A 57,671-nucleotide genomic window follows, 5' to 3' on the forward strand; every position below is an offset into this window, starting at 1 on the left:
GGCGATCTACTTGCCGCTGCTCAGCTTGGAGCAGACGGAGCGGGTTGCGGAAAGAATTCGGCAGCGGGTCGAGTCGGAGACCAATCCGAAAGTAACCGTATCGTGCGGCATTTCGGAATGGCGGCTCCAGGATGAGCGGGTCAGCGTCGAAATGCTGTTCTACAAGGCCGATATGGCGCTGTACGAAGCGAAGCATCATGGGCGCAATTGTATTGTTGTCGGTTAATGCACGAGTAACGTATAGGCATCAAAACGCAGGCGGCGTCGGGGAGGAAAACCCGGCGCCGCCTGCGCGCTTTTCGAGATGAAGGTCCCCTTGGTGTATAGACCCGGCAAATGGGGAAACGATACGAAGCGAGGGGGAGATGACAACGAAATGCATAAAAAGGTTAGGCATTGCCTACTAATTTGCGGAACGGGATGGCTTCTTCCGCTTTTGACCGGCTGCATGGGAGCGGCGGGAGGAGTGTCGGCGAACGAGGCATTCGCTTTATCGGCTTCGGCGCTGTCCGGCAGCGAGAGCTACGGTTTTGCGGGGAAACTCGCCGTGTATAGTCCTGGGGGGAAAGTAGAGAAAAGCGCTTCGTTCAAAGGAGAGGTCAGCCTTCACGGCAATCTGAAGCTTAATTGGACGGAGTCGGACAAGGCTTCAGGCGTGCTCGACGAGAATGAACGGATCGTCCCCGGGTACAAGCCGCTAAGCCTGCTCGAAGCGCTGAACGGCCGTAATGCTTCGATGGCTTACGCCACCGCTCCTGCGCCGGGCGAGCCAGTGCGTATTCGCATCCAATTGCGCGAGGAGACGGCCAAGCAGCGGATTGCGGATGCGCTTCGCAAGGAGCTCGCGGAAGTCGGCGCGGATGAACGGCTTTATGTCCGGCATCCGGAGCAGGCGCGCAAGACGCTGAAAGCTTCCGAACGCAGGCTTGAGGCCGCTCTCGCCACGTTAAAGGTCGATACGGTCGTGCTCTGGACGGCCAATTCCAAAAGCTGGTTTCCGGAACGGATGGTGGAGGAGACGGAGCTGCTTTACGAGTGGGAAGGAAAAACGTACAGCGAGAAGCGAACCTCGGAAACGAATTTCCTTGCAGCGGCTAAGGTGGTACAATAAAGTCGATTGATCTCTGAAAAAGGAAATCAGCGAGAAGGAGTGTCAGTATGAGAGATCCGCGAATCCGGCAATTGGCCACCAACTTGGCAGGGTACTCGGTGAAGGTGAAGCCGGGAGAAAATGTGCTTATCGAAATGATCGGCTCCGAGCGGGAACTGCTCAAAAGCTTGATCGAGGAAGTGGCCAAGCTTGGAGGAAATCCGTTCGTTGAAATAGAAGACCGTTCGGTGCTGCGCACCTTGCTTCTCAACGCGACCGACGAGCAATTGCAAACCTGGGCGGCGTATGACTTGGAGCGGATGCAGCGGATGGACGCTTATATCGGCATTCGGGCCGGCGACAATGCCAACGAACTGGCCGACGTGCCTGCAGACCGCATGAAGGCGTACGACCGCATCCATCGTCATCCGGTACATATGGAGCAGCGGGTGAAGAAGACGAGGTGGGTCGTGCTGCGTTATCCGAACAGCGCGATGGCCCAATCTGCGAATATGAGCACGGAGGCGTTCGAGGATTTTTACTTCAACGTCTGCAATCTCGATTACGCTAAAATGGACCGTGCGATGGACCCGCTGCAGAAGCTGATGGCTCGTACGGACAAAGTGCGCATTGTCGGCCCCGGCACCGATCTGTCGTTCTCGATCAAAGGCATCGGCGCCCAAAAATGCTCCGGCGAGCGCAACATACCCGACGGCGAGGTATACTCCTGCCCGGTACGCGACTCGGTCAACGGCACGATTTTTTACAATACGCCTAGCGTCTATAACGGATTTACGTTCGAGAACATCAAGTTCACGTTCGAAAACGGCAAAATCGTGGAAGCTTCGGCCAACGATACCGAGCGGATCAACGCGCTGCTGGACAGCGACGAGGGCGCAAGGCATATCGGCGAGTTCAGCCTGGGCTTTAATCCTTTTATTCTTCATCCGATGAAGGATACGCTGTTCGACGAGAAAATCGCGGGAAGCCTGCATTTCACTCCCGGGCAGGCGTACGAGGTGACCGACAACGGCAATCGTTCGTCCATCCACTGGGATCTCGTTCTCATTCAGCGTCCCGAATACGGCGGCGGGGAAGTGTACTTCGACGATGTGCTGATCCGCAAGGACGGCCTCTTCGTTATCCCCGAACTGGAAGGGCTGAACCCGGATTTCTTGAAATAATGATTTTTTCCCTTGCGTGAAAAGAGGGGAACAAGTTATGATGTTGGAGAGATTGCTACGCCTAAAATTTAGGAGGGAATTCCGTGTCGAACAATGCTGCAATTGTAGAGTTATCCCAAACCGCAAATAAGTTTCGTTCTTCCATCGTTCTTCAAGCGGAGAACAAGTACATTGACGTGAAGAGCATTCTGGGATTGTTCACGACGCTCGTAGGCAACCTTTCTTATGAGCTTCATGTTCACGGTCCGGATGCCGAGGAAGCAAAGAAGGAGCTCGGAGAAATTTTCTCCAAGCACGGCCTTAACGTCAAAGTTGTGGAATAATCCGCTTTAATGTTCTGGAGTTGAGGTTTAAGGAGCTGTTCTCGTTAGGGCATTGCGCCCCCGAGACGGCTCTTTCGTCTGTTTGGAGCGGAAAGTTTCGGAGAATACGGTTACCTGTCCTTGTGCTTCCGGGCATTATGGTCTAATATAAAAGTGATAGCTAGACAAATGGCTTAGAGCCTTCGTCGTTCCGACGGAGATTTGCTTACAATTGCACGCAAGGGCACAGGGGGAGTGGGAATGGCAGCGTCGGATACCCTAGTCGATCTTCACGAGAAAGCGCTAAGGCTGCTTCGGGAAGACGCCGATAAGATCGAGAAGTTGATCGCTATCCAGATGGAAAACCTAACGACTCGTAAATGCCCGTTGTACGAAGAAGTTCTGGACACCCAGATGTACGGCTTCTCACGGGCGGTTGATTTCGCGGTGCGTACAGGATTGGTCGACGAGAGCGCTGGCAAGCTGTTGATCAGTCAATTGGAACGCAATCTGGCGATGCTATACGAAGCGTTGGAAAAGAAAGAAGAGTAGCACCCTGACAGGGCAGGGTTGCTGCTCTTCTTTTTTTAGACGAAGAAAAACGCGACTCCGAGAATAGCATAGACGAACAGCAGCAGCATGCCCTCGAACCAGGTCGTCGATCCGTCCCGCGAGATGGAGATCGCGATGAATACGGCTACGGCGATGGCGGCCAGCTCGATCGTCGTGAAGATAAGATTCATCCCCCCGCCGAACAGCAAGCTGACAAAGACGAGCACGGGAGCGACGAACAGGGCGATCTGCAAGCTGCTGCCGACGGCGATCTCGACCGCGGCCCCCATCTTGTTCTTCAAGGCGAGCATGATAGCCGCGCTGTGTTCCGCCGCATTGCCGACGATGGCTACGACAAAGGCGCCGATGAACAATTCCGACAGGCCGAATCGCGCGGAGAACGCATCCAGCGTATGGACGAGCCATTCGCTGATGAAAGCGACCATAACGGTAGCGACGACCAGCAGAACGACGGACAGCGATTTGGACCAACCGGGGCTTTCGCCGTGATCGGCCTTCGTTTCCTCGTTGTCTGCGAGCAGATCTTTATGGGTGACCATCGAATAGATGAGCCAGCCGATATAGGCAATGATCAGAAAAGCGGCTACGATCTCGCTCATTCTGAGCGTATCATGCACGGAGATATGCTCGGTTTGCACGAAGATAGCGGGAATGAACAGGGCAATAATGGCGAGCAGCATCAGCGATGCATTTTGCCCGGCCAGATGGACGTTGAACTTTTGCTCCTTGAACTTGAGCCCGCCTGTCAAAGCGCTTGCGCCGAGCACGAGCAGCAAGTTGCCGATGATCGCGCCGGTTAAGCTGGCTTTGACGATTTCGAACAGTCCTTCCTTGATCAGGAAGATGGCGATAATCAGCTCGGCCGCATTGCCGAACGTCGCGTTCAGAAATCCGCCGAGCCGTTGTCCCGCATAGTGCGCAACCGATTCCGTCGCCTTGCCGAGCAGGCCCGCGGCGAATAAAATCGCGATTCCGGCAAAGGCGAACTGAAGCTCCATCCCCCAATGCAAATAGTGGGAAAGGGCGCTCAGAAGAAACGTCAAGATCAACAGGGGATAGAACGATTTTTTTAACAAGCGGATACACCTTCTTGGAGGCAGAATATAGAAAGTCTCGGATTGGTATTTCTTACTATACCCAATTTTTGTATTGCAGTAAACGGAGATTTTTGAACAAAACGCGGCAGGCGGTCGAGTGCGGTTGATTATGGTCTGGTCTTCCATTACAATGGAAACATATTAGGTCGGGGAGAGTGGGCCGCTATGACAGATGAACTGCAGCAAGGTATGATACGGATTTCCGATGACGTCGTTGCCACGATTGCCGGATTGGCGGCGCTGGAGACGCCGGGAGTCGCCGCGATGTCGGGCGGCATATCGGAAGGATTGGCCAAGAGACTAAGCGGACGCAACGCTCAGAAGGGCGTCTCCGTCGAGGTTGGCCAGGTCGAAGCGGCAATCGATTTGCGAATTGTTGTCCAGTACGGCATTCCGATTCAGGAAGTCGGGCGGAGATTGCAAGAGAACGTTCGGGAAGCCGTCGAGAACATGACAGGCTTGAACGTCGTCGAGGTCAACGTCAAGGTGGAAGGCGTAGCCTTCAAGGACGAAGAAGCCGTCGATGAGCCTAACCGGGTGAAATAATGTATCCTAGAACATGAGAAGAGGGCTGTCCAAGCGGACAGCCCTCTTTTAAGCATATTAACGATGGACTTTAGTGCGGGTATAGGTCGTTGTCGGGGCTGCAGAAGCGGGCTGAGTCGTTTTCTCCAAGCGATTGTACTCCCTGGACACGCTGAGCAGGATCCCCATGCCCGCCAGAAGCATAAGCATCGACGAGCCCCCGTAGCTAATGAACGGCAGCGTTACCCCGGTAATCGGAATCGCACCGCTGACGCCTCCCATATTGATCAGCGCTTGGATCGCGATCAAGGAGACGATGCCGATTCCGACAAGCGTGCCGTAGATGTCCGGGCAGCGCAGTGCGACGATCAGCGCCCTCCACAGGAACAGCACATAGAATAAAATAAAAACCGTCGTTCCGATGAAGCCGAGCTCCTCGCCGATAACCGCAAAAATAAAGTCATTGTAAGCATACGGCAGATAGAACAGCTTCTGAACGCTGTTACCGAGTCCCGCTCCCATCAGCCCGCCGTGTCCGAATGCCTGCAGCGAACGGTTCAGGTGATATCCGCTTCCCTGCGGATCTGCCAGTGGGTCCAGAAAGGCGGTGAAGCGGTCGCCGCGGAAGCCGAATCCCGCATCCGGGTTAAGCAGCAGATAGACGCTTGTCCCGAGCGCGGCCAAGCCGATCAGAACGGCGGAGGAAAGCATAATATGCTTGAGATTCGATCCGCCGGCGACGACGATGGCCGAGGCGCACATAACGAGAATGGCGCACGAGCCGAAGTCGGGTTGAAGCATGATGAGGAAGGCGAAAAAACCGACGACGATCATGACGGGAAGCAGCCCTTTTTTGAAATCCCGGAACTTCTCGTCCTTTTTCGCGATAATCGCGGCTAAGTACAGAATGATCGCCAGCTTTGCGAATTCGGTCGGCTGTATGCCGAAGGAACCGACGCCGAACCAGCTTTTCGCGCCATTCCTCGTCTCTCCGATAATCGGAACAAGCGCGAGCAGAACCAGCGTGCCGATGAAGAACAGCATAAACAGCTTCTTATATTTCTGAAAGTGGATATTCATCAGAACAAGCATGATAAACGTGCCAAGCCCGACCCACATCAATTGACGCTTCAAGAAGTAGAAAGCGTCATTGTTGTAGGCGGGCTTCGTGACCGCCATGCTGGAGCTGGCGCTGAAAACCATGACAAGTCCGAATCCTACGAGCAGAAGCGTCAGGATCAGCAGCAGGAAATCTGGCGCGCCGCGCTGACCGCTCTCCGGAGATTTCATCCCGAGTTCCCCCAAGCCGCTTAGGACAGCAGCTTCTTCAGATCCTGCGCGCGCTGTTTAGCGGCGTTCAAGATCGGCTCCGGAATCGCAGATTCGTAATCCAGTCCATGCGGGAACGTCGAGCGGCCGATATAGACGCCTTCCACTTCCAGGATGGCTTCCGGATTTTCCAGCTTGCCTTCGATCGCTCTGGTGGCGATGCGCAGATAGTAATCTTGTCCGCTCGTGCGGTCGTGAAGCTTCAAGTCGTAAGTAGCGCGGCGATACTCCCATTGCCAGCGAACAAAGCCGAGCTTGTCTCCGGATTCATCCAAATGGCCGAGATCACTGCGAATTCCGTTTAGTCCTGTATTTTCGAGTAACATGGTCATCCTCCTTATGTAGGTCCAATCCAACGTGCAGGCTGAGCGCGTAATATCGCCATCTTCTGGCAAGCGCCGTCCACTTCCATGATAGTCGGTTTGTAGGCCTTCTGCAACCCTGCAGCCGGTTGTAAGTTCGAACGTTCATTGACAATTCCGCGGGCAATCTGCAGGGCAGGTTACGGAGCCTTGCCGTTTCTGATACAATGATACAAATACGCGGTTTTCGGAAGGAGTCGTCGCCATGACGGTCAACGAGCAAACGCTGCAGTCTCTTTACGGGGATATGGTGAAATGGCGCCGGCATTTTCATCAGCATCCCGAGCTGAGCTTCGAGGAATACGCAACGTCCGACAAAATTGCGGCGCTGCTCGCGGAGTGGGGGCTCGAAGTTCGCCGGGCATCGGCGGGAACGGGAGTCGCAGCGCGCTGTGTCGGCGGTCTGCCGGGAAGGACGATTGCGCTGCGGGCCGATATCGACGCGCTGCCGATCCAAGACGCCAAACAATGCGACTACCGTTCGAGCGTTCCGGGAGTTATGCATGCGTGCGGCCACGACGGGCATACGGCACAATTGCTGGCCGTGGCCAAGTATTACAGCCTGCATCGAGAGGAGACGGCGGGAACTCGCGTTTTCCTGTTCCAGCCCGGAGAGGAACTGCTGCCGGGCGGAGCGATTCGGATGATCGAGGACGGCGGGCTGGACGAGGCGGACGCCGTTTACGGCGTCCACCTCTGGTCCCCGATGCCGCTCGGCACCGCGGCGACCCGCCCGGGTCCGTTTATGGCGACGCCGGACGAGTTCGAGATCGAGATTATCGGCAGCGGAGGGCACGGCGGATTGCCGCACGAGAGCAAGGACGCCCTGGTAGCGGGCGCCTCCCTCGTCGTTGCGCTGCAGACGATCGTCTCCCGCAGCGCCAATCCGCTGGACGCCGCTGTGCTGACCGTAGGCAGATTTGCCTCCGGCACGGCCAACAACGTAATCGCCGACAGCTGTAAGTTAGCCGGGACGGTGCGTTCCTTTAATAAGGAAATGAGAGACCTCGTACGGAGCAGACTGGAGGAGATCGTCAAGCATACGTGCGGAATGCATGGCTGCGACTATCGTTTTCGGTTTGTCGAGGGCTATCCTCCCGTCGTAAATGACGAACGAGAAGCCGAGCGTGTGCTGCGGATCATCGCCGAGCAATTGCCGGACGGAGCTTCCGGTCCGTGCGAACGAGTGATGGCCGGAGAAGACTTCGCTTATTATCTCCAGCGCAAGCCCGGCTGCTTCTTTTTCGTCGGGGCCGGCAAGCGGGAGGGGGAGTCGGCGCCGCATCACCATCCGCTGTTCGACATTGAGGAGGAAGCGATGCTGCATGCCGCCCGGCTGCTGATTGCGGTGGCGGACGATTCCGCGCTTGATTGCTGATCTATGCATGAACCGGCGAAGAGGAGGAGAACCTTGTTAACAACAAGGAGGAATGCCGGTTGGAAAATACACGATTGCTGTGGGTTCAGTCCGACGGGGCGCTGCTGCTTGACGAGCGGCATACGGAGTACGCGGAAGCGCGGGATTTTCTAAGGGAGATCGCCATTTTGCAGAAACGTCCGGGCTTCTGGCATACATATAAGCTTACGCAGGTGTCGCTATGGAACGCGGCGGCTGCGGGCTGGACCGCCGCTCGGGTGTCCGAGCGGCTTGTTGCGTTGTCTCGCTGCCCGCTTCCCTTCGCGGTAGAGCAGCTTATCCGCACGCAGATGGACCGATACGGACAAATCAGGCTCGAGAACGATAACGGGAGACTGGTTTTGTCGACGGCTACTTCGGATTTGATGGAGCGGATCTACCGGTTGGAATCGATCTCCGCCTGTTTTGACGGCGGCCCCGAGGGTCTGCGAGCGGCGGTCCGCCCCGAAGCCCGGGGCTGGATCAAGCGGGAGCTGGCAGGCATGGGTTATCCGGTTAAGGACGAGGCGGGCTTTCACGAGGGTCAGCCGCTTCCCGTATCGCTGCGCTCGCAAACGGAGGATGGAAGGCCTTTAGAGCTGAGAGACTATCAGCGGGAGGCCGTCGATGCACTGCTGAGAGATTCGGCCGGCAGCGGCGTAGTCGTGCTTCCGTGCGGAGCGGGCAAAACCTGGGTAGGAATGGCCGCGCTTGCAAGGCTTCAATGCGAGACGCTGATCTTGACGCCGAACGGGGTGTCGGTGACGCAGTGGATCGCGGAGCTGCTGCGGAATACGACTTTGACCGAAAGCGAGGTCGGCGAGTATACCGGACAAGCGAAAAACGTAAGACCCGTCACGGTAGCGACTTATCAAGTGCTGACTTATCGTTCCTCCAAGAGCGAGGAGTACCCTCATCTGGAATTGTTCGTCAATCGGGATTGGGGGCTGATTATTTATGACGAGGTTCATCTGCTGCCGGCTCCGGTGTTTCGGATGACGGCGGACATTCAGGCCACTCGGAGATTGGGCCTTACGGCGACGCTCGTGCGCGAAGATGGCCGGGAAGAGGATGCGTTTGCGTTGATCGGTCCGAGGAGGTATGAGCTGCCGTGGAAAACGCTCGAATCGCGCGGTTGGATCGCGGAGGCGGAATGCACGGAGGTGCGCGTGCCGATGGAGCCTGCGGCGGCGGTCAACTATGCGGCCGCGTCCAAAAGCGCGCGCAACCGGATCGCCGGGGAAAATCCGCGCAAGGCCGAGGTCGTCAAGGAGCTGCTGGCGCGGCACTCCGGCGTACCGACCATCGTCATCGGCCAATATCTCGATCAGCTGCACGAACTCGCCAGGGAATTGTCGCTGCCGCTCATTACTGGCGAGATGCCGCTGCGTGGACGTCAAGATCTGTTCGAACGGTTTAAGCGGGGGGAGTTCGGCGTGCTGCTCGTCTCGAAGGTGGCCAACTTCGCCGTCGATCTGCCGGATGCGACCGTTGCAATCCAGGTGTCCGGGAGCTTCGGCTCCCGCCAGGAAGAAGCGCAGCGGCTTGGACGCATTTTACGGCCGAAACGAAGCGGGGCCAAGGCGCATTTTTATTCTCTTGTCAGCGACGGAACGGACGAAGTGGCGTTTTCGCGCAATCGCGGCCGTTTTTTGCTTGAGCAGGGTTATCCTTACAAGATCGACTACTGGGAGGACGGCTGTCGGACAGGGGATGCGGATTGGGAGGCGTGTTTATGAACGTCGAGCAATCCGTAGCGAGGCTCCCGGACGCGATGAAGCGCCTCATCGCTTCCGACCCCGCGGTCCAAGCGCTGCTGGAGCGGGGCAAAGATCTGGCGGAGGCGCTGTCCGACCCGGAATGGGCGACGGCTTGGCTGGATGGCTGCCTCGATGTTGCCCCGCTGTCCGTATTGAGGAGCGTGCTGTACAAATACGGAGCTAATCCGTTCGAGATAGAGCGGATCGCGGCCGACGCGGAGGAGGAGTTCGGTTTGACCGGCGCCGAGGCGCGCGTCGCGGTCGCCAAGCTGCGCAGAAGCGGCGTAGTGTTCGCGGTTCGCAAAAGCTGGGGAGATAGGCTTTTCTATATACCTGTAGACGCCGTTGCGTTGTGGCAGCCGCTTCTTCTGCCCGCGAATAATCGGGCGCTTACCTCGGAGGAAGCTTGGGAGGTCGCGCAGAACGGAGGGGGTTACCGGCCGCCTCTGTCTTTAGCCTTGCTGTCCGCCTGGCACCGAGTTGCGAAGCAGCCGGTACTCCGTACGGCTAAAGGAGCGCCTCAGCAGGCGGCGACCGCTCGGGTTGCGGCAGCGTTGCAGCTGGAACAGGCAGCGATGGAGCAGCTGCTTGCAGCTTATCCTCATGTCGCTCAGCTCCCTTCGCAAGCGGCGTTCGCGTTTGATGTCGGGCTCGTCTGCGGGGTACTAACGGAGACTAACGGAGCGATCCGCATTTGCGAAGAAGGGCTTGACGAATGGCTTCTTCTGCCGCTGTGCGAGGCCGAGCGAAGGTTACAGACACTGGTCATGACCCGATACTGCGCCTCGCGACCGGCTCTGCATCTGACTTTCTCCGCGACGCTGGCGCTGGAAGCCGGCGGATGGAGTACTGTGGACCGCGTCGGCGAAGGGCAGGGCGAGGCCGAGGAGAGGCTGGCGTTGCTGGAAGCGCTTGGCTGCATTGAGCGCGGAACATGGCGGGGACAGACGGCAATCAGGCGACGCGCGGAGCCGGGAAGTTTGCCCGGGGCCGCGGAAGGGTATTTTATCTTACAGCCGGATGGGGAAGTTCTCGTGCCTCCGGACGTCGGGATGCGAGCCCGCTGGAAGTTATCCGACATTGCCGAATTGGAGAAAGCGGACGAGTTGTATGTATACCGGCTGACGCAGCGCTCCTGCGAGGATGCGTGCCGTTTGGGCTATTCGCTCGACAAAGCGCTGTTGGCTCTGGAGGAGGGCTCCGGCGCACCGGTTCCCCAGCCCGTTCGCGATGCGCTGCGCGATTGGTTCGCTTCGCTCGGCAGGACGGAGCTGGTCGAAGCGCTGGTGCTGCGCGCGGACAGCAAGGCGGTCGCCGACGCGATTGCCGCCGACGAGGGGCTGGCCGGGCTGATCGTGGAGAGGATCGGAGAACGGCATTTTCTGGTCGACGCAGGGGAAGGGAAGCAGATTCGCGCCAAGCTGCGCGCGGCAGGTTATCCGGCCGTGGATGTCGTCAGGACGGAGCGAGGAGCGCCAGGCGAGGCGCGGCATGGGGGCGAGCAAGCGGCAGGAGGGAACAAGGGCTGGCTGAGCGTCGGAACGGCATTGTCCGCCTTCGAGGCCGATAAAGGACTGCCTGGGGCCGACGAGCTGTTTCCCGGATTGGCGGATATTCCGGCCGCATGGATAACCAGGCCAAGGAAGTATCATCCTTCAACAAGCAAAGAGCTCATTCGGCGGGCGATCGATTGGCAGACGACGGTTCGTCTGGAGCGCGATGGAGGGGCGCGGATTTTTGCGCCCCGCACCATGCGGGAGAGCGGGGCGTTATGGGTGGCCGAGGGAAGATGGCGTCCGGCGGACGGAAGCGTACCGAGCGGCGGGAGAACGGAGCCGGCTGCCGTCCGGGCGGAGGAAATCGCCGAGCTGATGATCGTTCTTCCTGATCTGGAAGAGCTTGAAACCGATTGACCGATCAAGCTGATGTTGTGTTATGATAGTGAAGGTAGTACAAAGCCGAATGGTGAGGTGAGGCCGATGGCCGGCATGACGCATACCCTCCCCGCGGCCGATTACGGCGCGACGGGGCCCGCCGATCTGGCGCTGCTTATGACCCGCGCCTACGAGCTGGGAGAGTCGCTGATCCGCTCCGCCTCCGCCGCGGAATACGCTTATTGGAAAGCGGAGGTTTCGCAGGACGCCGAGGCGCAGAGCTTACGGAAACAGTTCCTTAAGGCGAAGGAGAAGTTCGTCGAGTGCGAGCGGTTCGGAAAGTTCCATCCGGATTATAACGCCGCGTTGGAGCAAGTGTACGAAGTACAGCAGCGGCTGGATGAGGTGGAATCCGTGCGTAAATACAAAGCCGCGGAGAGCTCCTTGGACGAACTGCTGACCGATATATCCAGAACGCTGGCTTTTGCGGTGTCGCAGAGCATCAAGGTTCCGGACAATAACCCGAATCCGAAAGCTTCGGGTTGCGGCAACGGGGGCAGCTGCTCCTGCGGAAGCGGCGGCTGCGGGTGACGGATTTGCAGTTCAGACCAGTTCAGACGGAGGTTGGACATGTTTGCCGAACGGACAGGATACATCGTATGGTTTAGCGATTCGAAGGCGGCCAGAGGCTTGGACAAGTACGGCACGCTCCACTACTTGTCCCGCAAAATGCACTACGCCGTCATGTATATGAACTCTGAAGTGGCGGAGGAGACGGTTCGCAACCTGCAGCGTCTGCCCTTCGTCCGCAAGGTGGAGCGATCCTACCGCAACGAGATCAAAACCGAGTACGAGAAAAACGTGCCGGACAAAACGCGCTTTTACGGTCTGTAAGTCGGGAACCGACTCAATCGAACGGCGTTGCGTATAAGAGGGACGGTCCTCGACAGCGAGGCAGTCCCTCTTTCATTTTGTCCCGATATTGGAATTTGTGCAAGATTGCAATTGACGCATTGCGAATGGGTCTATTAAACTAGTATCAATTCTTTTTATCGCTGTAATTAGGAACAGCATCAATGCTTTCCGGCAGCTGGGAAAAAATAAACAAAAAAAGGGGTAATGAAGTTGAAGAAGAAATTGTTAACGACTGTCATGCTCTCCACGGCTGCACTGTTAGCGCTTGCAGGCTGCGGCGACAAGGAATCCGGTTCAGGCTCCGCGAGCTACAAAATCGCCATCTCGCAAATCGTCGAGCATCCGTCGCTTGACGCGACCAAAGAAGGTTTCCTTAAGGCGCTTGAGGATGCCGGCATCAAGGAAGGCGACAATCTCAAGGTCGACCTGAATATCGCCCAAGGAGATTCGACGAACAATCTGTCAATCGCCCAGAAGATCGCCTCCGACAAGTACGATCTGGCGCTTGGCATCGCAACGCCGTCCGCGCTGTCGCTCGCTCAGAACGTTAAGGACTTCCCGGTTCTGTTCGCGGCGGTAACGGACCCTCTTGCCGATAAAGTCGTCAGCAGCTTGGAGAAGCCCGGTGCTAACGTTACCGGCGCGTCCGACACGAATCCGGAAGCGATCGTCCAACTCATGGATTTCATCGCCTCCGAATTCCCTAATGTCAAGAATGTCGGCATCGTCATCAACGAAGGCGAATCCAACGCCGTCATCATGGCGAACAAAGCCGAAGAAGCGCTCTCCGGGCACGGCATCAAGCTGGTGAGAGCGGCAGCGACGACTTCCTCCGAAGTTAAGCAAGCCGCCGAGTCTCTTGTCGGACGCGCGGATGCGATCTATATCACGCTTGACAATACGGTAGTTACCGCAGCGGACTCCATCATTCAGGTAGCTAACGACAATAAGCTTCCGTTCTTCTCCAGCGACCGCGATACGGTCGAGAAGGGCGCGTTCGCGACGGTCGGCTTCAAATACTTCGATCACGGTTACCAGGTCGGCCAGATGGCGGTCGAAATTTTGAAAAACGGCAAGAAGCCTGCCGACATGCCGGTATCCGTGCCGGACAAGCTGGACTTGATCTTGAACCTGAAGGCGGCCGAGGCGCAGGGCATTACCGTCACGGACGCAATGAAGGATAAAGTCAAGGACAAGGAAAACAATATTATCCAGTAAACAGCTTCAATGGGGTGGACGGCTCCCGTCGTTCGCCCCATTGGTCTGTGAGGAGGCTTAACGATGATTGAATCGATCTACGGAGCCGTAGCGCTGGGCCTGCTGTACGCTTTGATGGCGCTTGGGGTCTACATCACGTTCCGCATCTTGGATTTCCCCGACCTGACCGTCGACGGCAGCTTTGCGACGGGAGGAGGGATCGCCGCGATCATGATCTCGATGGGCTATCACCCTGCGCTTGCCACATTGGCCGCATTCGGAGGCGGGCTTCTTGCGGGAGTCTGCACCGGACTGCTTCACACGAAAGGCAAAGTAAACGGGCTGCTAGCCGGCATTCTGATGATGATTGCGCTCCACTCCATCAACATTCGGATTATGGGACGCCCGAATGTGTCCATCGTCAATACGGATACGCTGATTTCTTCGATCGTGAAGCCTGTCGGTCTGTTTATTCTTATCATGGGGATCGCGGTGCTGCTCATTAAGCTGCTGCTCGACGCTTTCCTGCATACGGATTTGGGGCTTGCGCTCAGAGCGACGGGAGACAACGAGCGGATGATTCGCAGCTTTGGGGCGAATACGGACGGCACGAAAATATTGGGCGTCAGCCTCTCGAACGGCCTTGTCGCATTGTCCGGCGCGCTTATCGCCCAGCAAGGCGGCTTTGCGGATGTTACGATGGGCGTGGGGATGATCGTGATCGGACTTGCTTCGGTTATCATCGGCGAAGCAATCTTCGGCGCGAGATCGGTGTTCATGGCGACATTGGCCGTCGTAATCGGCGCTATCATTTACCGGATCGTCATCGCCATAGCGCTGCGCGTCGAACTGTTCGAGGCGTCCGATCTTAAACTGGTTACGGCGCTGATCGTTATCTTCGCGCTCGTCGTTCCGTACGTGCGCCGGGTAATGAAGCAGCGCAGCGTCGCCAAGAAACGCTCCGAGGAGCTGCTGGCGGCGATCGCTCCAGGCAAAGGAGGCAAAGCCTGATGCTCGACGTAACGAACGTGTCCAAGCTGTTTAATCCGGGGACTCCCGATGAGAAAATAGCGCTTATGAACGCCAATCTCCAAATCGAGGCCGGAGACTTCATCACTGTAATCGGCAGTAACGGAGCGGGCAAGTCGACGCTGATGAATCTGATCTCGGGCGTCATGAAGCCGGACATCGGCCAAATCAGAATCGACGGCACCGAGGTGCAGGGATTGGCCGAGTACAAGAGAAGCCGTTGGATCGGAAGAGTGTTTCAGGATCCGATGGCCGGCACCGCACCTCGGATGACCATTGAAGAGAATCTGACGATGGCCTATAAACGCGGTCAATCGCGCGGATTGGGCTGGGGAGCGACGGCTGCGAAAAGAAAGCTGTTCCGCGAGCAGCTCTCCCGACTTGGGATCGGACTGGAAAACCGCATGAGCGCCAGAGTCGGCTTGCTGTCCGGCGGCGAGCGTCAAGCGCTTAGCTTGCTGATGGCAACGTTTACGAAGCCGCAGATTTTGCTGCTCGACGAGCATACGGCTGCGCTTGATCCGGCCAGAGCCGAGTTGATCACGCGGCTGACGGAGGAAATCGTGCGCGACATGAAGCTGACGACGCTGATGGTCACCCATAACATGGAACAGGCGATTCGCCTCGGCAACCGTCTGATCATGATGGACAAGGGGCGCATTATTCTAGATGTTCCCGCAGAGCGCAAAATAAACTTGACGGTCTCCCAACTGCTGGGGGAATTCGAGAGAATCAGCGGTCATCAGCTTTCCGACGACCGCATCGTATTAGGCTGAATGAGGCAGTCCCGAGTCGTCTGCGGATGACTCGGGAGGCCTGTTATTTTTTATATATGGGAAAATTTCCTATATGAACCTATTTAATTGTTGAACCTTAGGGAACAGATGCTGTAGAATGTACTTAAGTTCCTAGGAATATAGGGCGGTAATGATTCAGAAGACCTATAATCGGGAAGGGGGATAGCCCGGTGAAGGATAAGCATACGGAGCGTTGGAGCACATACGAGCCTTTCCATATCGTTCTTGGGGACAAGAAAGTGTGCGACATCATTATTACCAATCACGCTCGCACCCGCTGGTCGGACCGTGTGGAGCAGGAGAAGACGGGTTATTCCGACATTGCCGAATTTATGTGGCAATGCTTGAAGGACGGGCGTGTCGTGTCCTACTACCGGAATGAGCAGGACGTCTATACGATCGACGACGATCTTGTTTTTGTCGCCGAATTTTCCGTGAGCGAGACGGATACGGATCTGCTTGGAAATCCCCTTCACAAGATGATCGTCGTCACGTTCCTCGGAAGAATGTCGGAGACGATGGAGCTTCGGGATCTGAAAACGTATTATTCGTGGTTGCGCCATTCCAGGCGCATGACTTTAATCAAAAATAATCGCAAACGCCGCTAAACGGCCGGGCTGGAGGAGCACCTCCGCCCGGCCGTTCGTATTCTGTGGTATAATGCGATAGAAACCTACGGACGGGAAGGCGGAAACAAATGGCGTTGAACGTGCACCAACTTCATATTTTTTACACCGTTGCGGACAGGGGCAGCTTCTCCGCGGCCGCGCAAACGCTGCATATGACGCAGCCTGCCGTAACGATGCAGGTGCAGGCGCTTGAAGAACGTTTTGGAACTAAGCTGCTTAACCGAACGACGAAGCGTCTGGATTTGACGGAGGCGGGCCATCGTCTGCTGCCGCAAGCCCGCAAAGCGGTGGAGCTGATGCGGGATACCGACGAAATGATGACGCAATATATCGAAGAGCTGAAGGGACGGCTGCAGTTCGCGGCCAGCTTGACGATCGGCGAATATGTGCTGCCGCGTCTGCTCGGCAGTTTTCTGCGCCGGTTCCCGGAAATCTCCGTCGATATGAAGGTCATGAATACGACCGAGATTATCGAAGCGGTGGCGCATCAGGGACTGGATTTCGGCATTATTGAAGCGCCCTGCGACGTTCCCGGCTTTGACGCTCAGGCGGTCATGAACGACGAACTGCTGCTGATCGCCCCAGCAGACCATCCGTTCGCCTCTAGGGAACAGGTATCGTTGGAGGAGGCAATCGGCGAGCCGCTAGTGCTGCGAGAGAAAGGCTCCGGAACGAGGCAGATTATGGAGGAAGAGCTGCAGCGGCATGGCATCACCGAGAAACAGCTGCGAGTCGTCAGCGAATTCGGCAGCACTGGAGCGGTCAAATCGGCGGTGGAGGCCGGGCTTGGCTTGTCGCTGCTATCCGTCTGGACGATTAAGCACGAGCTTGCGCTCGGCTTGCTGAAGCCGGTAAGAATATCGGGCGTCAGCTTCCGGCGACAGTTTTATTCGGTGCGGCTGCGTTCGTCGCTGCTGCCAATCCCGGCTGTCGCCCTGCTAGGCGAGTTAAAGGAGCTGTCCCATGATTAGGCGCGCGGATTTGCATACTCACACGACGGCTTCGGACGGCCTGTACGCTCCGGCGGATAACGTTCGGATGGCGAAGGAAGCGGGCCTATACGCAGTGGCAATTACCGATCACGATACGGTCGCGGGGGTTGCCGAAGCGCTGCGGGCCGGACGGGAGCTGGGCATCGTTGTCGTGCCCGGAGTCGAGCTGAGCACGGTGGCGAACGACAGAGACATTCACGTGCTGGGCTACGGCTTCTCCCTGAACGACACGAAATGGCTGACCAGGCTGGAGGAGCTGAGGGAAGGCAGAAACCGCCGGAACGAACGCATATTGGCCAATCTGAGCAGGCATGGCATGCCGATCACTCCGGAGGAGCTTGCCGCCGCTGCCGGGAAGTCCACTCGTAAGGACAAGTCGGTTGGAAGACCGCATATCGCGCAGGCGATGGTCGATAAAAATTACGTATCCGACCTGAGGGAGGCATTCGACCTGTGGCTCGCGGAAGGCAGGCCGGCCTACGAGCGTCAGGAACGCGCATCCTCGCAGGAGGCGATCGGCTGGATTCACGAAGCGGGAGGAAAAGCCGTCATTGCCCATCCGGGGATCTATGGAGACGACGATCTGGTGCTGTCGCTGCTGGAGCGGGGAGCCGACGGTCTGGAAGCCTACCATTCGGATCACGCTCCGGAGCAGGAGCGGCGCTATGCGGAATGGGCGGCGACGCGCGGCAAGCTGGCGACCGGCGGCTCGGACTTCCACGGCGTTAAGGATGGGAAAGTCTACCACGGTCCAATCGGCAATCGCAGCGTGGACGCAGACGTTCTGGAGCTGCTTCAATCGGAGGTTTGACAAGTAACACAGTAAAAAGACGACAATCGCCCGAGCTTAGCAGGCTCCGGAGATTGCCGTCTTTTTATTTGCATATCGTGCGGTAATAGATCAGCCGTAGTTACTTCACCGTAGAAGGCATCTGCTGAATCCGGGCCTCGTCCGGGGTGACGAACAGCGTTTTCTGGTTGTCGTAGATGACGAAGCCGGGCTTGGCTCCGTTTGGCTTGCGGACGTAACGGATCAGCGTATAGTCGACGGGGACGCTGCTCGACGATTTGGCTTTGCTATAGTACGCTGCGAGCATCGCCGCCTCGTGCAGGGTGGCTTCGCCGAACTCGCCGCCGCCGCGAATGAGTACGTGAGAACCGGGGATGTCCTTCGTGTGCAGCCAGGTATCCGATGCCGACGCAAGACGGTTTGTAATGTAGTCGTTTTGCGTGTTGTTTTTGCCGACATAGATTTGAATCCCCTCGCTCGACGTGTAGCAAAGCACGGCCGGACGGTCCTTCTTCCGTTTCTTGGCACCGCGCTTGAGGCCGCGTTCGCGAATATAGCCTTGCTCGACCAGTTCGTCCCGGATTTCTCCGATATCGTCCGGAGTAGCCGAGTCGAGACCTTGCAGCACCGAAGCCAAATAGCCGAGCTCCGCTTTCGTCGCTTCAATTTGCTCCGTTACCACATCCCGGCTGTTCTTCAGCTTGGCATACTTGCGAAAATACCGTTGGGCGTTTTCGTTCGGCGTAAGCAGCGGATCGAGCGCGATCGTCCTCGTCGGCTGTTCTTCCTCATAATAATCGACGACGTCGACGGAAGTATCCCCTCGCTGAAAAGCGTACAGATGGGCGGTCAACAGCTCGCCGATCCGGCGGAACTTGTCCGCTTCGGCCGCTTCGTCGAGGGTCTCCTGCAGCTTGACGAGCTTTTTCTCGTTTTTGGCGATTTCGTTCAGCAGAAAACGATTCAAATCCGTTGTGCGCTGCCGGACGAGATCGCGGGAAGCTTTATCGCGATAGAAGCTTTCCAGACATTCGTGCATCGTTGGGAAAATCTGCTTCTCTCCGTCCAGGTGAGTCAAGGCGAGGGCGGAGAAAAAGGCTTTGCCGGTCTCCTGAACGACGATATTCGGCTCGTACGAATCGCGGCCGACGTCATCCAACGTTTCGCGGAACGCTGCACGCAGTCCCTGTGGATGCCCAGAGGCGCGGAAAGCGATCTCGCGGGAAACGAGCGGGCTCAGGCCGGTAAATGCGCCAAGCAAAGCTTTGGAGGCGGCTTCAATGTACGAGTCGTCGTTTGCATCCGGGATGCCGCCGCCGCGGGCGATCAGCTCGGCGAACTCGGATTCGCCGACAGATAGCGGGTCGGCCTTATCCTGCTCCGGGGGAGCGACGTAGGCGCTGCCGGGAAGGACGACCCGGTGGCTGCTGATCGCGGGCGTAACGTGCCGGATGCCGTCATGCACGACGCCTGTGCTCGGGTCCATCAGAATGATATTGCTGTGCCGGCCCATAATTTCGATGACGATTCGCTTCAGGGAGGCATCCCCGAGCTCGTCCCGATGCCGGACGTCAAGCTCGACGATTCTTTCCAGATCGACTTGGCGAATCGCTTCAATGACGCCGCCTTCGCAATATTTGCGCAGCAGCATGCAGAACATCGGCGGTTCGGCCGGGTTGGCCCAAGGCTGCTCCGTCCAATGAAGGCGCGGCATGGAAGGATGGGCCGAAAGCAGCAGCTTGCCGCTTGCGCCCTGTCCCCGTATATGCAAGATCAATTCGTTGTCCGTAGGCTGATAAATTTTAAGAATGCGCGCTTTGACGCAGGTCTGCAGCTCTCGCACGAGCGCTCTAACGACAATTCCGTCCAATGACATAGCGGATGCTCCTGAGTTATGTATATACGCTGCATAGATTCAACGTACATAGCACGATTTAATATTTTATGCCTTCTTAATGATGCCATAACTCCGCGCAAAGGGAAAGCTTGCCCCTGTCCGGGGATATTTCCCGGCTTGTCTGAATACACATAGGTCAAGAACCGCAAGCGGATATGACGGAAGGGGTTGACGATCTTGGAAGGTCAGGCATGGCATCAGCTAAGCGAGGAGCAGTTGGCGAAATCGCTGGACACCGACAGAGCAAAAGGGTTGTCGCGGGAGCAGGCGACGGAGCGGCTCGGAACGCTCGGTCCAAACGAGCTTGCCGAGAAGCGCGGGGATTCTCCGCTAAAGCTGCTGCTGAATCAGTTCAAGGATTTTATGGTGCTCGTGCTGGTGGGGGCGACGATCATCTCCGGCTTGCTCGGGGAGATGCTGGACGCGCTCACGATTATCGCGATCATCCTTATTAACGGCGTGCTTGGCTTCTACCAGGAATACCGGGCCGAGCGCTCGCTTCGGGCCTTGAAGGAGCTGTCCGCGCCGTTCGCCAAAGTCGTTCGGGACGGCGAGCTGCTGCATATTCCGGCAAGAGAGCTGGTGTCCGGAGACGTTGTGCTGCTGGAAAGCGGAGACAGGGTGCCCGCCGACCTTCGTTTCGTGGAGTGCAACGACTGCTCGGTGGACGAGTCCGCCTTGACGGGAGAATCGGTTCCGGTCGTCAAGACGGCCGGAAAGCTGGATACCGCGGATCTGGCGCTTGGAGACCGGAAAAATTGCGGCTATCTCGGAACGATGGTGACGCGCGGGACTGCGAAGGGCATTGTGACGGTCACGGGCATGCAAACCGAGATGGGCAAAATCGCCGATCTGATCCAACAGACGGAAGAGGCGGAAACGCCGCTTCAGCACCGGCTGGAGCAGCTCGGTAAAATACTGATCGTCGTTGCGCTCGCGTTGACGGTAGTCGTCGTGCTCGCTGGTATTTTGCATGGACAGCCTGCGTACGACATGTTCCTTGCCGGCGTGAGTCTGGCCGTCGCCGCGATTCCGGAAGGCCTTCCCGCAATCGTGACGATTGCGCTCGCGCTTGGCGTGCAACGCATGATCAAGCGAAGGGCCATCGTGCGCAAGCTGCCTTCCGTAGAGACGCTTGGCTGCGCCTCCGTGATCTGCTCCGACAAAACCGGAACGCTGACGCAAAATAAAATGACGGTGACCAAGCTATGGCTCGGCGGGAGAACCGTCGAGGTTACGGGGGAAGGCTACGAGCCGACGGGGCTGCTGAAGGAAAACGGAAAAAGCATTGACGCCAAGGGCGACGCCGCTCTGCGAAGGCTGACGCAGATCGCCGCGCTCTGCAACAATTCCGACCTGTCGCAGCAGGAAGCGGCCGCCGACGCGAAGAAACGCAAGTCGACTAAAGGCGAACTGCCGGTTTCCGAAGCGATGGAATGGAAGATCCAAGGAGATCCGACCGAAGCGGCGCTGCTCGTGCTGGCGGCGAAGACCGGGTTGGTCAAATCCGCGCTGCAAAGCCTGTATACGCGCGTCAAGGAATTCCCCTTCGACGCCGAACGCAAGCGGATGTCGGTGCTCGTATCCCATCAGGGCGGCAAGCTGGTCTGTGCGAAAGGGGCGCCCGACTTGCTGGTCAGTCAGTGCGCCTATGTCCTGTGGGACGATCAGGTCGTTCCGTTCACGGCGTCGCTGAAGAATAAGGTGCTTGCCGCTAACGAGGCGATGGCCAGGGAATCGCTGCGCGTGCTGGGGATGGCGTATCGAGATGTCAAAGCGCATGAGACCTGCGCCAGCGGAGAACAAGCGGAGAGCGGGTTGATCTTCGTCGGACTGACGGGGATGATGGACCCGCCGCGCAAGGAAGTCAAGGAAGCGATCTACAAGTGTCGCCAAGCGGGCATCAAGACGGTGATGATTACCGGGGATCACGGCACGACGGCGGAGGCGATCGCCAGAACGCTTGGCATTATCGGGCGGGAGGGGCGTGTCATTACCGGAACCGAGCTGGCGGCGATGACCGACGAGGATTTGGAGAAGGTCGCCGATGACGTTAATGTCTACGCTCGCGTCTCTCCCGAGCATAAGCTGAGAATCGTGCAGGCTTTGCAGCGCCGAGGGCATGTCGTGGCGATGACGGGCGACGGGGTTAACGACGCTCCGGCTGTCAAGGCGGCCGATATTGGCATCGCGATGGGGATTACGGGAACGGACGTGACGAAAGAAGCCTCCGCGCTCGTGCTGTCGGACGACAACTTTTCCAGCATTGTCGCCGCCGTGGAGGAAGGGCGCGGCATTTACGAGAACATTCGCAAGTTTATCCGTTACTTGCTGGCCTCGAACGTCGGCGAAATCATGACGATGTTCCTGGCGATGATGGCCGGATTGCCGCTTCCGCTCGTTCCGATCCAGATTTTGTGGGTTAACCTTGTGACGGACGGGCTGCCGGCGATGGCGCTGGGCGTCGATCAGGCCGAGAGCGACCTGATGCAGCAGAAGCCGCGTGCGGCCAAGGAGAACATTTTCGCCAGACGTCTTGGCTGGAAAATTGTCAGCCGAGGCGTGCTGATCGGCCTCTGTACGCTAGGGGCGTTCGTGCTGGCGTTGAAGGCGGGGGAGGGGCAGTCGAATCAACTCGTTCACGCGCAAACCGTCGCTTTCGCCACACTCGTCATGGCGCAGCTCATTCACGTATTCGATTGCCGCAGCTCGCGCTCGATTTTCCACCGCAAGCTGCTCGAAAATAAGTTTCTCGTTTTCGCGGTGCTGTCCTCGCTGGTGCTGATGCTGGCCGTGCTGTACATCGAACCGCTGCAGCCGGTGTTCAAAACCGTTCCGCTCGACCTGCGCGATTGGGCGCTCGTTCTCGTCGCCGCGGGGATCCCGACGTTCGCGCTGGGGGCGGGCAGCGTCTGGAGCTCCTCTAAACAGAAGAAAAAAAGGACAAAAATCAATTACGGCGGCAGTTCTCCCTCGACGAGACCGATCCGGTAGCCGAATGCGGGCTGCGGTTTGTGCGGCTTGCGTTTAGCGCGAGCGGCGGACCGTTGGTGCGCTTCCGCTCCGGAAGGATAGAATTTCCGCTTGCAGTAGTCAAAAAGTGCAAATAAAAGCAATGTTGCTATATGCTCATTCCATCGCCGTCCCGCTATGATGAATCCAGAGAGTGCAAGCACTCGACTGACGAACATGGCGGGAGGCTTATAGAATGAAATTTACGAAAATGCATGGGCTGGGCAACGACTTTATCGTAGTGGCCGGAGAGCAGGCTTTACCGCATCATGCGGCGGAATTGGCCGTTCGGCTATGCGATCGTTTTTTTGGCATCGGAGCGGACGGATTAGTGTACATTTTGCCTTCGGAGCGGGCGGATTTTCGCATGAGGATCATTAATTCGGACGGCTCGGAAGCGGAGCAATGCGGCAATGCGATCCGATGCGTCGCTAAATACGTATACGACAACGGGCTGGCCTCGGCGTCGGAGCTGACGATCGAGACGTTGGGCGCCGGCGTGCAGCCGGTCAAGCTGACAATTGAAAACGGCCAAGTCACGCAGGTGACTGTAGATATGGGCAAGCCGATTCTAAACGGACGAGATGTTCCGACTATGATCGACGCCAATCCGATTGTGGCTCATTCGATCGAGGTGGACGGACGGGAATTCAAGTTTACGGCGGTATCGATGGGCAATCCGCACTGCGTCATCTACGTAGACGATGCATCCGGCTTCGATCTGTCGACTTGGGGGCCGAAGCTGGAGAAGCATCCGCTGTTCCCGCGCAAAATCAACGTGGAGTTCGCGACCGTCAATTCTCGCGACCAGGTGGATATGCGGGTATGGGAACGCGGAGCGGGCCCGACGCTGGCTTGCGGAACGGGGGCCTGCGCGACGCTTGTCTCCTCGGTGCTGAACGGGCTGACCGATAGAGAGGCGACCATCTCGCTTGCCGGCGGCGATCTGCGCATTCGGTGGGACGAGATTAGCGACCGCATCTACATGACCGGCCCGGCAGCCGCCGTCTATGCCGGGTCTGTGGACGCGTAAGCCTGAGAGACGAAGTCGGTCAAGTGAATCCAGCCAAGCTGACTGGAAGGAACGTACTGGAGGCCGATATCCGGCGAATCCGACTTGAATTCGGGGAGGGGATAAGCGATTCGAATGCTTCCCCCTCTTTGCCTGTTTACAGAAGGCGAAGGTTGTGCTAATCTAATTTCGATATATATAGAAATATAACGTCGAGGTGAGAAGGGATGGACGGGGACATCAAGGATGTCGGGCAAGCGGTGAAAGTGTACAAAGCGCTCGGGGAGGCGACGAGGCTGAAGATCGCATTGCTGCTGGCGGACGGAGAGAAAAATCTGTGCTGCTCCGACATTAGCGGCAAGCTGGAATCCGTGGCCGGCTCAACGCTGTCGCACCATCTGAAGCAGCTCACCGACTGCGGCCTGCTGAACCTGCGCAAGGACGGCACATATATTTTCTATAGCGTTAACCGCGATATGGCGCAGAAGTACGCGCCCTATTTGCTGACGTAAATTTTTTCGAGATTATTTCTATATTTTTAGAAATATAGAAATTTAGGAGGAAGGGCTGCAGAAGTATGGAGAATTCATGGAAAATTTATTTGCTTGCCGTCGTCAGTTTTCTGGTTGGAACATCGGAAAACATTATCGCGGGCATTCTGGACAGGGTTGCCGAAGACGTGGGGGTGTCGATCGCCGCGGCCGGGCAGCTGATTACCGTTTTCTCGCTTGCCTTCGCGTTTGGGACGCCCGTCGTCATGGCGGCCACGGCCAAAGTCGGACGCAAAAAACTGATGCTCGGCGCGCTCGGCCTGTTCATCGTCGGCAATGCGATCGCGGTTCTGTCTCCCAACTACACTGTATTGATGGTTTCGCGCATGATCTTGGCGCTCGGAACCGGCGTGTTCGTCGTCGCCTCGCTGACGGTCGCCTCCAAGCTGGCGCCCGCAGGTAAGCAGGGGAGCGCCATCGCCACGTTGGTGATGGGGTTCAGCACGTCGCTGATTGTGGGAGTGCCGCTCGGCCGGATTATCGCCGCCTCCTATGACTGGAAACTGATCTTCGCAGGGATCGGACTGCTCAGTCTGCTGGGGGTGGTCGCTATCGCCAGGGCGATTCGGGAGACGGAAGGAGAAGCGCCGGTTCCGTTCCGATCGCAGCTGGCGCTGCTTCGGAGTCCGCGAATCGCGCTCGCTTTGTCGGTGACGTTTTTCTGGATTTTCGGCTATTCGATCATGTATACGTATATTTCCCCGTTTCTGCTGTCAATTACAGGAATGAGCGAACGGGCGGTCAGCGTCGGCTTGTTCGCGTTCGGGATCGCGAGTCTGATCGGCTCCAAGCTCGGCGGCTTCAGCTCGGACAAATGGGGCATCCGCCGCACGCTGCTCGGAGGAATGCTGCTGCACGCCGCGGTCTTACTGCTGCTCTCGGTCTTCTCCCATTCTGCGGCAATGATGTTCCCGCTGCTCATGCTGTGGGCGTTCGCCGCATGGTCTTCGGGACCAACGCAGCAATATTACCTGCTGACGCTTGCGCAGGGAGCTTCGGGAATCATGCTAAGCCTGAATTCCTCCATGCTGCAGCTGGCGATGGCCGGGGGAGCCGGCATCGGCGGCGCGATCGTCAGCGGCGTGTCGTTGTGGTCGATCAGCTGGCTGGGGGCGCTTGCCGTCGCCGCGGCGGCGGTGCTCGCAGCCGCTTCCTTCCGCATCGGTCGCGAAGCCCGGTGGAAGGCGGGAGAGACGCATGCCGCCGCCCTGGCGGCCCCGCAATCCGACGCCGCCTCTCGTTAAAAATAAAAAAATCCGCTCAACCCGATCGAAATTGGTCGGGTTTTGCCATTTTCCCGGGATGAAAATTATGCTACATTAAGGATACTTTATTATAAGGAATGGATGGGAAGCTTCATGAAACCGGATTTGCGCACGGCCCTCGCCCGCAAGCCGCTAGTCGGCGACGGCGCGATGGCGACTTACCTATATCAGCTCGGCCTGCCGGTCGGCGTGTCGTTCGAGGAGTTCAATCTGCTTAAGCCCGACGTTATCGCGGACGTGCATCGACAGTATGCGGCGGCCGGAGCCGAGATTATCGAGACGAATACGTATTCGGCGCAGCAGAACAAGCTTGCCCGCTACGGCTTGGAGAAGAAGGTCGAGGAGATCAACGCCGCCGGCGTCGCGCTCGCCCGCAAAGCGGTCGGAGACGGCGTGTACGTTGTCGGATCGATCGGCGCGGTACGGGGGGGAGCAGGCAAAAATATTCGAACGGCGGTCGTCAAGCGCGATTTTGAAGAACAGATCGGCGTTCTGCTGGCTTCCGGCGTTGACGGGTTGCTGCTGGAAACGTTCTTTGATCTTGAGGAACTGTCGCTGGCGCTAGGGATCATCCGTAAAAAAAGCGACATCAGCGTCATCTGCCAATTCGCGGTCGAGGACCCTGAGAGAACGCACGACGGCATTCCGCTTGCCGATGCGTTCCGCCGGCTGAAGGGCGAGGGCGCGGACGTCATCGGCTTTAACTGCCGCAGCGGGCCGACCGGCATTTTGCGCGCGGTGGAGACGATTCCGGCTGATTTGGGGCTGCCGCTAAGCGTGTTTCCGAATGCCGGCATCCCGGACTATGTGGACGGCAAAGTCGTCTACTCGGCGACTCCGGAATACTTCGGATTGTCGGCTCGCCGATTCGCGGACGCGGGAGCGAAGCTGATCGGGGGCTGCTGCGGAACGACCCCGGAGCATATCGCGGAGATCGCGAAAGCGCTGAATGGGTACTCGCCCGTCGCGCAGACGACCGCTCCTGCACCCGTCGAGAGTCCGGCGATCGTCGTCGAAGCGGCTCCGGCACCGGTCGAGCCGCCTCAGGACGTCGAGCCGAGCATCGTCGATCTCGTGCGCGAACGCCACACGATCATCGTCGAGCTGGACCCGCCGCGCGATCTCGACATCACGAAGTTCATGGCGGGCGCCCAGGCGCTAAAAGACGCGAAGGCCGACGCTCTGACGATGGCGGACAATTCTCTGGCCGTTACCCGGATGAGCAACCTGGCGCTTGCTGCGCTGTTGAAGGAGCGCGTCGGCATTCGGCCGCTTGCGCATATCGCCTGCCGCGACCGCAACCTGATCGGCACGCAATCGCATATGATGGGCTTCGACGCGCTCGACATCGACCATGTGCTGGCGGTGACCGGCGACCCGGCCAAGTTCGGGGATTTGCCGGGTTCAAGCTCGGTATACGATCTGACCTCATTCGAAATTATTCGTATGATCAAACAGCTTAACGAAGGAATCGCCTTCTCGGGCAAGCCGCTGAAGCAGAAAGCGAAGTTCGTCGTCGGAGCGGCGTTTAACCCGAACGTTAAGCATTTGGATAAAGCGGTGCAGCGGCTGGAGCGCAAAATATCGGCGGGAGCGGATTACATTATGACCCAGCCGGTATACGACCCGGAGCTAATCGTGCGGATCGCGGAATCGACCAAGCATTTGAGCGTCCCGATATTCCTTGGCATTTTCCCGCTGGCCAGCGGGCGCAACGCCGAATATTTGCACAACGAGGTACCGGGGATCCAGCTCTCGGATGCGGTCCGCCAGCGGATGAGCGGGCTGGAAGGAGCCGAAGGACGCGCCGCCGGCGTCAAAATCGCCGAAGAGCTGCTGGACGTGGCGATGGAGCATTTTAACGGCATCTACCTGATGACTCCGTTCATGGCTTACGAGATGACCGTTTCCTTAACGGAATACGTTCGTGCGAGGAGCGGGAGCTTGAACCGGAAACAAGCGAATTAAGGCTTTAGTTCCTCTTGTCCCCCCCGTGGTTTTGAAGTACAATAGGCAATAATCGATAGATGTACAAAAAAGGGCATATCAGCCTTCAGTATGCGGCGGGCCGCTTCGGGCAACACTGGAAGCGACAGTCGGGCACCGGCCGCAGCTGTGTGGTAGGAATGACCGGGGGGAAAGTGCATACCATGGCGATCAAGCTGATCAATATCGGATTCGGCAATATCGTGTCCGCGAATCGGATTATTTCTATCGTGAGCCCTGAGTCGGCTCCGATCAAGAGGATTATCCAGGAGGCGCGGGACAGACACATGCTGATCGACGCGACCTACGGCCGCCGCACGCGCGCGGTCATTATTACGGACAGCGATCACGTGATTTTGTCGGCCGTTCAGCCGGAGACGGTTGCGCACCGGTTGTCTACCAAAGACGACGAACACGATGAATGAATTGGGGAACACGATGAACAGAGGAATTTTGTTTGTACTGTCCGGCCCTTCGGGCGTCGGCAAAGGGACCGTTTGCTCCGCTCTGCGCGGCAAGCTGTCCGAGCTCGTGTACTCCGTGTCGGCAACGACTCGTTCTCCCCGCGAAGGAGAGCGGGACGGGGTCAACTACTTCTTCAAGACGCATGAGCAATTCAAGCGGATGATCGAGTCGGACGCGCTTCTCGAGTATGCGGAATACGTAGGCAATTACTACGGCACTCCGCGAGACTTTGTGGAGAAGACGTTGGCCGAGGGTAAGGACATCATTTTGGAGATTGAAGTGCAGGGGGCCATCAAGGTCAGGGAGAAGTTTTCCGAGGGCGTCTTTATTTTTCTCATGCCTCCTTCGCTTAACGAGTTGAAGCAGAGAATCGTCGGCCGAGGCACAGAGTCGCAGGCGACGATCGATCATCGGCTGGCGGTGGCCGTCGAAGAGATGAACCTGCTGCACCATTACGATTATGCCGTCGTCAACGATGAGATCGATTTGGCCTGCAGCCGGATCGGCTCGATCATTACAGCGGAGCATTGCAAGCGGGAGCGTTTTCTGGGCGAGCTTTTCGAGCAGCTCGAGACGCTCAAAACCGCGGATAACGTTTAAATGAAGAGGTGAATAGCATGCTATATCCATCGATCGATGAACTCGTTAAGAAAGTCGACAGCAAATATACGCTAGTTGTAGCCGCGTCCAAGCGGGCGCGCAACCTGCGCGAAGGCGTAATGTGCAATCTCGGCGCACCGAAGTCCCACAAGCAAGTTGGCGTGGCGCTTGAGGAGATCTATCACGAAGCGATCAAAGTCGAGCACATCCATCCGGCGGTTGCGGGCGGAGAAGCGGAATAAGAGCGACACAAAATCGTATAGGAATCGAGAGGAAGGACAACCCGCGCGGTTGTTTTTTTTCTAATGTAAGTTCAAAAAATTCGGTTTTCAGTCGAGAAGATTGGATGAAGCTCAGGGACTGAGGAGCGGAGCGCAGTGAAAGCTACGTGAGCACCGGAAGAACCGGCTGAATTCATGATTCGATGTCAAGTTTGCTTCATGGGATGCTTCGTGATCAAAATCGGATTTTTTGAACTTCCTTTTCTAGGCGGAAATGTAGGGGGAGTTAGGATGAATAAGCCGCTAGCGGGCAAAACGATACTGGTAGGCGTCACAGGGGGAATTGCCGCGTACAAGGCGGCGACTCTGTGCAGTCGCCTGGTCGGCCTGGGCGCATCCGTTCGCGTCATGATGACCGAAGGAGCGACCAAATTCATTACGCCGCTGACGCTGCAGACGCTGACTCGCCATCCGGTGGCGACGGACGTGTTCGACGAGCGGGATGCGGCGATCGTGCAGCATATCGATTGGGCGGATTCCGCCGATCTCGCGGTGGTCGCTCCGGCGACGGCCAACATGCTGTCCAAGCTTGCGAACGGCCTGGCGGACGACATGTTGAGCACAACGCTGCTGGCGACGACGGCCCCGCTGCTGATTGCACCGGCGATGAACGTACATATGTGGGAGCATCCGGCGGTGATCGACAACGTGAATAAGCTAGCTTCAAGAGGCGTTGTGTTTGTAGAACCGGGAACCGGTCAATTGGCGTGCGGCTATGTCGGCAAAGGCAGGCTGGCCGAGCCGGACGAGATCGTGGACGCCATCGTGGCGAAGCTGATCGGGTCTAAGCCGCTGTCCGGACAGCGGGTGCTCGTTACGGCCGGGGGGACGGTAGAACGGATCGATCCCGTGCGCTATATTACGAACGACTCCTCCGGAAAAATGGGGTTCGCCATTGCCGAGGTCGCTCGCGACCGCGGCGCGGAGGTTACGCTCGTATGCGGGAGAACGGAGGCGGCCCCTCCTAACGGGGTGAATGTCGTTCATACGGACTCGGCGCTGCGGATGCGGGACGAGGTCATGAGGCGTTTGGACGGAACGGACATCGTGATCAAGGCCGCGGCGGTAGCCGACTACCGGCCCGCCAGCCGCGCAGATCAGAAAATCAAGAAATCTTCGGATTCGTTGACGCTGGAGCTCGTGCGCAATCCCGATATTTTGCAGGAGGTCGGGGAGTGGAGAGAAGCTCGCGGCAGCGGACCGTTCATCGTCGGTTTTGCTGCGGAGACTGCGGACGTGGAGAAGCATGCTTTGGACAAGCTGGCCCGCAAAAAGTGCGATCTCATTGTCGCCAACAACGTGTCCGAGGCAGGGGCAGGCTTCGGCACGGAGACGAATATCGTCAGCGTGTACGGGCGCGGCGACTTTTTTGAGCATTTGCCGCAAATGACCAAGAGGGCCGTCGCGGAGCGGCTGCTCGACATCGTTAAGGACGCGAGGAAAGGATTGGCGAATCGATGACGGTGGCCAGAGTGATTGTGGACGTTCCCAGCCGGGACACCGATCGGACGTTCGACTACGCGATTCCGGAGCGACTGCGCGAATGGGTCGAGGTAGGCAGTCGGGTGGCGGTGCCGTTCGGACCGCGCAAGCTCCAAGGGATAGTAACCGCCCTGGCCGACGACGCCGAGGTTGACCGCGGGAGGCTAAAGCCGCTCGAGGAGGTGCTCGACGCAATGCCTCCGTTATCCGCGGAACTGGTCGCCTTAGGGGAATGGATCAGCCGCAGATGGCTGTGTCCGCTCACCGTCGCGCTGCAGGCGATGCTGCCCGCCGCTCTTAAGGGGCGAGCAGAGAAATATGTGCAGCAGGCCGCGGGAGCGGTCTGGTCCGATGCGGAGATCGCCCTGAGCGGCGGTCTCTTGCTCGCTTTGCGCAAAGGCAAGCCGCTAAAGCTGGCTACGTTGCTTCAGCAGTATCCCGATCAGGGAGCGCTGCTGAAGCTGTGGCTGCGGGAAGGGCGGCTGGAGGAAAGGCAGCGCGTGGAGGACCAGGTGTCGGTCAAGACGGTGCTGACGGTGTTTCCGGTCGAGACGGAGCACCTGCTGGAGGCGGCGGGGGCAATTCCGGCGCGAGCGGGCAAGCAGCGCGAGGTTGCGGCGTATTTGGCGGAGCATAACGAGCCTATTCCTTTGGCGAAGCTGGCGGAAACGCTGGCGACGACGTCCGGTACGATCCGTTCGCTGGAGGATCGGGGGCTGGTCGAGATCAGGCCGGTGACGGAGGATCGGGACCCCTATGCGGACAGGGATTTTCCGGTCAGTTCGCCGATGCGGCTGACGCCGAAGCAGGAAACGGCTTTGGCTCCGATTCGCGAGGCACTTGACGCACGGGTAAGCAGGACGTTTTTGCTGCATGGCGTGACGGGAAGCGGCAAAACGGAAATTTATTTGCAGGCTATTCAGCGCTGCCTCGATTCGCGGCGCGAGGCGATCGTACTCGTGCCGGAAATTTCGCTGACCCCGCAAATGGTCGAGCGGTTTAAGAGCCGTTTTGGCGCTAGGGTGGCCGTGCTGCACAGCCGCCTCTCTCATGGGGAGCGCTACGACGAGTGGCGCAAAATCCGCGAAGGCAGAGCACAAGTGGCCGTAGGGGCTCGATCGGCGATTTTTGCCCCTTTTGCAAGCCTCGGACTAATTGTTATTGATGAGGAGCACGAGACTTCCTACAAGCAGGAGGAAAGTCCAAAATACCACGCTCGAGACGTCGCGATCGAGCGGGCCAAGGGTCATGGCGCGGTCGTCGTGCTCGGCTCTGCGACTCCCGCTCTCGAAACCTATGAAGCGGCCGTATATGAAGGAAGAGAGACGAAGCTGGGAGAGACGGGCTATATCGCGTTGCCGGAGCGCGTAGCGAATCGGCCGCTGCCACGCGTCCATATCGTCGACATGCGCGAGGAGCTGAAGCTGGGCAATCGGGCGATGTTCAGCCGAATGCTGGCCGACGCTATCCGCAGTCGATTGGAAAAGCAGGAGCAGATGGTGCTGCTGCTGAACCGCAGAGGATACGCCACGTTCGTCATGTGCCGTTCCTGCGGCTATACGGCGGCGTGTCCGCATTGCGAAATTGCGCTGACCTATCATCGCGGCTCGCAAAACCTGCGCTGTCATTACTGCGGCTACTCGGAGACAGAGCCGAAAGTTTGCCCGAGCTGCGAGAGTCCTCATATCCGCTTTTTCGGAACGGGTACGCAGAAGGTGGAAGAGGCGCTGGCCGCGACGTTCCCGGGCATCCGCGTCATTCGGATGGATGTGGACACGACGACGGAAAAAGGCTCGCACGAGCGCTGGCTGTCCGAATTCCGCGAGCGCCGCGCCGACGTGCTGCTCGGCACGCAGATGGTGGCGAAGGGGCTTGATTTTCCATACGTTACACTTGTCGGGGTGCTGGCTGCGGACGCTGCGCTGCGACTGCCGGATTTCCGCGCTTCCGAGCGCACCTTCCAATTGCTGACGCAGGTCGCCGGTCGAGCCGGACGCCACGAGCTTCCGGGCGAAGTTATCATCCAAACCTATGACCCCGAGCACGAATCGATCACATTCGCTCAAGAGCATGACTATCTCGGATTCGCGGAACGGGCGCTTGTGCTGCGCAACCAGCTTGGGTATCCTCCCTATGGCCGCTTGATCTCCGTCACCTTTTCTCACGAGTCGGTTCCGATGCTGTTGTCGATCGGCCAGCAATTTGCGTCCGCACTCCGTGGCAAGGCCGATTCGCTGGGCATTCGTCGGGATTTCGACCTAGGTGGCGCGGCGGCGTTGGAGGTGCTTGGGCCGGTCGCTTCTCCGATTGCGAGATTGAAAGATCGCTACAGGTTTCAATGTATGGTAAAATATCGGGGAGACATGAATGCAAGCCGTCTCGTCTCGGAAACTCTCGGAGACTTGGCGGATGCGGTGAAGAAGGGTGGCGTGCAAGTCAGCGTCGACGTAGATCCGCAAATGATGCTTTGAGAGGTAGTTCAAAAAGTCCGGTTTTGATCACGAAGCGGGTGCGAAGATGCGGATTCGACGTCGAATCCTGCATTCAGCCGGGCCTTGCGGTACTCACGTAGGTTTTGCCTACGCTCCGTTCCTCAGTCCCTAGCTTCATGCAACCTTCTCGGTGCTGAAAACCGAACTTTTTGAACCTGATTGGAAGGGAAGTTCAAAAAGTCCGGTTTTGATCACGAAGCGGGTGCGAAGATGCGGATTCGACGTCGAATCCTGCATTCAGCCGGGCCTTGCGGTACTCACGTAGGTTTTGCCTACGCTCCGTTCCTCAGTCCCTAGCTTCATCCAACATGTTGAACTTGAATTGGAAACACAACGTTTGTAACGAAAAGGAAGGGTGCCGTTATGTCCATTCGATTAATCGTGAAACACCCCGACCCCGTGCTCCGGGAAAGAGCGCAGGAAGTGACGAAATTCAATGCCAATCTGCACAAGCTGCTGGACGACATGGCGGATACGATGTACGACGCCGACGGCGTTGGGCTCGCGGCCCCGCAGATCGGCATTTCGAAGCGCATCATCGTCGTTGACGTCGGAGACGAACACGAGCTCATCGAGATGGTGAACCCCGAGATCGTCGTCTCAGAAGGCGAACAGCTCGGTCCCGAAGGCTGCTTAAGCATTCCAGGGCTGCAGGGAGACGTTCGCCGGGCGAATCGGATCGTGATCCGAGGACTGGACCGCTACGGCAAGCCGATTGAATATGATAGCACGGAGTTTTTGTCCAGGGCGTTTCAGCATGAAGTCGATCACCTGAACGGCGTGCTGTTCATCGACTCTGCGGAATCCGTGTACGAGGCTCGCAAACCGGAAGATCAGGAGCAGGATGGAGATTAAGATGAAGATTTTGTTTATGGGGACGCCGCAATTCGCGGTGCCTTCCCTTGAGGCGCTGCTTGAGCGCGGATACGAGGTCGCGGCGGTTGTCACACAGCCGGATCGTCCTAAAGGCCGAAAAAGAGAGCTGACCCCGTCGCCGGTCAAAGTGTTCGCGACGGAGCGAGGTCTGCCGGTGCTGCAGCCGGAGAAGCTGCGCTCGCCCGAGGGAGTAGCCGCAGTATCGGAAATCGCGCCAGATGTAATCGTAACGGCTGCTTACGGACAAATTTTGCCGAAGTCGGTGCTTGCTTTGCCGCGTCTTGGATGCATCAATGTGCACGGCTCGCTGCTCCCGCGTTACCGGGGGGGAGCGCCGATCCAACGTTCGATCATCGACGGCGAGAAGGTGACGGGCGTGACGCTGATGTATATGGCGGAAGGGCTCGACACCGGAGATATGATTGCCAAAGTCGAGGTGCCGATTACGGACGAAGATACGGCTGGCACGATGTTCGAGAAGCTGAGCGAGGCGGGTTCCAAGCTGCTGCTCGAGTGGTTGCCGCGGATCGCGGACGGTACAGCCGGGCGTACGCCGCAAATCGACGAAGAGTCGACCTATGCGCCGAATTTGTCGCGAGAGGACGAAAAGCTCGATTGGTCGCAGAGCTCGCGTCGGATTTTCGATCGAGTGCGAGGGCTGAACCCGATGGCCGGAGGCTTTACCTTTTTGGGCGGCGAAGTGTTTAAAGTGTGGGGCTGCGCCATTCCGTCGCCGTCGGACGCCGAGTTGCGTTCCGAGTGGACTGAGTATGCTCCGGGAGCCGTACTGGAGACTGGTGCGTTCGGTATTCGCGTGCGGACTGGAGACGGTAGCATCGTACTAACGGACGTTCAGCCTGCCGGCAAAAAAGCGCTGAAAGCAGCGGAGTTCGCTAAAGGAGCCCGTCTGGCTCCCGGCAAGACGCTCGGGTAATCCCGGGCTTTTTTTGATGATTTGGTATTTGGTGGGCGGTTAACGGTCTGCGAGACCGTAAGTGACGACGTTCGTAGGAAAAATGTAGGCGTAACGGCCTGCGAGACCGTAAGAGGCAGCATGTGTGGGGGAAATGTAGGTGTAACGGTCTGAGAGACCGTTAGAGGCAGCGTGCGTGGGAAAAATGTAGGTTTAACGGTCTACGAGACCGTAAGAGGCAGCGTGCGTGGGGAAAATGTAGGTGTAACGGTCTACGAGACCGTAAGAGGCGATGTTCGTGGAGAAAATGTAGGTGTAACGGTCTGAGAGACCGTAAGAGGCAGCGTGCGTGGAGAAAATGTAAGTGTAACGGTCTACGAGACCGTAAGAGACGACGTTCGTGGGGAAAATGTAGGTGTAACGGTCTCATTTGTGTAGCGGTAAACGCAACTATTTCGACTAAAGCGTGTATTAAGAAATCAGGTAAGATGAGGATGCGAATAATGACAAAGACGATTCGAATGCCTGGAGGCAAGCCGCAGGGAGCTCGCGAGGTGGCGATGAGCGTGCTGCACAATGTGGAGACGCGGGGCGCATACAGCGGGCTTGAGCTGAATCAGGCGCTTCAGGCGGCGGGATTGTCGCGCCCTGATGCGGGGCTGGCGACCGAGCTGGTATATGGGACGATTCAACGGCTCAATACGATTGATTATGCTTTGCAGAGCCGGGTGAAGGGCTGGCCTAAGAAAATAGAGCCGTGGGTGCGCGCGTTGTTAAGAATGAGCTACTATCAGCTGCGATGGCTGACTCGCGTGCCTGCCCATGCGGTAGTCGACGAAGCGGTCACGATCGCGAAGAAACGCGGACACGGCGGCATCGGCGGGCTCGTAAACGGCGTACTGCGCGCCGTACAGCGGGAAGGCTTCGCAGGTTCGCTGCCCCAGGGCTTGAAAACCGCGGAGCGGATCTCGCTTGAGCACAGTCATCCGCTTTGGTTGGTGGAGCGCTGGTTGGCCGAGTTCGGCGAAGCGGCGACCGAGCGGATGTGCGCCGCGAACAATGAGCCGCCGCACGTCTCGGCGCGTATCAATCCGCTTAAGACGACGCGCGATGAGATTCTTGCGAAGATGGCGGAGGCTGGAATCGAGGCTGCACCTTCGCGGCTGGCTTCGGAAGGAATTGTTGCGGTGCGTTCCGGCAATCTGGTGCATACGGAGTGGTACAAGCAAGGCTGTTTTACCGTGCAGGACGAGAGCTCGATGCTTGTCGCTTCCGTCGCCGATCCGCGTCCGGGCATGAAGGTGCTCGACTGCTGCGCCGCGCCGGGAGGCAAGACGACGCATCTTGCGGAGAAGATGAAAGACGAAGGAATCGTCGTCGCCAACGACGTTCATCCTCACAAGGAGGAGCTGATCAAGCAGCAGGCCGAACGTCTTGACCTCGCCAGCGTGCGGACGATGACCGGGGATGCGCTGGAGCTGGCCGACAAGCTGACGCCGGAATCGTTCGACGTCGTGCTGCTTGATGCTCCCTGCTCCGGACTCGGAGTTATTCGCCGAAAGCCGGAAATCAAATGGAACAAGACCGCTGCGGATATCGCCGCTCTGGCGGAATTGCAAGTCCGCCTGCTCGACCGGGCCCAAGCGCTGGTCAAACCGGGCGGAACGCTCGTCTACAGCACGTGCACGATCGCCTCGGAGGAGAACGGAGACGCGATCCGCCTGTTTCTGGAGCGCCATCCGGCGTTCTCTCTCGATCCCGAAGGCTGGCCTGAAGAAACGCTTAAATCTGTTCGCGAGGCGGGGCGCCTTACCGAGCCTTTCTCCGGCATGTTGCAGCTGCTTCCCGACATGTTCGGAAGCGACGGCTTTTTCATCGCGCGGCTGCGGAAGCAAAACGGATAATTTTATGATAAAATGAACGAATGGTGGTGACGAAGTTGGAGAAAGAAAACAAGCAGAAGAAAAATATAGAGCTAGAGCATCTCAACCCGTTTATTTACGATTTCTCGTTGGAGCAAATCCAGGAATGGATCAAGGAGCATGGGGAGCCCGCATTTCGGGCTGGGCAAGTCTTCGACTGGTTGTACGTAAAGAGAGTAAACTCTTTTGACGAAATGACGAATTTGCCGAAGCCGCTTAGAGATAAGCTGAACGCGAGCTTTCGATTCGTGACGCTGACGGAGATCGCCAAGTTCGAGTCCAAGGACGGCACGGTCAAGTTCCTGTTCGGACTGCAGGATAATCATGCGATTGAAACGGTAATTATGCGGCATAACTATGGCAACAGCGTTTGCGTAACGACGCAGGTCGGCTGCCGAATCGGCTGCACGTTCTGCGCTTCGACGCTGGGCGGCCTGAAGCGGAGCCTGACTGCGGGAGAGATTATCGCTCAAGTCGTTAAGGCCCAGCAAATTCTCGATCCTCTGAACGAGAGGGTGTCGAGCATCGTTATTATGGGGATCGGCGAACCGTTCGAAAATTACGACGCGACGATGAGCTTCCTGAGAACGATGATTCATCCGAAAGGGCTTAACATCGGAGCCAGACATATTACGGTGTCAACGAGCGGCATCGTGCCGAACATGATTCGGTTCGCGGACGAGAATACGCAGATCAATCTGGCGATTTCCATCCATGCTCCGAACGATGCGCTGCGTTCCAAGCTGATGCCGGTTAACCGCAGATATCCGTTCGCGGATGTTATCGATGCCTGCAAATATTATATTGAGAAAACAGGCCGAAGAATTACGTTCGAATACGCGCTGATCGGCGGCATGAACGATCGGCCGGAGCATGCCGAGGAGCTCGGAGAAGTGCTGAAGGATATGCTGTGCCACGTCAACCTGATTCCCGTCAACTACGTGCCGGAACGAAACTATGTCAGAACGCCGAGAGACGATATTTTCGAGTTTCAGCGAGTGCTGCAGAAGAACAACGTAAACGTAACGATCCGCAGGGAGCAGGGCCACGATATTGCGGCGGCGTGCGGTCAACTGCGGGCGAAGCATATGGAAACGACGACGGGGTGATGCGGGAATGTTAACGGTATTGCGAAGCCATGTCGGCAAAGTCCGGCAAGTCAATGAAGACCAGGCCTGGAGCGGCGCGCTTGCGGACGGATGGACCGCGGCGATCGTCGCCGACGGAATGGGCGGCCATCGCGCGGGCGACGTGGCCAGCTCGCTCGCCGTGGACAGCCTTGTGCAGTCGCTGCAGGCGTGGGGACATACGGCGTCGGCCGCCGACGCCGCAACTAAACTTAGCGGGATTGTAAAGCAGGCCAACAAGGTCGTGTTCGACACAGCTTCGCTCAACGATCGATATCACAACATGGGTACGACCGTCGTCATGGCGCTCATTCGGGAAGATGCCGCTTTGCTCGGACATATCGGCGACAGCCGCGCTTATCGTCTGCGCGGCGGCCAGCTTGAATTGCTGACGGAAGACCATACGCTGGTCAACGAGTTGACCAAATCCGGTCAACTGACTCCGCAGGAGGCCGCTCACCATCCGCGCCGCAACGTGCTGACGAGAGCGCTTGGCACAGACCGGGAGGTAGATGCGGACGTACAGCTGATCGACTGGCAGAACGGAGATGTTATGCTGCTCTGCAGCGACGGCTTGAGCGGACTGGTGGAGGATTCAGAGGTACAGGCCGCGCTGGAGCGTCCGGGAACGGGTTTGGAGCAGCGGGCCGATGAATTGATCGAGTTGGCCTTGGCGGCAGGCGGAGACGATAATATTACGGTTGTGCTTGTCGCGGACGACGGACGGGCATATGCGGCGGGAGGAGATACGGCATGATCGGACATACGCTAGGCGGCCGTTACGAGCTACTGGCTCGAGTCGGCGGCGGCGGGATGGCTCTCGTCTATAAAGCCCGCGATCTGCTGCTCAACCGCTTCGTGGCGGTCAAGGTGCTGCGACAGCAATTTACCCACGACGACGATTTCGTGAAGAGATTCCGGCGCGAGGCGCAAGCTGCCGCATCGCTGTCCCATCCGAACATCGTCAGCATTTACGATGTCGGACAAGTCGACGATACGCATTATATCGTGATGGAGTTCATCGACGGAGCCAATCTGAACGAAATTATTCGCGAGAGGGCTCCCCTGCAAGCGGACGAGGCGGTTAGAATCGCCATGCAAATTTGCGACGCTTTGGAGCATGCCCATCATAATCAAATCATTCATCGCGATATTAAACCTCACAATATCCTGATCGGCAACAACGGGCGCGTCAAGGTGACGGACTTCGGCATCGCCAGAGCCGTTACTTCCTCGACGATTACGCAGACGGGGTCCGTTATCGGCTCCGTGCACTATTTCTCCCCGGAGCATGCCAAAGGCGTTGCGACCGGGGAGAAGTCGGACCTTTACTCGCTGGGCATCGTGCTGTACCAGATGATGACCGGAAGACTTCCGTTTTTGGGCGAAAGTCCGATCAGCGTCGCGCTGAAGCATTTGCAGGAACCGTTCGAGCAGCCGCGCCTGGTAAACCCGCACATTCCGCAAAGCGTGGAAAACATTATTTTGCGGGCGATGCGCAAAAATCCTCAGGAACGCTACAATTCCGCCAAAGAAATGCAGCGGGATCTGGAGACGTGTCTGCAGCCGCAGCGACTGAATGAGCCGGCGCGGATGTACGAGAGCGACGACGAGGACGAGCAGGACAAGACGAAGGTCGTCCCGGCGATCCGGTCGGACATGCGCAATACGATCGAAGCTCCGGCGGTCAAACCCTCCGAGGAGCGCTGGAACGATGACGATACGGGCGAGCGCAAGCGCAAATGGGTGCTGCCGACCGTTCTGGGCGTCATCGCTGTTGTGCTGATCGGCGTGCTGATCTGGGCGGTCTCTCTGCTCAAGGATGTCACCAACGAAGACGTCCCGGTTCCGAACGTCATAGGCGACGAAGAGCAGAAGGCGATCGAGAAATTGACAGAGGCCGGGTTCCAGATCGTGGATCCGACGATTTATAAGGAAGTCGAGGACGAGAAGGATGACGGGCTCGTCATCGATCAGTCGAAGAAGGATATCGTAGCCAAGGAGGGCTCTCCGATCCAGCTCACGGTAGGCAAGGCGAAGGAGCTTCCGCCGATGCCGGCGCTTACCGGACTGCAGTACGATGCGGCGGTTACGCAGCTTCAGGCGATGGGCGTTAATCCGAACAATATTATTCCAAGCGAAAAGTATAACGAGAGCGAGCCTGGCACTGTACTCGACCAGATTCCTCCGGCCGAAGCCAAGTTCGATCCGACCTCGGCAATGACGAAGATTACGCTGGTCATTAGCAAAGGCGAGGAATCGTTCCCGATGCTTGAATTGATCGGTAAAACCGAAGCCGAGGCCAAAGCGATGATTGAACGGCAGGACTTGGTGCTGCAGGAAGTCTTCCGCGAACCCAGCTACAGCACGCCGAAGGGTGAAGTATTTAAGCAGTTCCCTGCCAATAAGGACGAAATGGTGACTCCGAAAACCAAAGTTCAGATCTGGGTGAGCAGCGGATATCCGGCGGACGCTTTGGAGAAGCGGCTTTCTGTAACCGTGTCTCCTGCTGTGGAAGGGCAGCCGAGCGACATCAAGATTATGTATTCCGACGCAACCGGAGACAATATCGAGAATGTGTCGAAGCGGATCAGCTCGACGACTTCGTTCCCGGTTAAGCTGATTTTGTCTCCGGATAAGACAGGGCTGATCACGATTATGCGCGACGGCGTATTTTTGAAATCCGAGCCGGTCTATTACGACGATAGAGATATTCCGGCATCCGTAACGCCGGAGGAGCCCGGTTCGGGAAGCTCGGACCCGAGCGAATCGCCGGTAGAGACTACCGGAGAAGACGCCACGGACAATCCGGAGGAAGGGGAAGGCGGCGTCTCGCCATAAGGCGAGGCTCGACTTCTCCTTCCGGAACTCGCAAAGGAGCTGTGACTGAGTGCCTGAAGGCATTATCGTTAAAGCATTAAGCGGCTATTATTACGTCCAGGACGAGAACGGCGGAGAACCGGTGCAGTGTCGCGGTCGGGGCATCTTCAAGAAGCGGGGCGAGTCTCCGCTCGTTGGGGATCGCGTCGCATACAGCGAGACGGACAACGGGGAAGGAACGGTCGAAGCGATTCATTCGCGCTCCTCGCAGCTTGTAAGGCCGCCGGTCGCCAACGCCGATCTGGCCGTGCTCGTCTTTTCCGTAGTCAGACCGGAGCTGAACCTGGGTCTGCTCGACAAGTTTCTCGTGCATATCGAGCATGTCGGCCTCGACGCGCTGATCGTCTTCACGAAGCTGGACCGGATTCCGGACGGGGAGGAGGGCGAGCGGATTCTTCGCGATGTGGCGGAGGCTGAAGCGCTGTACTCCTCGATCGGTTATCAGGTGTTGAAGACGAGCGCTCATCGGGGCGAAGGCCTTGACGAACTGAGAGCGGCCTTGGCCGGACATATCAACGTGCTTGCGGGTCAATCCGGCGTCGGCAAGTCGTCGCTCGTCAACGCGCTAGTTCCGGGGCTTCGGCTTGAGACGAACGAGATTAGCGACAAGCTGGGGCGCGGCAAGCATACGACGCGGCATGTGGAGCTGATTTTGCTTGCAGGAGGCGGTTATATGGCCGATACTCCCGGCTTCAGCCAATTGGATTTCAACGAGCTCGGCATCGACGAGATCGGAACCTGCTTCCGTGAGTTTGCAGAAAGGTCGTCCTCCTGCAAATTCCGGGGCTGCACGCATACGCACGAGCCGCAATGCGCGGTGCTGGAGGCGAAGGAACAGGGCTTGATCGCAGTTAGCCGATACGACAATTACGTCGCTTTTATGACGGAGTGGAAAGAAAACAAGCGGAGGTACTGACATGACGATTATCGCGCCGTCCATTCTCGCTTCGGATTTCTCCAAGCTAGGCGACGAAATTCGCAGCATTGAAGCTGCCGGAGCGGATTGGGTACATATTGACATTATGGATGGACATTTCGTGCCGAACTTGACGTTCGGACCGCCGATTGTGGAGATGATTCGACCGGTCACGAAAATGTTTTTCGACGTGCATTTGATGGTGGAAAACCCGCAATCGCTATTTCCCGCATTGGCCAAAGCCGGCGCGGAGCGAGTAACGGTGCATCCCGAAGCCTGCGTTCATCTGCACCGCACTTTGACGGAGGCGAAGGAGCTGGGCATGAAGGCGGGGGTCGCCTTAAATCCGCACACGCCATTATCGGTGCTGGAATATATGCTTGACGAGATCGATCTCATTCTTATTATGACCATCAATCCCGGATTCGGGGGGCAAAGCTTCCTGCCTGCCATGCTGCCTAAGCTGCGCGATCTGCGCGCTATGCTTGAACGCCATGGCAAAAGCGATATTTACGTTCAGGTGGACGGAGGCATCAATGCCGACACCGCGAAGCTTGTCAAGGAAGCCGGAGCGAATTCTCTGGTGGCGGGCACGTATATATTCGGACATCCGGACCGGGCGGCGGCGATCGCTTCTCTGCGCTGACATTTGTCTGGAATAGGACAAAGCTTCCTCCGCATACATTGGAATCAGTAGCGCGCTTCGGCGAGAACAGAAGCTTGCGAGGGTTCAGCCTGCGGAGGAGGGATGGGACGATGAAGTTTTACACCATCAAGCTGCCGAAATTTTTAGGTGGCTTCGTCAAAGCGATTCTCAATACTTTTCACAAAAATTGACGCCTTGTAGTAGGCAAGCATAAAAAAAAGAAAACCGTCAGACGAATCTGACGGTTTTTTTCCTCATGGCTGAATCAGTCTGACTTACACGCGGGTTACCGCTCCGGACTTCAGAGCTTTGGCGCTAACGAATACGCGCTTAGGCTTGCCGTTCACCAGAATACGCACTTTTTGCACGTTAACCCCCCACGTACGGCGGGAAGTGTTGTTCGCGTGAGACTTGTGGTTGCCCGAACCTGGCTTTTTCCCTGTAATATAGCATTTACGAGCCATTAAAATACACCTCCTTGCCACGTCCATACAAATACTTCACTATATTAGCATAGCGCGTATCCGGATGCAACGAGAAAAGCGCTTATTTCAAGCTTTTGCGGCGTAATCGCGAGAAATGGCAACAGAACGGCTTCATTCTCCCGTTTTTTTATAGTACAATGAGGTATAGTCCATAATAAGCCGTAAAGGAGTGAATTTCCATGCCTCTGCAACTCGCATCGGAGAACGGAAAAATTGATGTGGCGGATCAAGTGATCGCCGTGGTCGCCGGTTCGGCGGCATTGGATTGTTATGGACTGGTCGGCATGGCGTCCCGCAAAGGTTTGAAGGACGGGATCGCGGAGCTGCTCGGGCGGGAAAATCTGTCGCGCGGCGTGGAAGTGCGTCACGAAGGCGAGCAGGTTCACCTGGATTTGTACGTGATCGTTAGCTATGGAACGAAAATTTCCGAGGTCGCCCACAACATCCAGTCCAAAGTGAAATACGTACTGGAAGAAGTCGTTGGCCTGCGGGTCGATCAGGTGAACGTCAACGTTCAAGGAGTGCGAGTACTGAAGTAGCTTATTTTTAAAGGGCGTTCAAAAAGTTCATCGCGTATTTCGGTCGCGAAAATCGAACTTTTTGAACACTCATTAGGGAAGGGGAATTCATCATTGAGTAAGCGCTTCTTGAACGGAAGTGAATGGGCGGCCATGATCTTGCTCGGTGCGGAGCGATTGTCCCGCAACGAGGAGCGCGTCAACGCCCTTAACGTATTTCCCGTGCCGGATGGCGATACGGGTACGAATATGAATTTAACGATGTCGGCCGGAGTGGCCGAATTGAAAAATAAGCCGTCAGACGAAGCGGGCAAAGCTGCGGAAGTTTTGTCCAAAGGACTTCTGATGGGAGCGCGGGGCAATTCGGGCGTCATTCTGTCGCAATTGTTCCGCGGTTTTGCGCGCGCAATTTCGGGCCAACGCGAGCTTACGGCGCCTCTGTTCGCAAGCGCGTTGCAACAGGGAGTTGATACCGCTTACAAGGCGGTAGTCAAGCCGGTGGAAGGGACGATTCTTACGGTTGCGCGGGAAGCGGCCAAGCACGGCTTGTCCGTGGCAAGGAGAACGGCGGACTTGACCGAGCTTATGCGCGAGGTGCACGCCAAAGCGCTTGAGACGCTGGCGCGTACGCAGGACATGCTGCCGGTGCTGAAGCAGGTCGGCGTCGTCGATTCCGGCGGACAGGGACTTGTGTACATTTACGAGGGCTTTGTCGATTACTTAAGCGGCAGCGTACAGGACGGAGAAGCAACGGCAGCGAGTTCGCTCGGCATGCGTTCTGCTCCGGTCGTCCCCGCTGCGACCGCGCCGGAGCGCAGACCGATCTCTCCGGGATCGTCCGCGCAAGCGAAAATTACGACCGAAAGCATCGCGTTCCCTTACGATATGGAGTTTTTTATTCAGCGCTTCACGACGTCGGCTCCATTTCCGGAACGTACGTTCCGACAGGCGCTTGAGCGGGACGGCGACTCGATTATTCTGATCGAGGACGACGATATCGTGAAGGTGCACGTTCATTCGCGGCGTCCGGGCGACGTGCTGAATCTGGCGCTTACCTACGGCGCAATTACGCAGATTCACATTTTAAACATGCAGGAGCAGCATCGCGAGCTGCTGGCCCAGAAGCATGACGAGCCGGCCGCTTCCTCGCAGGAGACGCCGAAGGTCGACTACGCGCTTCCGGGCGTCGTGGATTTGCCTGCCGTCACTGCTTCTCCGGAGAGCGAGCCGAATCCGGACGTCTACGAATTGGCTTCTTACGGAGTTGTAGCAGTCAGCGTCGGCGACGGCAACGCAGAGCTGTTCCGCAGTCTCGGCGTCGACATCGTGCTGTCCGGCGGCCAAAGCATGAACCCGAGCACGGAAGATTTGCTCGGCGCCATCGCTTCGTTGTCTGCACACCACATCATCGTGCTGCCGAACAATCCGAACATTGTGATGGCGGCCAGGCAGGCGGCCGAGCTGGCGGAGCGTCCGGTAACCGTGCTTCCGACGCGCACGCTGCCGCAAGGCATGGCGGCGATGCTGGCGTTCCAGGAGAGCGAGCCGGAGCAGACGAACATCGATCGAATGACGAAGGCGTTCGAGCGCGTCGTTACCGGATCGGTCACGAAGGCGGTCAGAGATACCGAGATGGACGGCGTGCAAGTTAAAGAAGGCCATTACATCGGGATTCAGGACAAGAAGATCGTCGTATCGAACGAAAGCTTGCTTGAGGCGGTCAAGGGGCTGCTTGGCGCTTTGCTGGAGACGGGCGAGGAGATTCTGACCGTGCTGACCGGGGAGGGGGCCGACGCCGAGCAGACCGAGGAGCTTGGCCGCTGGCTCGGCGAGACGTATCCGAATGCAGAGGTTGAGATTCATGAAGGCGGCCAGCCGCTGTACCCGTATCTGTTGGCGGTCGAACCGTAAAATTCATGTAGGGTTGGAGGAGACGAGCTATGGCATCGGTTGTTCTGGTTACGGACAGCACGGCGGACATTCCGCGTGCGACAAGAGAGAGGCTTGGCATCGAGATGGTGCCTCTGAAGGTCAACTTCGGTGAAGAAAGCTACCTGGACAACATTGAGCTTGAGCCAGCCGAATTTTATAAGAAGCTGGCGGGCTTTGGCAAGCTTGCGACTTCCTCGCAGCCATCGCCGGCTGATTTTCACGAGGTGTACCAAAGGCTGACCGATGCGGGTCATGAGGTCATTTCCATCCAGCTCTCCAGCGCGATGAGCGGCACGTACCAGTCAGCGACGATCGCCAAGTCGATGCTGGACGGCGATTCCGCCGTGACGATCGTCGATTCGAAATCCGCTTCGTTCGGCTACGGTCATATTGTCGTCAGAGCCGCCGAGCTGGCGCAAGCAGGAGCGAGCAAAGCCGACATTCTCGCCGAGGTCGAGCGGATGCGCTCGGAGCTTCGTCTCTATTTTCTCGTGGATACGCTTGAGTATTTGCAGAAAGGCGGCCGTATCGGGAAAGCGTCGGCTGTGCTCGGCTCCTTATTGAACATTAAGCCGATTCTGTCTATCGACAAGGAAGGCGTCGTCTATCCGTTCGATAAGGCGAGAGGACAGAAGCGAGCGATGGCGCGAATTGCCGAAGTGCTGGAATCCGATCTGAAAACCAGGCCGTTGAGCTTGGTCGTAGCCACCACTCCGGGGTATACAGACGGTGCGGAGGAAATGGCCGAGCTGCTCAAAAGCAAACTTAATGTGAAGGAATACGCAGAGACGGAGATCGGGCCGGTCATCGGCGCGCATGCGGGACCGGGCACGATCGGGATATTCATTTTTCCGCTGGATTCCTGAATTCTGGCAAGTCGATAAAGAGGTTGGTCTTATGTCGATATCTTTATTCCAAATCCCTCTGACGAAACTTCAAGGCGTGGGCCCCCGGAAAGCCGGTGAGCTCCACGCCTTGGGCATTTCCAGCGTCGGAGATCTGATTGAATATTATCCGTTCCGGTACGAGGATTATCGGATTCGCGATCTGCGCGAGGTCAAGGACGGCGAACGAATTACGATTCAGGGAAAAATCGCTTCTATGCCTTCCCTACAAAGGTTTGGAGGCAAGTCGCGTCTCATCTGCCGCGTTATGGTTGACGCCACGCTTGTGACTGCCGTCTGGTTCAATCGGGGCTTCCTGAAGGAACAGCTTGCGCTCGAACGGGAGATTACACTGACCGGTAAGTGGGACCAGCGTCGTCGTCAATTAACGGTGGCGGATTCCGAGTTTCCGGATCGCGGCGGCGCCAAGACGGGTACTCTGCAGCCGGTCTATTCCGTCGGCGGCGATATGACGCAAGCCGCGATGCGGGGACTGATCGAGAAGGCTCTGATCCAGTTTGGGGATTACATTCCGGAGATTTTGCCCACTGAGCTGACGGACAAGCACGGGCTGATGGCTCGCAAGGACGCAATCGCAGGCATTCACAGACCGGAGAATACGAGGGACGGACAGGAAGCCAGGCGCCGGATGGTATACGAGGAGCTGTTCCTGTTCCAATTAAAGCTGCAAGCCTATCGCGCCATGCATGCGAGAAAATCGGACGGACTCGTTCACACTGTCGACAACGACGAAATTCGCACATTTGTTGGGGCACTGCCCTTCGAGCTGACCGGCTCGCAGAAGCAGGTCATCAACGAGATATTGCACGATATGAAACAGCCTTACGTGATGAATCGGCTGCTGCAAGGAGATGTAGGCTCGGGCAAAACGGTCGTGGCGGCGGTGGCGCTGTACGCAACCGTGCGTGCCGGGCATCAGGGGGCGCTGATGGTGCCGACGGAAATCTTGGCCGAGCAGCATGCCCGCTCGCTAGGCAAAATGTTCGAATCTTACGGCATACAGGTCGGCTTGCTCACCGGCAGTGTTACCGAGCGCAAACGGCGGGATTTGATTGCTTCGCTGCAAATGGGGCTGCTTGATATCGTCGTCGGCACCCATGCGCTAATTCAAGAGGATGTGTTCTTCCGCAGCCTCGGTCTCGTCGTCACCGACGAGCAGCATCGGTTCGGCGTTAACCAGCGCAGCATTTTGCGGCGCAAAGGGATGAACCCCGACGTGCTGACGATGACCGCGACGCCGATTCCGCGGACGCTGGCGATTACGGTGTTCGGCGATATGGACGTTTCGACCCTGCGAGAGCGTCCAAAGGGCCGCAAGCCGATCAAGACGTATTCGGTGAAGCATGAGCTGATGGACAGGGTGCTTGGCTTTATTCGTAAAGAGACATCCGCAGGCAGGCAGACGTTCTTTATATGCCCGCTAATCGAAGAGTCGGAGAAGCTGGACGTTCAAAATGCGATCGATCTGCATATTCAGCTCTCCCAGGCTTTGCCCGAGCTGACGATCGGATTGCTGCACGGACGGATGACCGCGACGGAGAAGGAAGAGACGATGGCGGAGTTCGCTGCGGGGAAGACGCATGTACTCGTCTCCACAACGGTAATCGAGGTCGGAGTGGACGTGCCCAACGCCACGCTAATGATCGTAATGGACGCCGACCGGTTCGGGCTATCCCAGCTTCACCAGCTTAGAGGCAGGGTAGGCCGGGGAGAGCATCAGTCCTACTGCATTCTGATTGCCGATCCAAAGTCGGAAAACGGCCAGGAGAGAATGAGGGCGATGACGGAGACGGACGACGGCTTCGAAATTTCCCGTCGGGATTTGGAAATTCGCGGTCCGGGAGAATTTTTCGGAACGAAGCAAAGCGGGATGCCCGAATTCCGTCTGGCTAACCTGCTTAACGATTTCGAGGTGCTGGAGCAGGCCAGGGACGACGCGGCCGCTCTCACGTCCTCCGAGGCGTTCTGGTCCTCGCCCGGATACGGATCGCTTAGAGACTATTTGGCGCGCGAATCGCAGCATCGGGACGAGCCCCTGGACTAGGGGGAGTCATCGTGTGTTCGCCTGCGGCATAAGATGTACCGAGCAGCCGCAGGAAGGAGCGTGACCCTCGTTGACCCCGGGTTATCAGAAGTTTGGCATTAAAACGGAATTCGTCGAGCGAGTGAAGCTGAAGATGAAAAATCCCGCCATTAAGGAAAAGATCAAAGGGCATTTGGAAGGCGCGACGAAATACGATCTTCAGGACCGTCCCAAAGTGCGCAGATGGGTAAAGACGTTCGCTAAAATTTTGAATGAGCCGCTTACCGAGACGCAGGAGGATCAACTCGTCAACTTCATCATCTCCCAGAAAATCGATCCCAACAACATGCTTCATTTGCTTAAACTGTATACGATGTTCAGATAACGCAAAGACGAAGGGGCCGTCTCTCCAGCCGCCAAGTTGTCTCTATCTACAGGGACAACGCGGCCGGAGGGGCTGCCTCTTGTCGTATCAAAATATACAACTGCCCCGTGAGGTCTGTCCAAGCATCCTTTCGGTTTGGACATACACTATACCAACTTCACAATGAAGGAGGTTGACACAATGGGTAGATTTTTAGATCTGCGCAGTTCGATGAACTCTGGGGTATCCGGCGCGCCGGGCGTAGCGATTACAGCCACTCCCGCCTTGTTCGGCGTCATCGGCTTGCAGACGGACAACGTCACGAACAAAGTCATCACGCTTACGGGGATGGTAGGCGTCAGCTCTCTGCTTCTCGGCTCTACCTTCGCTATTCAAATCTGTCGCGGCACGACGGTGTACAATCCGGCCAACGTCATTTACACGCTGGTTCAAAATGTGCGGCTTTCCGCATTCTCCGATACGTACGCCTTCACCGCCCAGGATTTGCTCGCTCCGGCTGCCGCCGAGACGATCTATTCCTCGTTTATTTTCGGCGGAAGCTTGCTCGGCTTGCTGTTCACCGGCGAACGAGTCGGGCCGGAAGTATTCTGGGGCATTGCCTCCCAAGGCGCTCCGGGCTAATCGAGTTATCCGTTTAGAGGGAACTATCCTCCGGCCATCCAGGATGGCCGGAGGATAGTCCCTTTATTTTTTTGATGCGGTTGTACCTCCACCACCTGTCCAAGCGGAGAAGGCGAACGCGACATAAAATGGGACAGAGGTCGGATGAGGAGGGATAAGGTGGTTACTATCAGTTTGTGCATGATCGTGCGCAACGAAGAGGAAGTGTTGGCACGTTGTCTGGATTCCGTACACGATCTCGTCGACGAGATCGTTATCGTGGATACCGGCTCGACGGATCAAACGAAGGAGATCGCCGGTCGGTATACGGATCGTATTTTCGATTATGAATGGACCGACCATTTTGCCGACGCACGGAACTATTCTTTCTCCTTCGCAACTAAAGACTACGTGATGTGGTTGGATGCGGACGATTATTTTCGCGATAAGGACCGGGAGAAGCTCAAGAAACTGAAGGAGGAGCTTGATCAAGAGGTCGACTCCGTCGTTATGGAGTACCACTTGGCGTTCGACGATTGCGGCAATCCGTTGGCGATGTCGCGCCGCAACCGAATCGTAAAGCGAAGCAGGCAGTTTCGCTGGCATAATCCGATTCATGAATATTTGTTTGTCGAAGGCAACTGTTATTTGACCGACATTGCCGTCTCGCATGGCAGGGTGCACGAGAATACGGGGAGAAACTTGCGCATTCTCGAGCAGATTGCAGAACGGGAAGGAGAAGTGACGGGCCGGGACGTTTTTTATTACGCCAACGAGCTTTCCGATGCGGGCCGTTTTGCCGAAGCAGCGGAGCAGTATCAGCGATTTCTTGCCGAGCCTGTCGACTACTTTGAGGACAATCTGACCGCATGCGCGCGTCTGTCCGCCTGTTATCATCAATTGGGCTTGTTCGATCTGAAGCTGACGGCGCTGCTGCAGTCGATGGTTTACGAGCTTCCGCGCGCGGACTTCTGCTGCTCGATTGGCCAATGTTTCCTGGAAAGAGATGATTTTGCCAAGGCGATCTATTGGTTTAAGCTGGCGCTCACCCAAGACCGTCCGCCGGATCATCATTTCGGCGTGCTTCATCTTATCAGTTGGACATGGCTTCCCCATCTTCAGCTGTGCATTTGTTACGGAATGACCGGAGAGCTGGAGCTGGCCTACGAACACAACGAGAAGGCGCTGTCCTACCTGCCCAACGATGCGAACCTGCTGCAAAACAAAGCCAAAATCGAGCAGGCGCTCGGCATCGGAGGAGCTGAGACGCCATGACGACCAGCATTATTATGGTGACCTTCAACCAGTTGGCGATGACGAAGCGCGCGATTGCGAGCATTCGCAAGCATACGCCCGCTTCGGCTTACGAGCTGATCGTCGTCGATAATGCGTCCGCTGACGGAACGCCTGACTGGCTGGCGGAGCAGCCGGACGTGAAGCTGCTGCGCCAAGCGAAAAATGTCGGATTTCCGGCGGGGTGCAATATTGGAGCAGCAAGCGCGAAGGGCGACTACTTGCTGCTGCTGAACAACGATACGGTCGTTACTCCCCGCTGGCTGGAGCAGCTTACGCTGGCGATCGAGAGCGATGAGCGGGTAGGGGCGGTTGGCCCGATGACGAACTACGCCGGTTACGGACAGATGATCGAGACGTCCTACCGAACGTTGGATGAGATGCAGCGCTTTGCTGAGACGTATAACGTTTCCTCCGCCGAGCGTTGGGAAGAGAGGATGAAGCTGATCGGCTTCTGCCTCATGATTAAGCGTTCGGCATGGGAAGCGGCCGGACCGTTGGACGAGAGCTACGGAATCGGCAACTACGAAGACGACGACTGGTGCATGAGCGCAAGATTGGCCGGTTTTCGGCTGCTGCTCTGCCGTGACACGTTTATTCATCATGAAGGAAGCGTGTCCTTCAAGCATGTCAAAGAAACATACCGCAAAGCCATGCTCGACAATGAGCAAACGTTTATGCGCAAATGGGGCTTCCATCCGCATATTTCCGTAAATGCGCGAGACGACCTGCTGCGGCCGCTGCGCGCGCTGAAGCCCGGAATGAGCGTCCTAGAAATCGGCTGCGGCTGCGGAGCGACGCTGCTCGAGCTGCGCAATCGCTATGGCAACGTGCGGCTGTTCGGCTTCGAAAGCGAAGCCTCCGCAGCGAAGGTCGCCGGGCTCGTTGCCGAAAAGGTGTGGATAAGGAGCGAGGAGATCGAAGCACCTTCAGGCACGAAGGGCTTCGATGCGGTCGTGCTGAACGACATTTTGTCGGAGCCAGCGAAGCTTGACGTCCTGCGGCACATCCACGGCTTGCTGCGGCCCGGCGGCATCGTCGCGACGAGCGCGCCGAATCGGCTGTTTGTCGATTACGCCAAAGCTTATTTAAGGCCGTTTAATCCCCTTCCTCACGATGCGATGCTGTCCAAGGCGGAGTTCGAACGAAGGCTGCGTCAAGCCGGGTTCGAGGACATTGCGCTTGAATCGATTGCCGCGGAGGATGCGGCCAAGCGGGACATTGACGCGTTATGCCTGCTGGCGGGCGATGCGGGACGGGACGACTATGCGACCGTCTACTACGTAGCCAGCGCAGTTAAAGGCAGCGGAATTGCGCGGACAACGTCAACGGGAAGCGGCCCGTCCGGCGAGCGGGACGGAAAGGTCGGACAGCCGGACGTTGTCGGCGTTAAGCCGTCCGGCGTGTTTGCGCCTGCCGCGCAAACTCCTGCCGCGCAAACGCCTGCGACAGAGACTGCGACTCATTCGAAGGAAGCGACGGTGAACGATTTGAGCTATTTGCCTAAGGCGCAAGAAGACGTCCCGTTTACGGGGGAGAGATTAGTTTTGAGTTCAGCGGTTGCAGGATCTCATCCTGACGTGCTGGCGGAGCATGTGTACCGCTACCGGCTGGCCCGCGCTTATTGCGGCGGCAAGCAGGTGCTGGATGCCGCGTGCGGAGCCGGCTACGGCGCGAGGATACTGAAGGATGGCGGAGCGGTCGGCGTCACCGGCGTCGACATCGATCCGGCGACGGTGATGCTGGCCGGCAGAGATTACGGAGGGGACGGCGTAAGCTTCCAGCAGGGCAATGTGCTGCAGTTGGCCTTCACCGACGCTTCTTTCGACGTTGTCGTCTCGTTCGAGACGATCGAGCATATTCCGGACGGCGCCGCATGGCTTAGAGAAGCCGCGAGAGTGCTGCGACCGGGCGGACGGCTGATCATTTCGACGCCGAACCGCGAGGTGACGAATCCGGACCGGCTGTTCGGTCAGCAGGTGCGCAATCCGTATCACTGCTTCGAATACAGCATAGCCGAGTTTATCGGCGAGCTATCGGTGCTCTACGACATCGAAGGCATGTTCGGACAAACGTTCGTCGGCCCTCACGGCCACGTCGCTCCAGAATGGTCGGACATTGCCGAAGCGGTGGGAGGAGACACGGCGATGGCGGGCTTTAATCCGGACATTATCCGGTATTACGCTCCGGCGTCCTTAAGCCGAGTGAAAAATGCAAGACCGGCATACATGATCGCGGTTTGCCGCAAAAGATGAGCGAAGGGAGGAATGGCCGGATGCCAGAACGCAAACGCCCGATGGCGGCGATCGATCGCCATCATTCCCCGCAGGATCGGACGGCGCACCGCTTGGCGGAGCGCGCTTTCCGATCGTCGCAGACGACGCTGATCAACAAGCTCGAAGCGTTTCCTCGTTTTGCGACGAAGCGGAGCGTGGCCCGCTTCCTGGCACGATACGAAATTTACCGCGAGCTGCTCCACATAAACGGCAGCATTGTGGAGTGCGGCGTGTTCAACGGAGCGGGATTTTTCTCCTGGGCGCAATTCGCCAATATTTTCGAGCCTTCCAACCACACGCGTAAAATTATCGGCTTCGACACGTTTGAAGGCTTCCCGTCGCTGGCAGAGCAGGATGAGGACGAAGAACGCACCTTTGTTGCGGGAGACATGAGGGGAGATACGGCGGAGCAGATTCGCCGGTCGATCGCCAAGTACGATGCGGAGAGGCATCTGGCGCACATTCCGAACGCGGAAATCGTGCAGGGAGACTTTATGGAGACGGCGGAGGCGTATTTGCAGTCGCATCCTCATCTGTTGGTGGCGCTGCTGTATTTGGACTTTGACCTGTACGAACCGACGCGCAAGGCGTTGGAGCTGTTTGTTCCCCGGATGCCGAAGGGCGCGATTGTCTGCTTCGACGAATTGAATTGCGCAGCTTTCCCGGGAGAGACTGCGGCTTTGCTGGAGATGCTGCCGATTCGCGCAACAGAGCTGCGCAGATTTCCGTTCGATCCGTGGATTTCGTACTGTCGGCTGTAAGGAGGGATCATCTTGGATAACGGACATCGGCCTGCGAATTTGTATTCGCTTGGCGAAGGGGCAAGGCTGGACGCTTCGGGGATGATCTACGGGGCCGAGGAAATTGCGATCGGACGAGAGGCGATGATCAGCTCGGGGTACCGGCTGATCGTCACCTCGACGGTCAGCGGCATTCGGCCCAAGCTGATTATCGGGGACGGCGTGCAGGCGGATATCGGGCTTAACGTTACAGCGGAGCATCACGTCGAGCTGGAGAGCTCGGTCTGGTGCGGGCCCTATGTCGTACTGTCGGATGCGGATGCGGAATTCCGAAAGACGGGTTTGCCCGTCTATAAGCAGGGGATTCGCGAATCGGGAGGCTCTTCTAAAAAGCTGATCGTCGGCGAAGGAACCTACTTGGGGCCGTATGCCGTCGTGGAAGGGGCTGTAACGATCGGCAAAGGCTGCGTCGTCGGAGCGGGCAGCGTCGTGCGGGCGGACGTACCGGATTACTCGGTCGTGTCGGGCGTGCCGGCCCGGATCGAGCGGATATTCGATACGGTCGCCGAGGACTGGATTGCGGTCGAATCGGAACGGGAGGTCGCGGACGTTCTGCGCAGAAGGCGGGAGCATCCGCTGCTGTCCATCTGCATCCCGACCTATAACCGCGCCAAGGAGCTGGAGCAATGCCTTGAGGCTGTGCTTCCGCAGACGAGCATGAACGGCTTGATTGAGGTATGCGTCTCCGACAACGCTTCGGACGACGGAACCGCTGCGCTGCTAGCCCGGTACGTAATGAAGCATCCGCAGCTGAGGACGATCCGGCAGCCGGAAAATATCGGCGGAGAGCGCAACTATCTCGAAATATTGAAGTTTGCCAAAGGCAAATACGCCAAGCTGCACGGGGATGACGACTATTTCGTGCCGGGAGCGGTACAGCCGATTTTATATGCGCTGCTGCACAAGCGAACTCGCTTTCTGTTCATCGACGTGCTGCGCAACGACGGGACGGTGGAGACGATGGAGGGGATGGACACGCTCGTGCGCGAGCTGTCGCTCGCTTCCGGTTTTATTACTTCCATCGTTGTTGAACGCACAGCCGTGCTAAGTCTGTCTGAGCCGGATCGCTTTATCGGCACGAGCCTGAACCACATCTATTGGCTGCTGGAGCTGTTGCGGACGGATCCCCGGTTCTCGCTGCTGAAGCTGTCGATGTTCAGCTACGAGTTTAACGCTCCGCGCGGCTACAATTACGGAGATGCGGCCATTCGCGGTTACCTGGAAATATTGCGTCATTTTGTGGGCCGGGGATTGTCGGAGGAAGTGTACGCTGCAGAAAAGAAAATCGTGCTCGACCGCTTTGTTCTGCCTCGCCTGGAAATGATGATTGAAGCCGGTATGGATTTCGACTACGGCGGCTTTGAGGCGGTGTTTACGGAGCATTACGAGCAGGAGAGCTACTATGATTCCTATCTGGCGGAGGTGCGAAGAATCGTCGGCTTGCGGGATCGGGGATAGACAACGGCGCTTCTTTTGTTATAATAGGGATTGTGCGTTGCGGGTTTTTGACAATCGAATACGCCCCAGGGGAGCTGGACGACGGCCGGCTGAGAGTGCATCCCTTCGAAGATGCAGACCCTTATGACCTGATCTGGTTAGTACCAGCGTAGGAAGGCGGGAGCACGACGAGAGTTCGTTGTGTCAAATTGTCCATGTTTGCTTATTGGGCGCCCTCCGGATCGGGGGGCGCTTTTTTGATACGTTCGGGACCCTCTTCCGCGCAAGAGATAAGGAGAGTGGGAGAGAGAGATGAAGAAACAAGGAATGGCTTGGAAAGGGTTAGGACTCACGCTGCTGGCGGGAACGGTGCTGCTGTCCGGCTGCGGAGGCAAGAACGAAGCGGAGCCGTCCGGCAGTGCGTCCGCATCGTCTTCTCCGGCAAAGGAGCTGAAGAAGGCGACGGTTGTGCTCGACTGGACGCCGAATACGAACCATACCGGGTTGTACGTCGCTCGCGATATGGGGCTGTGGGAGAAATACGGCCTGCAGGTTGAGCTGGTTTTGCCGCCTGAGGCGGGAGCAAGCGCGCTTGTCGCTGGCGGCCAGGCCGAGTTCGGCGTCGGAGCGCAGGAAAGCATGATCTTGGCCAGAGAGCAGGGCTTGCCGCTCGTTTCGATCGCGCCGATCATTCAGCACAATACGTCCGGCTTCGCTTCGCCCGTGGACAAAAACATCAAGGAGCCGAAGGATTTCGAAGGTAAAACGTACGGCGGCTGGGGCTCGCCGGCAGAAAGTGCGGTCATCGAATCGATCATGAAGGTGCAGCAGGCGGACGTGAACAAGGTGAACTTCGTGAATGCGGGCTCGGCGGACTTTTTTACGGCTACGAAAAAAGGCATCGATTTCGAATGGATTTTCTACGGCTGGACGGGTATTGAAGCGGAGCTTAGAGGCGAGCCGGTCAACATGGTCTATCTGACCGATTACAGCAAGCAGCTCGACTACTACACGCCGCTGCTGCTGACAAGCGAGAAGGTAATTAAGGAAGATCCGGAGCTTGTAAGCGCGTTTCTCGCCGGAGCCTCCGAAGGCTATCAATATGCGATCGACAATCCGGACGCTGCGGCGGACGTGCTGATCAAGGCCGTTCCCGAAATCAACGCGGATCTGGTGAAGGCGAGCCAGAAATGGCTCAGCCCGAAATACAAGGAAGACGCTCCGCGCTGGGGCGAGCAGAAGCGGGACATCTGGGCCGGCTACGGCGAATGGATGCTGGAGAACGGTCTGATGGAGAAGGAACTGAACTACGACGAGATGTTTACGACGGAATTTCTACCGAAATAGTCGGCGGACAGGGAAGCGAGAATACAGGATTGAGAAATACAAACGGAAATACGGATAGATAGGTCGAATTAATGCGGGCTCGTGGAAATAACTTAATGAAATGGAGAAAAAGGAGAGAGCGAACGATGGCACAGGCATTGCTCAGCATTCAAATCATTCCGAAAATCAACCCGGGCGAGGAAGTAATTCCTTATGTAGACGAAGCGATCTCCATCATCAAGGCGTCCGGCGTTCCTTACCGCGTAGGGCCGCTGGAAACGACAATGGAAGGGGAGCTCGACCAATTGCTCGATATCGTCAAACAGATGAGCGCAGCTATGATCGAGCGAGGCAGTCCCTCTGTTATGTCGCAAATCAAGCTTGTCGTGGATGCCAAAGCGAACGCTTCGATGTCGCGCTTGCTGCAGAAATATCCGGATGGGCAATAAGCGATTTAGAGCGATTGCGCTGCCCGTCGGAACGATTGTCGTGTTTCTGGCCGTTTGGCAGGCGGTGTGCATGGCGCTGGACATCAAGGTATACACGCTCCCGGCCCCGTCCGACATCGCGCTTAATATGTACGAAGACGCGGCGACTCTTTGGGTGCACGTCCAGGCGACATTCGGTCTTTCTCTCGTCGGATTGGTGCTTGGCACGGCGGTAGGCATTGCCGTGGCCGTGCTGCTGCACATCGTCCCGCCGTTTAAGACGGCGCTGTCGCCTCTGCTCGTGCTATCCCAGAACGTTCCGTTGATCGCGCTCGGTCCTTTACTGATTATTTGGCTGGGCTTCGGAACGACGCCTAAGCTGATTTTGCTCATTCTCGTCTGTTTTTTTCCGGTGGCTCTGTCGATTTTGGTTGGGCTCGGGCAGGCCGAACCGCACTTGCGAGAGTATTTGGGCATGATCGGGGCGTCGCGTTGGGAGCGGTTAAAGCGGCTGGAGTTCCCGGCGTCATTGACTTATCTTTTTTCAGGCTTGCGCATTGCGGCAACGTACGTCGTATCCTCGGCAATCGTAGCCGAATGGCTGGGAGCCGGAGCGAATACGGGCATCGGCTTCTATCTGAAGCTGAAGTTTAGCGGCTTTCAGCAAGCGGCCGTGTTCAGCTCGATCGTCTGCATTGTCGTTATGAGCCTGCTATTTTTCTACTTGGTCGTGTTGGCGGAACGCCTCGTTATTCGCTGGAAGCCGCGTCCGGAGCCGGAGTGGAAGGAGGCGTCGCCATGAGCGCCCACGGCAGCATGCTGGAGTTAAAGGGGATCAGCAAGTCCTACATGAGGGGCAAGGAGCGGCATCTCGTTCTGAACGACATCTCTCTGACGGTGGGCGCGGGCGAGTTCGTATCGTTAATCGGGCCTTCGGGGAGCGGAAAGTCGACGCTGTTTCGAATGATCGGCGGCGTGGAGAAGCCCGATCAGGGGCGCGTTCTGTTCGACGGCGAGGATCGTACCGGACAGAAGGGGCTGATCAGCTACATGCCGCAGCAGGCGGCGTTGTTTCCTTGGCTGAAGGTGGAGGATAACA

At 57.4% G+C, this 57,671-nt stretch carries 55 protein-coding genes and 1 riboswitch (2 of these 56 running past the window's edge); of the genes, 50 read left to right on the forward strand and 5 right to left on the reverse strand.

Annotation, left to right across the window (positions count from 1 at the left end):
• The 5 genes from DFP98_RS04710 to DFP98_RS04730 form a co-directional block, all read left to right on the forward strand.
• Window positions 1-226: the end of a sensor domain-containing diguanylate cyclase gene (locus DFP98_RS04710; protein ID WP_116059408.1), read on the forward strand. The gene continues 1,763 nt to the left of window position 1, outside the view; the window shows 226 of its 1,989 coding nt (coding positions 1,764-1,989); the start codon falls outside the window, past its left edge; it ends in the stop codon at window positions 224-226.
• A gap of 150 nt (window positions 227-376) precedes the next feature.
• Complete coding sequence (locus DFP98_RS04715; RefSeq protein WP_147310130.1) at window positions 377-1,111, forward strand: hypothetical protein; 735 nt, start codon at window positions 377-379, stop codon at window positions 1,109-1,111.
• 47 nt (window positions 1,112-1,158) lie between these two features.
• Window positions 1,159-2,274, forward strand: coding sequence for an aminopeptidase (locus DFP98_RS04720; protein ID WP_116059410.1), 1,116 nt, complete (start codon window positions 1,159-1,161; stop codon window positions 2,272-2,274).
• 83 nt (window positions 2,275-2,357) lie between these two features.
• Window positions 2,358-2,597, forward strand: a complete 240-nt coding sequence (locus tag DFP98_RS04725) for an HPr family phosphocarrier protein (RefSeq protein WP_116059411.1) — start codon at window positions 2,358-2,360, stop codon at window positions 2,595-2,597.
• A 240-nt stretch (window positions 2,598-2,837) separates the two neighbouring features.
• Window positions 2,838-3,128, forward strand: a complete 291-nt coding sequence (locus DFP98_RS04730; protein ID WP_116059412.1) for an Fpa/YlaN family protein — start codon at window positions 2,838-2,840, stop codon at window positions 3,126-3,128.
• A gap of 35 nt (window positions 3,129-3,163) precedes the next feature.
• Here the strand turns inward: DFP98_RS04730 and cax are convergent, their stop codons facing one another.
• Window positions 3,164-4,225, reverse strand: a complete 1,062-nt coding sequence (gene cax / locus DFP98_RS04735) for a calcium/proton exchanger (RefSeq protein ID WP_246016419.1) — start codon at window positions 4,223-4,225, stop codon at window positions 3,164-3,166.
• Between the two features lie 186 nt (window positions 4,226-4,411).
• On the opposite strand from cax, the gene DFP98_RS04740 reads away from it, so the two are divergent.
• Window positions 4,412-4,792, forward strand: a complete 381-nt coding sequence (locus tag DFP98_RS04740; protein ID WP_116059414.1) for an Asp23/Gls24 family envelope stress response protein — start codon at window positions 4,412-4,414, stop codon at window positions 4,790-4,792.
• A gap of 57 nt (window positions 4,793-4,849) precedes the next feature.
• Here DFP98_RS04740 and ftsW read toward each other — a convergent pair whose 3' ends face one another.
• Both ftsW and DFP98_RS04750 read right to left on the reverse strand, forming a co-directional pair.
• Window positions 4,850-6,061, reverse strand: coding sequence for a putative lipid II flippase FtsW (gene ftsW / locus DFP98_RS04745; protein WP_116059415.1), 1,212 nt, complete (start codon window positions 6,059-6,061; stop codon window positions 4,850-4,852).
• Between the two features lie 20 nt (window positions 6,062-6,081).
• Window positions 6,082-6,426: a YugN family protein gene (locus DFP98_RS04750; protein ID WP_116059416.1), complete on the reverse strand. Its 345-nt coding sequence runs from the start codon at window positions 6,424-6,426 to the stop codon at window positions 6,082-6,084.
• 241 nt (window positions 6,427-6,667) lie between these two features.
• Here DFP98_RS04750 and DFP98_RS04755 point away from each other — a divergent pair, with 241 nt between their 5' ends.
• The 11 genes from DFP98_RS04755 to DFP98_RS04805 all read left to right on the forward strand — a co-directional run bounded on the left by DFP98_RS04755 (window position 6,668) and on the right by DFP98_RS04805 (window position 17,862).
• Entirely contained in the window at window positions 6,668-7,840 is a 1,173-nt protein-coding gene (locus DFP98_RS04755) for a M20 metallopeptidase family protein (protein ID WP_116059417.1), read from the forward strand.
• Window positions 7,841-7,899: 59 nt separating this feature from the next.
• Window positions 7,900-9,597 (forward strand): DNA repair helicase XPB, encoded by a 1,698-nt coding sequence (locus tag DFP98_RS04760; RefSeq protein WP_116059418.1) that lies wholly within the window; start codon window positions 7,900-7,902, stop codon window positions 9,595-9,597.
• Entirely contained in the window at window positions 9,594-11,531 is a 1,938-nt protein-coding gene (locus tag DFP98_RS04765; RefSeq protein ID WP_116059419.1) for a helicase-associated domain-containing protein, read from the forward strand. The genes DFP98_RS04760 and DFP98_RS04765 overlap by 4 nt, the downstream gene beginning before the upstream one ends.
• 66 nt (window positions 11,532-11,597) lie before the next feature.
• Complete coding sequence (locus tag DFP98_RS04770) at window positions 11,598-12,083, forward strand: YlbF/YmcA family competence regulator (protein ID WP_246016420.1); 486 nt, start codon at window positions 11,598-11,600, stop codon at window positions 12,081-12,083.
• 39 nt (window positions 12,084-12,122) lie between these two features.
• Window positions 12,123-12,386, forward strand: a complete 264-nt coding sequence (locus DFP98_RS04775) for a YlbG family protein (RefSeq protein ID WP_116059420.1) — start codon at window positions 12,123-12,125, stop codon at window positions 12,384-12,386.
• 225 nt (window positions 12,387-12,611) lie between these two features.
• Window positions 12,612-13,625 (forward strand): ABC transporter substrate-binding protein, encoded by a 1,014-nt coding sequence (locus DFP98_RS04780; RefSeq protein ID WP_116059421.1) that lies wholly within the window; start codon window positions 12,612-12,614, stop codon window positions 13,623-13,625.
• 63 nt (window positions 13,626-13,688) lie between these two features.
• The gene (locus tag DFP98_RS04785) at window positions 13,689-14,615 is read left to right on the forward strand and encodes an ABC transporter permease (protein ID WP_116059422.1); all 927 of its coding nucleotides are present in this window, start codon (window positions 13,689-13,691) and stop codon (window positions 14,613-14,615) included.
• Window positions 14,615-15,409, forward strand: a complete 795-nt coding sequence (locus DFP98_RS04790) for an ABC transporter ATP-binding protein (RefSeq protein ID WP_116059423.1) — start codon at window positions 14,615-14,617, stop codon at window positions 15,407-15,409. Before DFP98_RS04785 ends, DFP98_RS04790 begins: the two co-directional genes overlap by 1 nt.
• 191 nt (window positions 15,410-15,600) lie before the next feature.
• Window positions 15,601-16,038 (forward strand): hypothetical protein, encoded by a 438-nt coding sequence (locus DFP98_RS04795; protein WP_116059424.1) that lies wholly within the window; start codon window positions 15,601-15,603, stop codon window positions 16,036-16,038.
• An 89-nt stretch (window positions 16,039-16,127) separates the two neighbouring features.
• A complete protein-coding gene (locus DFP98_RS04800) occupies window positions 16,128-17,030 on the forward strand; it encodes a LysR family transcriptional regulator (protein ID WP_116059425.1) in 903 nt (300 codons plus the stop codon).
• Window positions 17,023-17,862, forward strand: coding sequence for a PHP domain-containing protein (locus DFP98_RS04805; RefSeq protein ID WP_116059426.1), 840 nt, complete (start codon window positions 17,023-17,025; stop codon window positions 17,860-17,862). The genes DFP98_RS04800 and DFP98_RS04805 overlap by 8 nt, the downstream gene beginning before the upstream one ends.
• Window positions 17,863-17,962: 100 nt before the next feature.
• Here DFP98_RS04805 and DFP98_RS04810 read toward each other — a convergent pair whose 3' ends face one another.
• On the reverse strand, window positions 17,963-19,717 hold the full coding sequence (locus tag DFP98_RS04810) for an Rqc2 family fibronectin-binding protein (RefSeq protein WP_116059427.1): 1,755 nt from the start codon (window positions 19,715-19,717) through the stop codon (window positions 17,963-17,965).
• A 198-nt stretch (window positions 19,718-19,915) separates the two neighbouring features.
• Between DFP98_RS04810 and DFP98_RS04815 the strand changes: the two genes are divergently transcribed.
• From DFP98_RS04815 to spoVM, 19 genes are all read left to right on the forward strand, one after another.
• A complete protein-coding gene (locus DFP98_RS04815; RefSeq protein ID WP_116059428.1) occupies window positions 19,916-22,732 on the forward strand; it encodes a calcium-translocating P-type ATPase, SERCA-type in 2,817 nt (938 codons plus the stop codon).
• 214 nt (window positions 22,733-22,946) lie between these two features.
• The gene (gene dapF / locus DFP98_RS04820; RefSeq protein ID WP_116059429.1) at window positions 22,947-23,783 is read left to right on the forward strand and encodes a diaminopimelate epimerase; all 837 of its coding nucleotides are present in this window, start codon (window positions 22,947-22,949) and stop codon (window positions 23,781-23,783) included.
• Window positions 23,784-23,989: 206 nt separating this feature from the next.
• Window positions 23,990-24,274, forward strand: coding sequence for an ArsR/SmtB family transcription factor (locus DFP98_RS04825; RefSeq protein WP_116059430.1), 285 nt, complete (start codon window positions 23,990-23,992; stop codon window positions 24,272-24,274).
• Between the two features lie 65 nt (window positions 24,275-24,339).
• Window positions 24,340-25,557, forward strand: a complete 1,218-nt coding sequence (locus tag DFP98_RS04830) for an MFS transporter (RefSeq protein WP_116059431.1) — start codon at window positions 24,340-24,342, stop codon at window positions 25,555-25,557.
• 114 nt (window positions 25,558-25,671) lie between these two features.
• Window positions 25,672-27,546, forward strand: coding sequence for a bifunctional homocysteine S-methyltransferase/methylenetetrahydrofolate reductase (locus DFP98_RS04835; protein ID WP_116059432.1), 1,875 nt, complete (start codon window positions 25,672-25,674; stop codon window positions 27,544-27,546).
• A 182-nt stretch (window positions 27,547-27,728) separates the two neighbouring features.
• A complete protein-coding gene (gene remA, locus DFP98_RS04840) occupies window positions 27,729-27,989 on the forward strand; it encodes an extracellular matrix/biofilm regulator RemA (RefSeq protein WP_027084220.1) in 261 nt (86 codons plus the stop codon).
• 13 nt (window positions 27,990-28,002) lie between these two features.
• Entirely contained in the window at window positions 28,003-28,629 is a 627-nt protein-coding gene (gene gmk / locus DFP98_RS04845) for a guanylate kinase (protein ID WP_116059711.1), read from the forward strand.
• A 17-nt stretch (window positions 28,630-28,646) separates the two neighbouring features.
• Window positions 28,647-28,871, forward strand: a complete 225-nt coding sequence (rpoZ, locus tag DFP98_RS04850; protein WP_116059433.1) for a DNA-directed RNA polymerase subunit omega — start codon at window positions 28,647-28,649, stop codon at window positions 28,869-28,871.
• Window positions 28,872-29,141: 270 nt separating this feature from the next.
• Window positions 29,142-30,371, forward strand: a complete 1,230-nt coding sequence (gene coaBC / locus DFP98_RS04855) for a bifunctional phosphopantothenoylcysteine decarboxylase/phosphopantothenate--cysteine ligase CoaBC (RefSeq protein ID WP_116059434.1) — start codon at window positions 29,142-29,144, stop codon at window positions 30,369-30,371.
• Complete coding sequence (priA, locus tag DFP98_RS04860) at window positions 30,368-32,863, forward strand: primosomal protein N' (protein ID WP_116059435.1); 2,496 nt, start codon at window positions 30,368-30,370, stop codon at window positions 32,861-32,863. The genes coaBC and priA overlap by 4 nt, the downstream gene beginning before the upstream one ends.
• Before the next feature lie 384 nt (window positions 32,864-33,247).
• Window positions 33,248-33,739, forward strand: coding sequence for a peptide deformylase (def, locus tag DFP98_RS04865; protein WP_116059436.1), 492 nt, complete (start codon window positions 33,248-33,250; stop codon window positions 33,737-33,739).
• 1 nt (window position 33,740) lies between these two features.
• On the forward strand, window positions 33,741-34,694 hold the full coding sequence (gene fmt, locus DFP98_RS04870) for a methionyl-tRNA formyltransferase (protein WP_116059437.1): 954 nt from the start codon (window positions 33,741-33,743) through the stop codon (window positions 34,692-34,694).
• A 482-nt stretch (window positions 34,695-35,176) separates the two neighbouring features.
• Complete coding sequence (gene rsmB, locus DFP98_RS04875) at window positions 35,177-36,577, forward strand: 16S rRNA (cytosine(967)-C(5))-methyltransferase RsmB (protein ID WP_181917494.1); 1,401 nt, start codon at window positions 35,177-35,179, stop codon at window positions 36,575-36,577.
• A 26-nt stretch (window positions 36,578-36,603) separates the two neighbouring features.
• Window positions 36,604-37,704, forward strand: a complete 1,101-nt coding sequence (gene rlmN / locus DFP98_RS04880) for a dual-specificity RNA methyltransferase RlmN (RefSeq protein ID WP_484014557.1) — start codon at window positions 36,604-36,606, stop codon at window positions 37,702-37,704.
• Between the two features lie 7 nt (window positions 37,705-37,711).
• Window positions 37,712-38,479: a Stp1/IreP family PP2C-type Ser/Thr phosphatase gene (locus tag DFP98_RS04885; RefSeq protein WP_116059440.1), complete on the forward strand. Its 768-nt coding sequence runs from the start codon at window positions 37,712-37,714 to the stop codon at window positions 38,477-38,479.
• Window positions 38,476-40,563 (forward strand): Stk1 family PASTA domain-containing Ser/Thr kinase, encoded by a 2,088-nt coding sequence (gene pknB / locus DFP98_RS04890; protein ID WP_116059441.1) that lies wholly within the window; start codon window positions 38,476-38,478, stop codon window positions 40,561-40,563. Before DFP98_RS04885 ends, pknB begins: the two co-directional genes overlap by 4 nt.
• Before the next feature lie 49 nt (window positions 40,564-40,612).
• On the forward strand, window positions 40,613-41,518 hold the full coding sequence (gene rsgA / locus DFP98_RS04895) for a ribosome small subunit-dependent GTPase A (protein ID WP_116059442.1): 906 nt from the start codon (window positions 40,613-40,615) through the stop codon (window positions 41,516-41,518).
• Between the two features lies 1 nt (window position 41,519).
• A complete protein-coding gene (rpe, locus tag DFP98_RS04900; protein WP_116059443.1) occupies window positions 41,520-42,164 on the forward strand; it encodes a ribulose-phosphate 3-epimerase in 645 nt (214 codons plus the stop codon).
• A 110-nt stretch (window positions 42,165-42,274) separates the two neighbouring features.
• Window positions 42,275-42,355, forward strand: coding sequence for a stage V sporulation protein SpoVM (gene spoVM, locus DFP98_RS04905; RefSeq protein WP_041064529.1), 81 nt, complete (start codon window positions 42,275-42,277; stop codon window positions 42,353-42,355).
• An 84-nt stretch (window positions 42,356-42,439) separates the two neighbouring features.
• Here the strand turns inward: spoVM and rpmB are convergent, their stop codons facing one another.
• Entirely contained in the window at window positions 42,440-42,628 is a 189-nt protein-coding gene (rpmB, locus tag DFP98_RS04910) for a 50S ribosomal protein L28 (protein ID WP_116059444.1), read from the reverse strand.
• Window positions 42,629-42,828: 200 nt separating this feature from the next.
• Here rpmB and DFP98_RS04915 point away from each other — a divergent pair, with 200 nt between their 5' ends.
• The 14 genes from DFP98_RS04915 to DFP98_RS04980 all read left to right on the forward strand — a co-directional run.
• On the forward strand, window positions 42,829-43,188 hold the full coding sequence (locus DFP98_RS04915; RefSeq protein WP_116059445.1) for an Asp23/Gls24 family envelope stress response protein: 360 nt from the start codon (window positions 42,829-42,831) through the stop codon (window positions 43,186-43,188).
• 93 nt (window positions 43,189-43,281) lie between these two features.
• The gene (locus DFP98_RS04920; protein WP_116059446.1) at window positions 43,282-45,078 is read left to right on the forward strand and encodes a DAK2 domain-containing protein; all 1,797 of its coding nucleotides are present in this window, start codon (window positions 43,282-43,284) and stop codon (window positions 45,076-45,078) included.
• A 29-nt stretch (window positions 45,079-45,107) separates the two neighbouring features.
• Window positions 45,108-45,965: a DegV family protein gene (locus DFP98_RS04925; protein ID WP_116059447.1), complete on the forward strand. Its 858-nt coding sequence runs from the start codon at window positions 45,108-45,110 to the stop codon at window positions 45,963-45,965.
• Between the two features lie 31 nt (window positions 45,966-45,996).
• The gene (gene recG, locus DFP98_RS04930) at window positions 45,997-48,048 is read left to right on the forward strand and encodes an ATP-dependent DNA helicase RecG (protein WP_116059448.1); all 2,052 of its coding nucleotides are present in this window, start codon (window positions 45,997-45,999) and stop codon (window positions 48,046-48,048) included.
• Window positions 48,049-48,118: 70 nt separating this feature from the next.
• Window positions 48,119-48,412, forward strand: a complete 294-nt coding sequence (locus tag DFP98_RS04935; protein WP_256442722.1) for a stage VI sporulation protein F — start codon at window positions 48,119-48,121, stop codon at window positions 48,410-48,412.
• 180 nt (window positions 48,413-48,592) lie between these two features.
• Window positions 48,593-49,033, forward strand: a complete 441-nt coding sequence (locus tag DFP98_RS04940) for a hypothetical protein (protein WP_116059449.1) — start codon at window positions 48,593-48,595, stop codon at window positions 49,031-49,033.
• 159 nt (window positions 49,034-49,192) lie between these two features.
• Window positions 49,193-50,287 (forward strand): glycosyltransferase, encoded by a 1,095-nt coding sequence (locus tag DFP98_RS04945; protein ID WP_116059450.1) that lies wholly within the window; start codon window positions 49,193-49,195, stop codon window positions 50,285-50,287.
• Window positions 50,284-52,560 carry a methyltransferase domain-containing protein gene (locus tag DFP98_RS04950; protein ID WP_116059451.1) on the forward strand — a complete coding sequence of 759 codons (2,277 nt, stop codon included), beginning with the start codon at window positions 50,284-50,286 and terminating at the stop codon, window positions 52,558-52,560. The genes DFP98_RS04945 and DFP98_RS04950 overlap by 4 nt, the downstream gene beginning before the upstream one ends.
• A 20-nt stretch (window positions 52,561-52,580) precedes the next feature.
• Entirely contained in the window at window positions 52,581-53,342 is a 762-nt protein-coding gene (locus DFP98_RS04955; RefSeq protein WP_116059452.1) for a class I SAM-dependent methyltransferase, read from the forward strand.
• A gap of 12 nt (window positions 53,343-53,354) precedes the next feature.
• Window positions 53,355-54,839 carry a glycosyltransferase gene (locus DFP98_RS04960; protein ID WP_116059453.1) on the forward strand — a complete coding sequence of 495 codons (1,485 nt, stop codon included), beginning with the start codon at window positions 53,355-53,357 and terminating at the stop codon, window positions 54,837-54,839.
• Window positions 54,840-54,896: 57 nt separating this feature from the next.
• Window positions 54,897-55,011, forward strand: a riboswitch (TPP riboswitch).
• A gap of 119 nt (window positions 55,012-55,130) precedes the next feature.
• Window positions 55,131-56,165, forward strand: coding sequence for an ABC transporter substrate-binding protein (locus tag DFP98_RS04965; RefSeq protein ID WP_181917495.1), 1,035 nt, complete (start codon window positions 55,131-55,133; stop codon window positions 56,163-56,165).
• Window positions 56,166-56,290: 125 nt separating this feature from the next.
• Window positions 56,291-56,593 (forward strand): thiamine-binding protein, encoded by a 303-nt coding sequence (locus DFP98_RS04970; protein ID WP_116059454.1) that lies wholly within the window; start codon window positions 56,291-56,293, stop codon window positions 56,591-56,593.
• A complete protein-coding gene (locus DFP98_RS04975; RefSeq protein WP_116059455.1) occupies window positions 56,583-57,374 on the forward strand; it encodes an ABC transporter permease in 792 nt (263 codons plus the stop codon). Before DFP98_RS04970 ends, DFP98_RS04975 begins: the two co-directional genes overlap by 11 nt.
• Window positions 57,371-57,671: the 5' portion of an ABC transporter ATP-binding protein gene (locus DFP98_RS04980; protein WP_116059456.1), read on the forward strand. It continues 482 nt past the right edge of the window; 301 of the gene's 783 nt are visible here — the first part of the coding sequence; the start codon lies at window positions 57,371-57,373; its stop codon lies off the right edge, out of view. The genes DFP98_RS04975 and DFP98_RS04980 overlap by 4 nt, the downstream gene beginning before the upstream one ends.

It is taken from the genome of Cohnella phaseoli, assembly GCF_003386235.1.
Lineage (GTDB): Bacteria > Bacillota > Bacilli > Paenibacillales > Paenibacillaceae > Cohnella > Cohnella phaseoli.

Bases quoted from the DNA above. Each gene is read 5' to 3' on its own strand.
- recG (WP_116059448.1), top strand. From the start codon at position 45,997: ATGTCGATATCTTTATTCCAAATCCCTCTGACGAAACTTCAAGGCGTG.
- gmk (WP_116059711.1), top strand. From the start codon at position 28,003: ATGAACAGAGGAATTTTGTTTGTACTGTCCGGCCCTTCGGGCGTCGGC.
- DFP98_RS04970 (WP_116059454.1), top strand. From the start codon at position 56,291: ATGGCACAGGCATTGCTCAGCATTCAAATCATTCCGAAAATCAACCCG.
- DFP98_RS04975 (WP_116059455.1), top strand. From the start codon at position 56,583: ATGGGCAATAAGCGATTTAGAGCGATTGCGCTGCCCGTCGGAACGATT.
- DFP98_RS04730 (WP_116059412.1), top strand. From the start codon at position 2,838: ATGGCAGCGTCGGATACCCTAGTCGATCTTCACGAGAAAGCGCTAAGG.
- pknB (WP_116059441.1), top strand. From the start codon at position 38,476: ATGATCGGACATACGCTAGGCGGCCGTTACGAGCTACTGGCTCGAGTC.
- DFP98_RS04780 (WP_116059421.1), top strand. From the start codon at position 12,612: ATGAAGTTGAAGAAGAAATTGTTAACGACTGTCATGCTCTCCACGGCT.
- fmt (WP_116059437.1), top strand. From the start codon at position 33,741: ATGAAGATTTTGTTTATGGGGACGCCGCAATTCGCGGTGCCTTCCCTT.
- DFP98_RS04720 (WP_116059410.1), top strand. From the start codon at position 1,159: ATGAGAGATCCGCGAATCCGGCAATTGGCCACCAACTTGGCAGGGTAC.
- DFP98_RS04925 (WP_116059447.1), top strand. From the start codon at position 45,108: ATGGCATCGGTTGTTCTGGTTACGGACAGCACGGCGGACATTCCGCGT.
- DFP98_RS04770 (WP_246016420.1), top strand. From the start codon at position 11,598: ATGGCCGGCATGACGCATACCCTCCCCGCGGCCGATTACGGCGCGACG.
- DFP98_RS04740 (WP_116059414.1), top strand. From the start codon at position 4,412: ATGACAGATGAACTGCAGCAAGGTATGATACGGATTTCCGATGACGTC.
- DFP98_RS04750 (WP_116059416.1), bottom strand. From the start codon at position 6,426: ATGTTACTCGAAAATACAGGACTAAACGGAATTCGCAGTGATCTCGGC.
- DFP98_RS04805 (WP_116059426.1), top strand. From the start codon at position 17,023: ATGATTAGGCGCGCGGATTTGCATACTCACACGACGGCTTCGGACGGC.
- DFP98_RS04915 (WP_116059445.1), top strand. From the start codon at position 42,829: ATGCCTCTGCAACTCGCATCGGAGAACGGAAAAATTGATGTGGCGGAT.
- remA (WP_027084220.1), top strand. From the start codon at position 27,729: ATGGCGATCAAGCTGATCAATATCGGATTCGGCAATATCGTGTCCGCG.
- DFP98_RS04715 (WP_147310130.1), top strand. From the start codon at position 377: ATGCATAAAAAGGTTAGGCATTGCCTACTAATTTGCGGAACGGGATGG.
- spoVM (WP_041064529.1), top strand. From the start codon at position 42,275: ATGAAGTTTTACACCATCAAGCTGCCGAAATTTTTAGGTGGCTTCGTC.
- DFP98_RS04825 (WP_116059430.1), top strand. From the start codon at position 23,990: ATGGACGGGGACATCAAGGATGTCGGGCAAGCGGTGAAAGTGTACAAA.
- DFP98_RS04835 (WP_116059432.1), top strand. From the start codon at position 25,672: ATGAAACCGGATTTGCGCACGGCCCTCGCCCGCAAGCCGCTAGTCGGC.
- def (WP_116059436.1), top strand. From the start codon at position 33,248: ATGTCCATTCGATTAATCGTGAAACACCCCGACCCCGTGCTCCGGGAA.
- DFP98_RS04830 (WP_116059431.1), top strand. From the start codon at position 24,340: ATGGAGAATTCATGGAAAATTTATTTGCTTGCCGTCGTCAGTTTTCTG.
- priA (WP_116059435.1), top strand. From the start codon at position 30,368: ATGACGGTGGCCAGAGTGATTGTGGACGTTCCCAGCCGGGACACCGAT.
- DFP98_RS04940 (WP_116059449.1), top strand. From the start codon at position 48,593: ATGGGTAGATTTTTAGATCTGCGCAGTTCGATGAACTCTGGGGTATCC.
- DFP98_RS04765 (WP_116059419.1), top strand. From the start codon at position 9,594: ATGAACGTCGAGCAATCCGTAGCGAGGCTCCCGGACGCGATGAAGCGC.
- coaBC (WP_116059434.1), top strand. From the start codon at position 29,142: ATGAATAAGCCGCTAGCGGGCAAAACGATACTGGTAGGCGTCACAGGG.
- rpe (WP_116059443.1), top strand. From the start codon at position 41,520: ATGACGATTATCGCGCCGTCCATTCTCGCTTCGGATTTCTCCAAGCTA.
- DFP98_RS04755 (WP_116059417.1), top strand. From the start codon at position 6,668: ATGACGGTCAACGAGCAAACGCTGCAGTCTCTTTACGGGGATATGGTG.
- DFP98_RS04885 (WP_116059440.1), top strand. From the start codon at position 37,712: ATGTTAACGGTATTGCGAAGCCATGTCGGCAAAGTCCGGCAAGTCAAT.
- dapF (WP_116059429.1), top strand. From the start codon at position 22,947: ATGAAATTTACGAAAATGCATGGGCTGGGCAACGACTTTATCGTAGTG.
- DFP98_RS04965 (WP_181917495.1), top strand. From the start codon at position 55,131: ATGAAGAAACAAGGAATGGCTTGGAAAGGGTTAGGACTCACGCTGCTG.
- DFP98_RS04955 (WP_116059452.1), top strand. From the start codon at position 52,581: ATGCCAGAACGCAAACGCCCGATGGCGGCGATCGATCGCCATCATTCC.
- DFP98_RS04775 (WP_116059420.1), top strand. From the start codon at position 12,123: ATGTTTGCCGAACGGACAGGATACATCGTATGGTTTAGCGATTCGAAG.
- DFP98_RS04810 (WP_116059427.1), bottom strand. From the start codon at position 19,717: ATGTCATTGGACGGAATTGTCGTTAGAGCGCTCGTGCGAGAGCTGCAG.
- DFP98_RS04950 (WP_116059451.1), top strand. From the start codon at position 50,284: ATGACGACCAGCATTATTATGGTGACCTTCAACCAGTTGGCGATGACG.
- rsmB (WP_181917494.1), top strand. From the start codon at position 35,177: ATGACAAAGACGATTCGAATGCCTGGAGGCAAGCCGCAGGGAGCTCGC.
- DFP98_RS04785 (WP_116059422.1), top strand. From the start codon at position 13,689: ATGATTGAATCGATCTACGGAGCCGTAGCGCTGGGCCTGCTGTACGCT.
- DFP98_RS04790 (WP_116059423.1), top strand. From the start codon at position 14,615: ATGCTCGACGTAACGAACGTGTCCAAGCTGTTTAATCCGGGGACTCCC.
- rpoZ (WP_116059433.1), top strand. From the start codon at position 28,647: ATGCTATATCCATCGATCGATGAACTCGTTAAGAAAGTCGACAGCAAA.
- ftsW (WP_116059415.1), bottom strand. From the start codon at position 6,061: ATGAAATCTCCGGAGAGCGGTCAGCGCGGCGCGCCAGATTTCCTGCTG.
- DFP98_RS04800 (WP_116059425.1), top strand. From the start codon at position 16,128: ATGGCGTTGAACGTGCACCAACTTCATATTTTTTACACCGTTGCGGAC.
- rpmB (WP_116059444.1), bottom strand. From the start codon at position 42,628: ATGGCTCGTAAATGCTATATTACAGGGAAAAAGCCAGGTTCGGGCAAC.